Below are 56190 nucleotides of genomic sequence, written 5' to 3' on the forward strand. Positions count from 1 at the left end.
GCAGCTTGCCATACAGGCCCTTGTCGCGGCTGCCAGACTGGCTGCCCGCTTCCGTGGTATTGCGAAAGTGCAGCAGGCTGAGATCGGGAATAAGTGCCGCAATAAAGGCCGCCATGGTGGTGGACTTGCCGGCACCGTTGCCGCCGGACAGGGTGGTCACCAGCTGGTCCAGATCAAAGGTGCGGGCGAAAAAGCCGTTCCAGTTGACCATGGTCAGGGATTGAAACTTGCCTCGGGTCACACTCACTGCTCGTTCTCCTGCTCGTCCTGCTGTTCGGTGCCGGCCACGGCTTCGCCTTCCTTAATCATACGCAGCTGCAGCTCGCGGGGGTCTTCGTCGCTGCGCACGTCGGCGGCAAAGCGGAACACCGCTTCGGTAATACGGAATTTGTCCTGGCTGCCCACGCTGCTCACCATGCCAATGCGCTTGAGCCGGCGAATGGCGCTTTTGAGCTTGTCAGCCAGCTTGCGCTTGTCGAGATCACTGCCGCCGGCGCGCTGGTTCACCATGCGCAGCAGCGCCTGCTCGTTGGACAGGGTTAAAATCTCTTCCTGCAGATCCTCAACGGAAAACACCCCTTCGTTGATCAGGCGGTCCGGGCTCAGGTAGAGGTAGCACAGCACCTTGCCCACCAGCATTTCCAGCTCGGACAAAATGGAGGTGCCCAGCTCGCTGGTGGAGCGCGGCCGCAGGTAATAAAAGCCCTCGGGGGCGCGCACCAGCTCGGCCTGGTAGCGCTGATAAAAGGCGTCGAGCTCGGGGTAATACTCCTGCAGCAGCGAGTGCTGCTCCAGCTCGTCGGCGGTTATGTGCCGGCCCGACCGCAGCTGGTTGTCGAGGGCCGGAAACAACGGATTGGCAATGGCCTGAACCAGTCTTGAGTCCAGGGCCTGTTCAGTATTGGTCGATAACATGTGCTTGTACCTTGGCCCCGTGGGCATTAATGGGTTGCCAGTCGGGCATGGGCGCGCCCGCCAGTTCGCCGTCGGCATGGCCGAGCTTGACTGCTTCGTCAATCAGCAGGCGCGCAATGTCAAAGTGCTGGTAATGAGGGTAATCGTTGAGGTAATCGCGCAGCACCCCGGCCAGATCCAGCGGCTTGCCGGCAACGGAAAACACCTCAAGATGCTCGCGAATGCGGCCCGAGAGCTCAGCGGCCACGTCGGTCATGTCCTGATATTCCAGCTCCACCGGCAGCTCGCCGGTCACTTCCTCGGCGTAGGCGGCCATGGTTTCGTCGCGCAGCTCAAGCAAAGGCAGGGTCTGGCTGACCCGCAGCCGCCAGTTGTGGTTCTCGAAGTGACGAATGGACTCGCGCAGCCGCTGGCTGAAGGCGCGGTTTTTGTCCATGTCGATGGCGGTACGAATAAAGCGGTGCACGTGGCGGTCGTAACGGGACCACAGCTCAATGCACTGGCTGCCCCAGTGAATAATGGCATCCAGCCGGGCCTGCAGTTGCTGGCACAAAATGGCCACCGCCTCGCCTCTGGGGCTTTGCTGCAGCTGCTCTTCAATGTTGAGCAAGCTTTGCTGCAGGCCATGACCGGCTTTATCCAGGGTGTCCTGCAGTTCCCGCAGGGTCACGCCGGTTTCCCGCAGCAGTTGCTCACAGGCGTGAATGGCCTCGTGCCAGTTCTTGTTGAGCAGGGCGGCGATGTTGGCCTTGACCGCGTTTTGCTGCTCGTCCATGGTGCGCTGGGTGTCGTCGATGCGCGCCAGCTGCTCCGCCACCGAATACTTGAGCCGGCCTTCCACGTTCTGGGCCCAGCCCTGCTCATCCGGGTTGGCGGCAATAGCCTCAGCCACGCGCTCCAGCTCCTGAGATATGTGCTCCAGCAGCAACGACAGCTTTATCTGGCTCACTTCCCGCTGGGCGGCAAAAAATTCCACAATGGCCAGCCCCAGCCGGGTTAAGCGATACAGGCTTTCGCCCTCGCCGCCATCGCCCTGAAAGCGGCTCAGCAGACGCTGGCGCACCAGATCGTTAATGGCGTTGTTGGCCCGGCTGACTTGCGTGTCGCCGGCCTGGTCAAAGCCCTTGCTGACATAGCCAAAGGCGTGATGCAGCTCGGCCTCGCTCAGTTGCGGCTGCTCGCCGCCCCGGCCAAAGATGTGCACCGCCAGCAAAAAGGCCAGCCGCTCGGGAGGCAGGCTCAGGCCTAAATTTTCCTCTCTGACCCAGCCGATCCAGTCCGGCAGGGTGCGGGACATTTCCGTCATGGTGTAGCTCTCTTCACTTTGTGCGCAAATACGTGCATATAACGCCCCAGGTGCATAAAGGGCTGGGTGCGGGAGTGGGCCAGCTCCATCTGTATAATTTCTTCCTCGGTGGGAAAGGGCCCGTGCACGTTCGACATATAATCGTGAAACACCCGCACGCCGCTGCGTCCGGTTATAACAAAGCCGAGCTCGCTCAGCCAGCCGTCTACCTCGGCGGGCCGGCAAGGCCAGCCCGGCGTCAGTTTCTGGCGTCGTTTTCTGACCAGGTTGGCGTGCACGTAATCAAAGTTGCCTTTTACCAGGCTGTGATAAAGCAGACCGTCGCGGTTGTAATACATGAGCGACAAATGCCCGCCGGGGCGCAGCAGCTCGTTCAGACCGGACAGCAAATCCGCCTGATTTTGCACCCATTCCAGCACGGCATGGCACAGAATAAGGTCGAACTGACCCAGGTCGGCCGAACATAACGACTGTATGGGGCCGTGAATAAAGTCGAATTGCCCGCTCAGACCCTTTTCGGCCACCTGAATCCTGGCTTCTTCAAGCATTTCGGCAGACAAATCACACAGCACCACACTGTGGCCCTCGGCGGCCAGGCGCTGAGACACGGGGCCAAAGCCACCGCCGGCATCGAGAATGCGCAGGGGCCGCTCGCTTTCCGGCAGCCATTCGGCCAGATCCCGGCTCAACACCCGCAGGCGAATTTGCCCCTTGGTGGTGCCGTAGATATTGCGGGAGAAAGTGCGGCTTTTGCCGTCAAAGCTGGTGTTACGCGTCAAACCGAGTGTTTCTTGTCATTTCAAAGGCAGCTATTCTGGCATAACCCGTACGGTTAACAAATGCGAGAGTGCATGACCGCTTCCTTTTTGGCTAAAAAATGGCTGGGCAGCCTGCTGTTACCCCTGCCCCTGCTGCTTTTAACGGCGTTGTTTGGTGTGTTTCTGCTGATGATGCGCCATAAGCGCAGTGGAATTGTCTTTGTGTCTGCGTCTCTTTTGGCACTTATGCTGCTCAGCACCCGGCCGGTAGCCAATGCGCTGATTGCCCCGCTGGAGCAAACCTATGCGCCTTTTAACGCGGGCAGCCAACCCGTTGACGATATTATTGTGCTGGGTGCCGCTCAGGTGGCAGACCCGCGCCTGCCCCTGCTCAGCCAGCTGGGCAATGCGGCGCTGGCGCGCATCAGCGAAGGAGTGCGGCTGGCTCATGCTTACCCGCAAGCCCGGCTGATTGTAAGCGGTTATGCCGGCAGCGAGGGCCGCTCCAGTGCCGAACTTTATGGCGAGGTGGCGCAGGCACTGGGCATTGAAGCCAGTCGCATTGTGATGCTGCCAGAGCCGAAAAACACCACCGAGGAAGCCGCCGCCATCACGCCGCTGATTAAGGATCGCACGGCGGTACTGATCAGCTCTGCCAGCCACCTGCCCCGCGCCATGGCGCTGTTTGCTGCCAAGAACGCCGCGCCTCTGCCTGCCCCTGTTGATCATCAGGCCAAAGACAGTGCCGGCACCTTGCCGCTATATAGTTACCTGCCTCAGGCGCGATATTTAGCGCGCAGTGAGCTGGCCTGGCATGAATATCTGGGCAGGCTGTGGATAGAAGTGCACAAGCTTTAGCAAATCCCTATAATCCCCCATCATTTAACTGAAAGGAACTGACCAATGCGACAGACTCTGGTAATGGGTAACTGGAAACTGAATGGCAGCAAAACCATGGTGCACGAGCTGATTTCTGCCCTTAAGGCGCCTGCCGCCGACGCCGCCTCTGTGGCTGTGGCCGTGTGCCCGCCCGTACTGTTTTTAGGCCAGGCCGAAGCCGAGCTTGCCGGCAGCCCCATTGCTTTGGGCGCACAGGATGCCGACATCAATACCAGCGGTGCCTTTACCGGTGAAAACTCGCCGGCCATGTATAAGGAATTTGGCGTTAAATATGTGCTGGTGGGCCACAGCGAACGCCGCACCCTGCACAATGAGTCTGATGCCGTGGTGGCCGCCAAGTTTGCCGCCGTGCTGGAGCAAAATCTGGTACCTGTGTTGTGCATTGGTGAAACGCTTGAGCAGTTTGAAGCCGGTGAAACGCAAGCCGTGGTTGAACGCCAGCTGCAGGCCGTGATTGACCGGTGCGGCATTGAAGCCCTCGGTCGTGCGGTTATCGCTTATGAGCCGGTATGGGCCATTGGCACCGGCAAAACCGCCACTCCCGAGATTGCGCAGGGTGTGCACAGCGCCATTCGTCAGTTCCTGGCTGCACAAAGCGCCACTGTGGCCGCCGGCGTGCAAATTCTTTACGGTGGCTCAGTAAAAGGTGACAGCGCCGCCGGCCTGTTTGCCATGGAAGACATAGACGGTGCTCTGGTGGGCGGTGCCGCCCTCAAGGCCGACGAATTTGCCGCCATTATTCGCGCGGGGGCTTAAGGGATTTCATGATTAAACGCATTGGAGTACTCACCAGCGGTGGTGATGCACCGGGCATGAACGCGGCCATTCGGGCTGTGGTGCGTACCGGCCTGCATCATGGTCTGGAAGTGTTTGGCATTCAGAGTGGTTATCTTGGTTTGCATCAGGATCAGATAATACCGCTGGACAGGCACAGTGTGTCGGATGTGATTACCCGGGGCGGTACCTTTCTGGGCTCGGCACGGTTTCCCGAATTCAAGCAGGAGCAGGTGCGGGCAGAAGCGGTGGCCAACCTGAAAAAACACGGTATAGACGGCCTGGTGGTGGTGGGCGGCGACGGCTCCTATATGGGTGCCATGTGCCTGACCGAGATGGGCTTTCCCTGCATCGGCATTCCCGGCACCATCGACAACGACATTGCCGGCACCGACTTTACCATTGGCTTTGACACGGCCCTGAATGTGGCAGTGGAAGCCATTGACCGGCTGCGGGATACCTGCAGCTCCCACAACCGCATTTCGGTGGTGGAGATCATGGGCCGGCACTGTGGCGATCTCACTTCCTCTGCCGCCGTGGCCGGTGGTGCGGAATACGTGATTGTGCCCGAGGTGGCCTTTGACAAGGATGAGCTTATTCAGCAAATTCACGAAGGGGTGGCCAAGGGCAAAAAGCACGCCATTGTGGCCATTTGTGAAAACGTCTGTGATGTAAACCAGCTGGCCAGAGATATTCAGGATGCCACCGGCCGCGATACCCGCGCCACCATTCTGGGGCATATTCAGCGGGGCGGTACGCCCACGGCGCAAGACCGTATTATGGCCAGCCGCATGGGTGCCCGCGCCGTGGAGCTGCTGCTGGAAGGCTTTGGCGGCCGCTGCATGGGCCTGCAGAATAACCATATTGTGCATCACGATATTATCGACTGCATCAAGCACCTGCGCCGCCCGTTTAACGAAGAAATGTATCAGCTGTCTAATACGCTGTTCTGAGTAACAGGGATTAGGGACTGGGGAATAGGGACTTGTCATTCCGGCCTCCGAGCCGGAATCCATTCTTCAGACAATTACGTATACAGTCCTTGAGTAGTTGGGATTCGCTTCGCTCATCGCCAACCTCACTCTGGCTACTTATAGCTGACAGCTTACGGCTGATGGCTTAATTGGTGCCAGCCCACATTATTGATAAGGCCAGCGCCGTTTGGCCTTCTGCTTGTTATAACCAATGGTCATAATGGTGCTTTGTTCTTTGTTGTGAGCCGTTATGCAGCAGCTTGATACCCTGACATTAATACTTGCCGCCCTGGCCTGCTTTACCGGTGCCTATGTGCAAACCGCCATCGGCTTTGGCATGGCGGTGGTAGCCGCGCCTATTTTGTTTTATCTCGATCCCGTGCTGGTACCCGGCCCCTTGATGATGGTGCTGCTGGTGATGTGCATGGTAAACGGCTGGCGCTTTCGCAAGGGCATAGAGATGAACCTGCTGGCGCCGGCGCTGCTGGCTCGCATTCCCGGCAGTGCGGTGGGTGTGTGGCTGCTGGTGGTGCTGCCCGTTAAATGGCTGGCAATACTCATTGCTGTCACCATTATGCTAGGTGTGCTGGTGCGGCTGAAAGACATTGCTCTGCCCATGACCAGAGCCAATATGGCGCTGGGCGGGTTTCTGTCGGGAGTAATGGGCACCAGCACCACCATAGGCGGGCCGCCCATGGTGCTGGTAATGCACGGTGCCGACATGCACCGCATTCGCGCCAACCTGGCGGGCTTTTTTGTGGTATCTACCCTGATGTCAGCCGGTGCGCTGGCCAGTGGCGGCTTTCTTACCCAAACCCACCTTGAGCTGGCGCTGCCCCTGGCCCCCGCAGCCCTGTTCGGTAACTGGCTGGCGGTGCACAGTTTGCACCTGGTGTCGCGGCCCGTGATGCACTACGGCTCTTTATCACTCTGTACGCTGGCGGTTATCGGTATGTTAATCAATACCTTGACGTAAACCCGTGTAAATCGTGGCATTGTTAAACGGGTCATAAAGTCCGATAATAACCCCCGTTTATTGCTGAATGCCGAGTGATCATGTCTGAATACCTGCTGCTGTTTGTCGGCACCGTGCTGGTCAACAACTTCGTGCTGGTGAAGTTTCTTGGCCTGTGCCCGTTTATGGGGGTGTCGGGCAAACTGGAAACCGCCATTGGCATGGGGTTGGCCACCACCTTTGTGCTGACCCTGGCTGCCGCCTGCTCTTATCTGGTGAACCAGTATATTCTGCTGCCGCTGGATCTGCTTTATCTGCGCACCCTGTCGTTTATTCTGGTGATCGCCGTTGTGGTGCAGTTCACCGAAATGGTGGTGCATAAAACCAGTCCGGCGCTGTATCGCCTGCTGGGCATTTTTCTGCCGCTGATCACCACCAACTGCGCCGTGCTGGGCGTGGCCCTGCTCAACATCAACGAGCAGCACAACTTTATGCAAAGCCTGATCTACGGCTTTGGGGCTGCCGTGGGCTTTTCCCTGGTGCTGGTGCTGTTTGCCGCCATGCGCGAGCGGCTGGCCGGTGCCGATGTGCCCGCCCCCTTTAAAGGGCCGGCGCTGGCGCTGGTGACCGCCGGCCTGATGTCACTGGCCTTTATGGGCTTTACCGGACTGGTGAAGTTGTAATATGACACAGATTCTTATCGCCATTGTGGTGCTGGCGCTGCTGGCGCTGGTGTTCGGGCTTATTCTGGGGTTTGCCGCCGTGCGCTTTCGTGTGGAGTCGGACCCCATTGTGGAGCAACTGGACGAGCTGCTGCCGCAAACCCAGTGCGGCCAGTGTGGTTACCCCGGCTGCCGGCCCTATGCCGAAGCCGTGGCCAACGGCGACGACATTAACAAATGCGTGCCCGGCGGCGATGCCACCATGCGTAAAATTGCCGATCTGATGGGGGTAGAGCCCCAGGCCATGGGTGAAGACGCCGCCGAGCCTGAGAAAAAGGTCGCCTTTATTCATGAAGACATGTGCATTGGCTGCACCAAGTGCATTCAGGCCTGTCCGGTGGATGCCATTGTGGGCTCTACCAAGGCGCTGCATACCGTCATTGCCGACGAATGCACCGGCTGTGACTTGTGCGTGGACCCCTGCCCCACCGACTGCATAGAAATGGTGCCGGTCAAGGTGACTCCCGACAACTGGAAATGGCAGCTTGAGCCCATTGCCATTAAGCAGGTGAAGTAAATGTCGTTGTTACAGGAACTCCAGGCAGGCAAACTGCACGACTTTCATGGCGGCATTCATCCGCCCGAGCGCAAAGCGCCCGCCAACCAGAGCCCCATTGCTGATGCCGGTCTGCCCGACGAGCTGGTGCTGCAAATCCGCCAGCATATTGGTCAGCCGGCCCGTTTACGGGTAAAAGTGGGTGATAGCGTGCTCAAGGGCGAGCGCCTTACCGATCCCGATAATCCCATGATGATGCCGGTGCATGCGCCCACCTCGGGCATCATCAGCGCCATTGAACGCCGGCCGCTGTGTCATCCGTCCGGGCTGGAAGGCGACTGCATTATTCTTACGCCCGACGGCAAGGACGAATGGCGCCCTCGCTACCCCATGACCGACATTCACACCATGGATGCCGATGTGCTGCTGCAGCGCATTCATGAATCGGGCATTACCGGCCTGGGCGGCGCGGGTTTTCCGGCTCACGTTAAACTGCGCCCGCGTAAAAAAGCGATAGAAGTCCTTATTATCAACGGCGTGGAGTGCGAGCCCTATATCAGCGCCGACGACCGCTTAATGCGCGAGCACGCCGATGACATTCTGGCCGGCGTGGGCATATTGCAGCACATAGTGCAGCCCGGGCTGACCGTGATAGCGGTGGAAGACAACAAGCCGGAAGCCCTGGCCGCCCTGCGTGAGGCCAACCGCAGCGAGCAGATACTGGTGGTGTCTGTGCCCACCAAATATCCGTCCGGCGGTGAAAAGCAGCTGATTGAAGTGCTCACCGGCAAACAGGTGCCCCGCAACGGCCTGCCCGCCGACATTGGCATAGTAGTGCAGAACGTGGGCACCGCCTTTGCGGTGAAGCGCGCCGTGCTCGACGACGAACCGCTTATTCAGCGGGTAGTCACCCTGGCCGGCGAAGGCTTTGGCCAGAAGTGCAACGCCTGGGTGCGCATTGGCACACCGGTGCGCCACCTGCTGAAGCGCTTTGACTTTGTGCCCGGCCCCGAGCCTCGCATCATTATGGGCGGGCCCATGATGGGCTTTACCCTGCACACCGCTGCTGCGCCCGTGATCAAGGGCAGCAACTGCATTCTGGCCCCGGGCAGCCACGAGCTGGCACCACCGGCGGCAGAGCAGCCCTGCATTCGCTGCAGCCAGTGTGCCGATGCCTGCCCTGCCAGCCTGTTGCCTCAGCAGCTGTACTGGCATGCCCGCGCCAACGAGCACGATAAGCTTAACAGCCATCACCTGTTCGATTGTATTGAATGCGGTGCCTGTGCCTGGGTGTGCCCCAGCCAGATCCCGCTGGTGCAATATTACCGGGTAGCCAAGGCCGATATTCGTCAGGCCCAGCGCGAAGCCGAACAGGCCGAGCAGGCAAAAAAACGCTTTGAGGCCCGTCAGGCCCGGCTGGAGCGGGAAAAAGCCGAGCGTCAGGCGCGTCAGCAAAAAGCAGCTGCCGAGCGCAAGGCCCGCATGAAAGAACAAGTGGACGCCGGTGGTGAAGATCCGGTGGCTGCCGCACTGGCCCGGGTAAAAGCCCGCAAGCAGGCCGAGGGCACCGACGACATGGCCGCCGCCCGCGCCGCCCGCAAGGAAGAAGCCCGCCGCAATCGCGAGCGCAAGGCCGCTGAAGCTACGCCTCCAGCCGCTGCTGATGACAAAAAATCGGCGGTGGCCGCTGCGGTAGCGAGAGCCAAGGCGCGTAAGGCGGCTCAGGCCGCAGAGACAAGCGAGCCCGCCACGCCAGCTGACACCCCGGCTGACGATAAAAAAGCGGCTGTGGCGGCCGCCGTGGCCCGTGCCAAAGCCCGCAAAGCGGCGCAGGCTGCAGAGCAAGCCGGGGCCGCACCGGCAGAAGCACCCGCCGAAAAGCCGGCGGAAACATCTGACGACGATAAAAAAGCCGCCATTCGCGCCGCCGTAGCCCGGGCCAAGGCCCGCAAGGCTGCTGCCGCCAACTCAAACACAAAAACGGAAGACGAGTCCTGATGGGTTTTCATATCAGCAGTTCACCCCATGATCATGCCCCGCTCAGCACGGCCACCCTGATGCGCAGGGTCTGCTATTGCCTGCTGCCGGGCATTGCCATGCAATGGTGGTTTTTTGGCTGGGGCAGTCTCATTCAAATTGCGCTGGCGGTGCTGACCGCCTACGCCGCCGAAGGGCTGGTGCTGACTCTGCGCAAGCGTCCGTTAACCATATTGCAGGACAACTCGGCCCTGCTGACCGCCCTGCTGATTGGCATTGCCATACCGCCGCTGGCGCCCTGGTGGATGGTAGTAATAGGCACCGCCTTTGCCATTATTATTGCCAAGCAACTTTATGGCGGCCTGGGCCAGAATATTTTTAACCCCGCCATGGTGGCCTATGTGCTGCTGCTGGTGTCGTTTCCGCTGCACATGACCAGCTGGCTGCCGCCGCTGGAGTTGCAGCAATACCCGCCCGGGCTGGCCGACAGCCTGTCGGCCATTTTCACCGGTTATACCCTGGACGGCTTCAGCCCGCACCAGCTGCGGGAGCTGGCCGATGGCACCACCATGGCCACGCCCCTGGATACCCTTAAAACCGGCTTTACTCAAGGGCACACCGCCGGTGAAATACTGAGCGAGCCGGTCTTTGGCGGCCTGGCGGGCATTGGCTGGCAGTGGGTGAATCTGGCCTATCTGGCCGGCGGCATGGCGCTGCTGCGGTTAAAGCTCACCAGCTGGACCATTCCGGTGTCCATTCTGGTTACTCTGGCAGTGCTGAGTTTTCTGGGCTTTATGATCTCGCCGGATAACACCGCCGGCCCGCTTATTCAGCTGTTTTCCGGTGCCACCATGGTGGGTGCTTTCTTTATTGCTACGGATCCGGTGTCGGCTTCCACCACCTTCAGAGGCCGGCTGATCTACGGAGCCCTGATTGGCCTGCTGATTTACCTGATCCGCACCTTTGGCGGCTACCCCGATGCCATCGCCTTTGCCGTGCTGCTGGCCAATTTAACCGTGCCCATGATCGACAGCCTGACCAAACCCGCCACCTACGGAGAGCGCCGCTGATGCTGGAAACCATGCGCAAAAACGGACTGGTGCTGGCCGCCTTTGCTTTGGTGTGCACCGCGCTGATTGCCCTGACCAACAGCCTGACCCGCAGCACAATTATTGAGCAGGAGCAGGCCCAGTTGCTACAGGTGCTGAACGAGCTGCTGCCTGCCAGCACCCATGATGAGCCGCTGTATGAACACTGTGTGGCACTGCAAAGCCCGCAATATCTGGGCAGCCGTAATCCCCTGCCGGTGTTTACTGCCGTTAAGCAGGGTGAAATACAGGGTTATGCCATTGAAGCCATTGCCCCCGACGGCTACAGCGGTGAAATCAAGCTGGTGGTGGGCGTGAATGTCGACGGCACTCTCTCGGGCGTACGGGTGCTGAACCACAACGAGACGCCGGGCCTGGGTGACAAAATTGAACTGAAAAAATCACGCTGGTTGCTGGACTTTGACGGCAAGCGGCTGAACGGTACCGACGATCCGCGCTGGGCGGTGCGCAACGACGGCGGTCAGTTTGACGCCTTTACCGGTGCCACCATTACCCCCCGCGCCGTGGTAGGTGCGGTGCGCAAGGTACTGCTGCTGGTGAATGAACAGCCTCAGCTGCTGACAACAGCCCCTCGCTGTGGAGAAACCTTATGACAGAACAACACAAAGACATTGTTCGCCAGGGCCTGTGGAGCAATAACCCGGCACTGGTGCAAATTCTGGGGCTGTGCCCGGTGCTGGCCGTCACCAACACCCTGACCAACGCCATGGGCCTTGGCATTGCCACCCTGCTGGTGCTGGTGGGCTCCAACCTCACCGTCTCCCTGGTGCGCCGGTGGGTGCCCAATGAAGTGCGCATTCCCATTTATGTGATGATTATTGCCAGCCTGGTGACCTGTGTGCAGCTGCTGATGAACGCCTACACCTACGGGCTTTATCAGTCTCTGGGTATTTTTATTCCGCTGATCGTAACCAACTGCGTGATTATCGGCCGTGCCGAGGCCTTTGCGTCTAAAAACAGTCCAGCCCTGGCGGCACTGGACGGCCTGATGATGGGCCTGGGCTTTACCGCCGTGCTGCTGGTGCTGGGCGGCCTGCGTGAGCTGCTGGGCATGGGCACCCTGTTTGACGGTGCCGAGCTGTTGCTGGGCGACTGGGCTGCCAGCCTTAAGGTTGACGTGCTGCATCTGGACAACGGCTTTTTGCTGGCCATTCTGCCACCGGGGGCCTTTATTGGCCTGGGGCTGATGGTGGCCGCCAAAAACTGGATAGACGGCCGGCTGGCGGCACGCCGGGCTCCCGAGCCCAAGGCGGAAGTAACCCGGGCAAGAGTGACCTCATTATGAACATGGACAAACGCCGGCAAATTCTGGAGCGGCTGCGGGCGGAAAACCCCCACCCCACTACCGAGCTGAAATTTAATAATCCGTTTGAGCTGCTGATTGCGGTGCTGCTCTCGGCTCAGGCCACCGACGTGAGCGTGAACAAGGCCACCATCGGGCTGTTTGCCGCCGGCCCTACCCCCGCCGCCATGCTGGCCCTGGGTGTGGAGGGCGTAAAAGAGCACATCAAGACCATTGGGCTGTTCAACTCCAAGGCCGAAAATGTGATTAAAACCTGTGCCATACTGCTGGACAAGCACGGTGGCGAGGTGCCGGAAAGCCGCGAGGCGCTGGAAGCCCTGCCCGGGGTGGGCCGCAAAACCGCCAATGTGGTGCTCAACACCGCCTTTGGCTGGCCCACCATTGCCGTGGACACGCATATTTTCCGGCTGTCTAACCGCACCCGCTTTGCTCCGGGTAAAAACGTCGACGAAGTGGAGCAAAAGCTGCTGAAATGGGTGCCCGCCGAGTTCAAGCTCGATGTGCACCACTGGTTTATTCTGCATGGACGCTATGTCTGCACCGCCCGCAAGCCCCGCTGTGGCGCCTGCGTGATCGAGGATTTGTGCGAATTTAAAGACAAGCAATATCCGGCCGGTGAATAACCGCGCCAACACTCAATAAACGGGAGCAACAACATGCGTATTCTGCACACCATGCTGCGAGTGGGTAACCTGGACAAGTCCATCGCCTTTTACACCGACATTATGGGCATGAAACTGCTGCGTACCAGCGAAAATGCCGAGTATGAATACACCCTGGCCTTTGTGGGCTATGGCGAGGAAAAAGACGAAGCCGTGCTGGAGCTGACCTACAACTGGGGTACCGAGAGCTACGATCTGGGTAACGCTTACGGCCATATCGCCATTGAAGCGAAAGATATTTATGGCATGTGCGAGCAAATTCGCGCCGCCGGCGGCAAAGTCACCCGGGAGCCGGGCCCGGTAAAAGGCGGCAGCACTGTGATTGCCTTTGTGGAAGATCCGGACGGCTACAAAATTGAGCTGATCGCCAAAGATGACGCCGGCAAGGGGCTCGGACACTGACAGCTGGAAGCTAGAAGCTAGAAGCTAGAAGCTCAGACATAAAAACAAAAAGCCTGCAGACATTTGGTGCCAGCAGGCTTTTTTATTGTCATTCCGGCCTTGAGCCGGAATCCATTTAACACACCAAACAGTTTCTTCAAGCACCGCTCGAAACGTCCAATCCCTGCCACTTCCAGCTTCCCGCTTCAAGCTCCCCCGAAGGGGGGGATTAACGCATGGGCAGCTCTACGTCCTCAAACAGCTTTTCTATTTCATCCGGGGCTTTCAGAGCAATGGCTCTGTCTACCCGCTCACGGGTAAGATGCGGAGCGAAACGCTCCATAAAGTCATACATATAGCTGCGCAGAAAAGTGCCCTTGCGAAAACCGATTTTAGTGGTGCTGGGATCAAACAAATGACCGGCATCAATGGCCACCAGATCACTGTCTTCTACCGGATCAACGGCCATACTGGCCAGCACACCAATACCAATGCCAAGACGCACATAGGTTTTGATCACATCAGCATCGGTCGCGGTAAACACCACATTAGGCTCATAACCGGCACGGTTAAAGGCGACATCCAGCTCGGAGCGACCGGTAAAACCGAACACATAAGTCACCAGCGGAAACCCGGCAATGTCGGCAATGCCCGGCTTGCTGATCGAGGCCAGCGGATGATCCTTTGGCACCAGAATACAACGATTCCAGTGATAACAGGGCAGCATGATCAGATCCTGATAAAGGTGCATGGCCTCGGTGGCAATGGCAAAGTCGGACGAGCCCTTGGCCACCGACTCGCTGATCTGCACCGGTGTGCCCTGATGCATATGTAAAGACACCTTGGGATAGCGCTGAATAAAGCCTTTGATCACACCGGGCAGCGCATAGCGGGCCTGGGTATGAGTAGTGGAAATATTCAGCGAGCCCTGATCCGGGTGGGTATGCTGGCTGGCGACTGCCTTGATGCTCTCCACCTTGCCCAGTATTTCACTGGAAATGCGAATAATGTCACGGCCGGCAGGCGTAATTTGGGTAAGATGCTTGCCACTGCGTTCGAACACCTGAACTCCCAGCTCATCTTCCAGCATACGTACCTGCTTGCTGATGCCCGGCTGAGAGGTATACAAGCTCTCTGCGGTAGCAGAAACATTGAGGTTATGATTGGCAACCTCGACGATATAGCGCAACTGTTGAAGCTTCATGATGCTCCGAATTCATGGTGACTTGTGTAAATACTACCAGACCTTGGCAAAAGATCCTCTGAATTGAAGCCGTTATACCTTATCAATGACCAGCTAACGGTCTGAAACTTCGTGTCTTATTGGTGCAGGACGTTAGCCAAAGCCGGTTGTGTGAGTTAACATTTCAGCTCATGCGTGACCCAATTCTAGCGAGCCTTGCCGATGATACTGACCCTGGTACTGATAACCATAGGCGCCCTGCTGTTCCTCGTTATCGTTTACAACATGCTGCAGCAATATCGGCAAAAGCAGGCAGCAGAAAAACGCAGCATTCTGGTGCGCCAGAACCAGATTGTGAATGAAACCGAAGAGCTGCTGCTCAATGCCGGACAGCTGCCTTATAGCCGCACTCTGGTGCTTACACTGTATCAGCGGGTCCGGCACAGTCTCAAAACCATGCTGGAAGCGGACCCGGGCAACCCTCAGCTAACCGGCCGGCTCAATAACGTCCAGCAGCAGATCCAGGACGCCCGAGACAACTTTCCGCCGGTGCAGGGCAGCTTTCGCCGGCCCGAGTCGGATCAGCAGGCACTGCACATGCTGCGGCTGGTGAAACGGCTGCGCAATGTGGTACGTCAGGAGCATAACCGCGGCAAGATAGGCTCTCAGGCCTTTGTGGCGGAAGATCGTCGTCTTGAGCTGGTGCAGCTGAAAATCAACCTTTCCAACCTGCTCAAACGAGTACGTATGAGCCTGAACAACCGCGAAACCGCCGCTGCCCGCCAGATGCTGGAAAAAGGCAAAAAGATCCTGGCCAATCTGCCCGACAAAGACGAGCAGCTGCTGAATATTGAAGAAACCATTCAGACCTGGATTAACGACATGGACACCAGGCAGCAGCAGGCGGAGCAGCAAAAAGAGGAACAAGAAAACGAAAAATCCGAGCTGGATGTGTTGTTTGAGCCAAAACGCAAATGGTAAGTACCCTTGATGCCCTGCTGGGCGATACTCAGACTTTTTTTAATGATCTGGCTGCCGGCTTTATAAAACATGGTCTGTCGCTGAATCTGGGTCCCATGGATCACATCTGTTACCGGGCATCCAGCGCTCAGGAATATTTGTCACTCAAAACCGCACTGGCCCGGCACGGCACCGTGCTGGTGGAAGGCATGATTGGCGGCCGCCCCATTATTACCTGGGCCCTGCATCAGCCGCTGGCCGGTCCTTTTGGCCCAGTGCCCTGCCTGGAGCTGGCCGCGCCCAAACCCGGCAAAACCCACTGCACCGGGCTGGAGCATGGCGAAATAGTGGTGCCCTGCCTGCACACCTTGCTTGAGAACTACTCACATGTGCCGTTTAACCAAGCTGCCATGCCCGCCGAGCTGACCCTGGCCCTGCCCCCGTTGCAGGTAAAGTTTCACTGCCAAAGTCTGGCCGATACCATTGCGACGGAAATCACCGAAGGTGCAGTCGTCCCGGTACCGGAAGATTATTTTTAAAAACGCCGTCACACCCGGAGCCTCTGCCAAAGCAACCATGTCTTTTATGCCTCACAGCACGGCTGCACTCGCCCCAGCCGCACCGTGAGTAATGCGGTGATGCTCATGACCACTATCATGCCCACGGCCACACCGGGCAGGCCCCCGGCCTGCCAGAACGGATAAAGATACAAACCGCCCAGGCTGGCACCGGCATAATAGAACACCAGATACAGTGACGACGCCAGTGCCCGGTTATGCGTCACACTGCGCCCTACCCAGCTGCTGGCACAGGCATGAGCCAGAAAAAATGCAAAGCTGTCGATTAACAGCGTGGCCATCAGCACCGGCAAACGCGCACTGAACAATCCAAGGCTGCCCAAGGCCATCAGCACAATGGCGGCCAGCAGCGTGTTGGTCAGCCCGAAGCGGCTGATCAGTATGCCACTGACTCCGGAGGCCAGGGTTCCGGTGAGGTAGGTTAAAAACAGCAGGCCCAGGGCGGCGGGTGCCATGGATACCGGCGGGGCCGATAAATAAAAGGCCACATAGGTGTACTGATTAAGAAACACCATAAAATTAAGCCCGCCTACCAGATAAATGGGCCATAGCAGCGGGTTGCGCACATGCTCCAGCAAAGCATGACTGCCATCGCCTTTGCCGGCCGGCACAAAGCAGCGGGAGTCGGGCAACAAGCGTGGCAACAGCGCCCACAGCAGCAGACTGACCGCACTCAGCACCAGAAACGCCTGCTGCCAGTGGCCGCTCCAGCCGGCAATCAGGCCACCGAACACCCGGCCACCAATACCACCCAGGGAGTTTGCGGCAATATAGATGCCAATGCTGGTAACCAGCGCGCGTGGGGTAAACTCTTCCCCCATATAGGCCACAGCGGTAGCCGGCAGTCCTGCCAGAAAAAAGCCCTGCAAACCCCGCAACGCGACCAGGCTGGCATAGTTGGGTGCCCAGGCCATTAACAACCCCAGCACAATGGCCACCAGCAGGGTGCCCAGCATCACTCGCTTGCGGCCAATCCGATCTGCAATCCGGGCCCAGAACAACAAGCCGGTGGCCAGCCCCAGCGTGGCCGCCGACAAGGCCCAGCCCGCCCCCAGCGCCGACAGTGAAAAATCCTGCGCCAGCATGGGCAGCAAGGGCTGAGCCACATACAGATTAAGAAATACCAGCATGGAGCCCAGGCCCAGCGCCAGGGTGGCTCGCCACCAGGGGGATGTTTTTAAATCATGCATGGCAAACTCGTGAATAGGAGGAACACGCTTTCACTTTACGCCCGGCATAAAAATAAGTTAAATATATAAAAATTATTAATTAAATAACAAATAGTGATGATTGATCCTCGCTGGCTGAAACAGTTTATGGCTGTGGCCCACACCGGCAACATTACCCGTGCCGCCGAGCAGCTGCATCTGGCGCAGCCCGCCGTTACCATGACCATTAAAAAGCTGGAGCAACAGCTGTCCCTCACTCTGTTTGAGCGGCATCAGGGCAGGCTGCACCTTACCGCTGAAGGCAAACGCCTGTTTGAGCACAGCGAACGCATTCTGGCCGCTCTTGCCCTGGCCGAGCAGGATATGAGCGCCCTGCACAACCTGGAAGCCGGTGAAGTGACCATTGGCATTCCCAGCATGCTGGGCTCATTTTATTTTCCGCCGCTGTTAATGGCCTTTAAACACCGTTACTCAGGCTTGAGCATTCGCGTAGAGGAAGCCGGAACTCAGATAGTGCTGGATCAGCTGCTGAAAGGCCGGCTGGGGCTTGGCATAGTGCTTACCTCGGACTTGCCTGCCGGCCTGAATGGTCTGCCGTTACTGCGGGAAGAAATGGTGGCGGTGGTGGCCCGGGAACACCCCTTTGCTCACAAGCAGAGCCTGGCACTGACCGAGTTTCTGGGGGAAGAACTGGCGGTATTTCGCCATGGCTTTCATTTAAGAGAGCACATAGACGATATGGCCCGCACCCTTGGCATACAACCGCGCATCGGCTTTGAGAGTAACCTGATCCCGCTGTTAAAGGCCGTGGTACGCCAGGGATTTGCCATTACCAGCTTTTTGCGCATGGTGGTGGAGCAAGACCAGGATCTGGTGCCTATCTCATTTGACACCCCCTATTTTCTCGACCTGTGCCTGGCCTGGCCCAAAGACAGGCGGCTGTCTCGGGCCGAACAGGCCTTTATTGCGTTTATTCGAGAGCAAAACAGAGGTGCTTTACAACATAACAAGAAAACTGTTATAACGTAACAAAGTCAATTATCGGAACACCACATGAACCTAAAACCCCTGCTTTTTGTCCTGCTGCCTGCCACCCTTTCCGCTCATGCTCAGCATGGTGTTCACGAACACGGCTTTGGCCAGCTGAACCTGGTGTTAAGCCAGCAGCAGCTGGTGCTGGAGCTGCATTCTCCTGCGGCCGATATAGTAGGTTTTGAACATAATCCTGCCACTGGCGAAGAGCAGGCTGCCTATGATCAGGCCCTGCAAAAAGCGCAACATGCCGCTGCTCTGTTTACTCTGCCTGCCTCTGCAGGTTGCGAACTGCAACAGACCCGTCATATTGAACAGGAAGATCATGAGCATGGTGAGCATCAACACGAAGAACATGATCACGAACACGGGCATACCGATATTCAGCTGCACTATTCCTGGCAGTGCAGCCAGCCCGACGCCCTGAACGCACTCGATGCCAGCGGCCTGTTTACACAATTCCCGAGCTTTCACCGCATTGAGCTGCAAGGCATAGTGCCCGCCGGCCAGATTGCTGCCACCCTCACAGCACAGCAGCCCGGGGCAAACTGGTAATGGCTGAACTGCTGTCCATCGAACAGCTGTCGTTTGCCTGGCCGGGCCAGGCAAACCTGCTGAACATTGACTCACTCAGTCTGAAACCGGGCGACAGACTGTTTATCAAGGGCCCCAGTGGCAGCGGCAAAAGCACGCTGCTGGGACTGCTTGCAGGCATACTCAAGCCAAACAGCGGCCGCCTGCGTATTCTGGGGCAGGATCTGGCCCGGTTGTCCGGTCCTCAGCGAGACCGGTTTCGTGCCAACCATCTGGGGTATATTTTTCAGCAGTTTAATCTGCTGCCCTATTTGCCGGTAATGGAAAACGTCACCGCCGCGCTCATTTTCTCCCCTCACAAGCGCAAGCAATTAACCGCTTCGCCCAAACAGGAAGCCGCCCGTCTGCTGGCAGCATTGCAACTGCCGGACGCACTGTGGCAGCAACCGGTGCACCGGCTCAGTATTGGCCAGCAGCAACGGGTGGCTGCCGCCCGGGCACTGATTGGCCGGCCGGCACTGGTGATTGCCGACGAACCCACCTCGGCACTGGATGCCGATAACCGCACCGCCTTTATGGAGCTGCTGTTTGCCGAATGCGAGCACGCCGGCAGCGGCCTGGTGTTTGTCAGTCATGACAGCGCACTGGAGCCGCTGTTTTCTCACGTGACGTCTCTTAAGCAACTGAACGGAGCCAACGATGTTGAGCCTGGCCTTTAGCAGCTTGTGGGCACGCCGGCTGACCGCCGGCCTGACGGTGCTGGCCATTGCCATCAGCGTGGTGCTGCTGGTGGGCGTGAACAAGGTGCAGAGCGAGCTTAAAAACAGCTTTTCCCGCACCATTTCCGGCACGGATCTGATTGTGGGTGCCCGCTCGGGGCAGATTAACCTGCTGCTGTATTCGGTATTTCGCATCGGCAACCCCACCAACAACATCAGCTGGCAGTCTTATCAGCGTATCAAACAGCACAAGGCCGTAGCCTGGACCATACCGTTATCGCTGGGCGACTCCCATCAGGGGTTCAGAGTACTGGGCACCAGTGAGGATTATTTTCGCCACTATGGCTATGGTCAGCAGCAACAACTGACTTTTGCCCACGGCGGCCCTTTTACTGATACCTTCGAAGCGGTCATTGGTGCCGAGGTGGCACGCCGGCTCGGCTATCAGCCCGGTGATCAACTGATCATCGCTCACGGAGCCGGCAACACCTCCTTCAGCCTGCATGAGGATCTGCCCTTTACCCTGGTGGGCATTCTTGAGCCCACCGGCACGCCGGTAGACAAAACCGTACATGTGCGCCTGGACGGCCTGGAAGCCATTCATCTGGGCTGGCAAAGCGGCCGGCAGACTCACACTCTCACCCATGAGCAGGCCAGATCGCGCGATTTAACTCCCGGGGCCATTACTGCCTTTCTGGTGGGGATGAACAATCCGGTGCAGACGTTTGGCCTGCAACGCAGCATCAACCGTTATCGCGGTGAGCCGCTGTCGGCGATTTTGCCCGGCACCGCCCTGCACGAACTGTGGAGCATGATGAGCATGGCAGAGCAGGCCATTGCGCTGATTGCCCTGTTTGTGGTGGTGGCCGGCCTGCTGGGCATGCTCACCACTCTGCTGGCCGGCCTCACCGCCCGGCGGCGGGAGCTGGCCATTTTGCGCTCACTGGGGGCCGGACCACAACATTTGTTTGCCCTGCTGATCCTGGAAGCGGCATTATTAACCCTGCTGGGGCTGATGTTTGGCATGGCGCTGCTGTATGGCATTTTGCTGGTTGCCGCTCCGGCGCTGCAGGCAAGCTACGGCCTGCAACTGCAGCCGGGGCTGCCCTCGGCCAATGAGTGGCGCTTGCTTGGCTGCATCTGGCTGGCGGGCATTATTACCGGCCTGCTGCCGGCGGCGCAGGCGTTTAAATACTCTCTTAACGATGGCATGAGCATTAAACAGTGAAACTGATACACACTTTTCTGGGGCTGGTACTGCTGGCCGGCACCACTCTCGCCAATGAATACCAGCTGACCGACTGGAATGATCTCATTCCGCTGGAAGAGCAACTGAATCCGCCACCCATTCCGGCAGTGGATCATGAAGACGAGTTTGCCATTCCACCTCAGCCTGTGGGCAAGGTAGTACCCGCCATGAACGGCAAAAAAATACGACTGCCGGGCTTTGTGGTGCCGCTGGAAGGCGACAGCGAAACCATTACCCAGTTTTTTCTGGTGCCTTATTTTGGTGCCTGCATTCATGTGCCGCCACCGCCCACCAACCAGATTGTGTATGTCAATTATCCCAAAGGGGCCAAGGTGGATGATCTCTGGGACGCAGTCTGGGTAGCAGGCACACTGAGTACGGTTTCGGCCAGCAATGATATCGCCGATGCCGCCTATTCACTGGAAGGTGTCTCGGTGGAGCCCTACGACCTTTAGTCCGGCAGCGCGTTTTGGCGCAGCACCTCCATTAGTTCGGCAGCCGGCATGGCCCGGGCCTTTTGCACACCTGTGCCGGCCCAGTGGGCGGCAAAGTCATGGCAACCCCGCGCGGCTGCCGCGCCATGCAGCTGTTTGGCGGCGTGGTAGGCAACCGGATAGTCAGGCGCCACCGGGGCGTCTGCTGCCTCACCATGTTCAATAAAACGGTTCACCAGCCCCCGGGCCGGACGGCCCGACAGAGTGCGGGTTAACCGGGTGTTGCCGCCTTGCAGCAGCCGCTGCCGGTAGGCCTCATTGGCCGCCGACTCAGGACAGGCCACAAAGGCCGTGCCCAGCTGCACCGCTGCGGCCCCCAGTGCCTGCATGGCCTGTATATCTGCGCCATCCATGATGCCGCCGGCGGCAATCACCGGCAGCCGGCACTCCGCCACCAGCAGGCGTACCAGCTCACTGGTGGTCAGCTCAGCGTCTTCTGCGTCCGGATCAAACATGCCTCTGTGGCCACCTGCTTCTATACCCTGTGCCACCACGCCGTGAATGCCGGCAGCCTCGATGGCGCGGGCTTCTTCTAGACGGGTGGCACTGGCCAGCGTGATCACGCCGGCATGATGCAGACGCTCAATAAAAGACGCCGGCGGCAAACCAAAATGAAAGCTGACCACGGCAGGGCGCAGCTCCAGCAGCAAGGCCTGCATGGGCTCGTTATCATTAAAGCTGGTATAAATTTCTTCCAGTTGCACCGGTGCCTGCCCGCCCTGCTCTGTAAACAGCGGCTGCAAATACGCCAGCCAGGCCGCCTCCACGGCGTCATCTCTTTGCGCCGGCGCATGACAGAATACATTGACGTTAAAGGGGTTATCAGTAAGTGCCTGAAGCTGCTCAATCTGCTCACGGGCACTGGCCACCGAGCTTGCCCCCAGACCCAGTGAGCCCAGCCCGCCGGCATTGGACACCGCCGCCGCCAGCGCCGGAGTGGATACGCCGGCCATGGGCGCCTGAATAATGTTTCTTTGTTGCAGCAGGGTTTGAATGGTTAACATGCGTGCTCCCGATGGTTCAGTTGTTTCAGCATCCATACATCACAGCCGCCATGCTCCGAGGCCACCAAGGGTGCTTCAAGGTGCTGAAAGCCCAGCTGTTCATACAGGCGTATGGCCGCCGTCATATTGCCGAGAGTATCGAGGTAACAGGCGGTAAAACCTCGCTCTGTGGCAAAGGCCAGACAGGCCTCGGCCAGTTGCCGGCCCAGCCCGTGCCCGCGTGCCCCGGGTAATAAAAACAGCTTTTTCAGCTCGCAAATATTCCCCAGCGGCGCAATGCCGGCCCCGCCCACTATTTCACCATTAAGCCGGGCCACAAAATAACGGCTGTTATTCTCCGGACGGTAATGGCAGCTCATACACTGCACTTCTGCATCGCTGGGACCAAAGCCCTCGCCCACCGCGCCGAACTCGGCACCCACACACTGAATAATACGGCAAATGGCCGCATCGTCTGCGGGAGTAATGGACATCACAGATTTCATGTTTTTTCTCTCAAAAAAATGCCGGAAGATAAACGCAAACAAACCAAAAGGTATCATGGTATCTGCGGCGGCAGTATGGCAAACGCACTGATACCCCTGCACTTTATGCTGCCTTACCGTCATTATCATTGCATTGCGGCTATGTTAGGCTGTTTTGTCAGGAAGTTTTATGCAGGCGGCATCTTTGTCGCAACATTCATTCCACCAGCCAAGCGGAGGCCACTGGTGAATCTGACAACCAAAATACTGTTGCCATTAATCTGGCTGCTCTGTGCTATTCCTGCGGGCCTGGTTCAGGCTCAGCAAGCCGGCCAGACAAAGGATAACCCTTCCTATGCGGCGCTGGCCGATCTGCTGGAAAACGAGCAGTCCCGTGAAAAGCTGATAAACGAGCTGCGCACCATGGCAGACGAGACGGCGACCCAGGCTGAAACGGTAGCGGAAGAGGCCTCGGCAGCGTCTTCGTCCAGCCGCGAACTGGCTCAAACCACGCGAGCCATTGCCGAGGGCATTGGTGAACAGTTCACCGCGCTGGCAGAGGTGGTGAATGGTCTGGTAGACGGTCAGGTAGCCAGTGACGAGCAGTTCAGTCTGGCCGGTTTGATGGAAGCTACCCTTAACCTGAGCCTGGTAATAGTGGCAACGCTGCTGGTCTTTATGCTGATGCGCCGGCTGATTGGCCCTTTGCTTTATGCAAAACTCGACACCTGGGCGCTGCAGGGCGGAAACACTCCCGTGATTCGCCGCGTGATTTGCGTGGCCCTGGCCGCTGCTGTGGATGTACTTATCGTCGGGCTGGCTTACGTGGGCGGTAATCTGGTGGCCACCTTTCTGGTGGGTGAAGCCGGTGAGCAAACCACACAGGCCTCTTTGTTTCTGAACGCCTTTATGGTGATCGAGCTGCTTAAGGTGGGCCTGCGTATGCTGTTTTCCCGCCGCTATGATGGCCTGCGCCTGCTGCCCATTAATGCCAGTGAAGCCGCCTACTGGAACCGTCACATGGCGCTGCTGATTGGCTTGCTGGGTTATGGTGTTATGGTGGCTGAGCCCCTGATCAGCATTCATATTTCCGCAGCCCTGAGCCAGGGTATAAACACATTACTGATGCTAGCCGCCTTTATGTATGCCGCCATCATTATTCTGAAAAACCGTCGCCGGCTGGCGGGCATTATTCGCACTAAAGCCGAGCAAAGCCCCATGGCCACCAGCAAAATCAGCCTGCATCTGCTGGCTCGCACCTGGCATGTGCTGGCGCTGGGTTATTTTGCCGTGGTGCTGGTGCTGGTGCTGTTAAGTCCGGCCAATGCCCTGCCCTTTGTGCTGTTTGCCACCCTGAAAACCCTGGGCATTATTGTGGTGGGCTTGTTGCTGTCTACTCTGCTGGGCCAGACCATAGGCCGGCGCATTCAGCTGTCACCGGAACTTCGCCGCAAAATGCCGTTACTGGAAGCAAGGCTGAACAGCTATGTACCCAATGCCCTGCGCTTTTTGCGTTTCCTGGTATTGGCGGCGGTTATTTTGCTGTCGTTTAATGCCTGGCACGTCCTGGATCTGGCCACCTGGTATGCCTCGGAAGCAGGCGGTGTGCTGATGGGCCGCATCATTGCCGTGGCCATTGTGCTGGCAGTGGCGGCTGCCATCTGGGTAACCTGTGCCAGCCTGATTGAACACAAGCTCAATCCGGAAACCGGCACCGGCATTCCCTCGGCACGCACACAGACCCTGCTGTCATTGTTCCGTAGTGCGCTGGCGGTATTGCTGGTCACCATGACGGTGATGATTGCCCTGGCCGAGCTTGGCATTAATATAGGCCCGCTGATTGCCGGTGCCGGTGTGCTGGGTCTGGCCATTGGTTTTGGTGCCCAGAAGCTGGTGCAGGATGTGATCACCGGTATTTTCATTCAGATTGAAAACGCCATGAACACCGGCGATGTGGTCACCCTGGGTGGCATTACCGGCACTGCCGAGAAGCTCAGCATTCGCTCTGTGGGCATTCGCGATCTGAACGGCACCTACCATATTATTCCCTTCTCCAGTGTGGATACGGTGTCCAACTATATGCGTGACTTTGCCTACCATGTGGGTGAATACCGGGTGTCTTACCGGGAGAACATTGACGACGCCATTGCCCATCTGCAAAACGCCTTTGAAGAGCTGGCCGCCGATGAAGCACAAAAGCCCTACGTGCTGGAGGCGCTGGAAGTGGCCGGCGTGGTGGCCCTGGCCGACAGCTCGGTGAACATTCGCGTGCGCATTAAAACCGTGCCCGGCATGCAGTGGGCCGTGGGCCGTGCCTATAACCGGCTGGTGAAAATGCACTTTGAGCAGGCAGGCATTGAAATACCCTACCCCCAGAGCACGGTGCATTTTGAAGGCAGCGGCCAAGGCGTGGCACCCGCGCTCAAGCTGGAGCAGGCAGGCGAACGCCACAGCGGCTGACTGATAAATTGATGTTACTGACCAAACCGGCTTCGGCCGGTTTTTTATTGCTGAGCCATGCTCAGAGCGGTGGGAATGGAAACGTCTCTTACGCTGCCGTGATGATGATTGAAGTAATCCGTGTATTGCACTGCCATTGCAGGCAATTCGCTCAGCCGGCGGGCCATGTTACGGGTGGCATTTTCAGGCACTGTGCTGCCGCGGCGGTGTGAGCTGCTGCGCTGCAACAGCAAGGTGATCGCTGGCCACTGCTGGCGCTCACGATAGGCTTTTTCCGCCTTTAACAGCTGGCCGCCCTGCCACCACAGGGAAGGATCTGCCGCCACATAGCGCTGGTAGCTCTCGGGATAATGAAACAGGGTATGCAGCACAAAGAGGCCACCAAACGAGTGCCCCCACAGAGTCTGGCGCTCGGGGTTGACCGCCGCCGCCCGGCCGACGGCGGGCTTTATTTCATCTTCTATCAGTTTCCAGAAGCCATCAGCACCACCGTATTCATGTTCTGTGACTGCATTGGCAGGAACCGGTGTGTAGTCAAAGGTTCGTCCGGTGCGGGCATCGCTGTGGTAGGCAATGGTCACCAGCACGGGCCAGTCGCCTCCCTGCAGCCGGCTCAATCTGCTCTGCGTCAGTCCTTTCAGGGCGGCGGCACCATCCAGCATATACAACACCGGATAACCGCCTTCGGGTGCCGCTGCGGTGGGCAGGCCTATTGTGACCCGATATTCCCGCCTGCCGTCCCGGGACTGAAAGTCCAGCTGCTGGTAACGGTAGTGCTCTGTTTGAGGTGAGCTGGCACAGGCGGGGGTTAACAGCAGGGTTATCAGCAGTAACTTCCAATAGCGCATGGGTATTTTTCCCTAAATAGATTATAGAAACAAAAAGCTTTGCGAATGATACATATAATCATTTACCATTACGAAAAATCATATTGATTACGTTTGTAAGGAAACCGGTAATGCAAAAGTATGTATGGCTGCTTGGCAGCTGCGTGTTGGCCACAACGGCTCAGGCCAATGAGGCCTACACCCTGGATGAAGTGCTGGTCACCGCGGAAGAAATTCTCAAACAGGCTCCCGGGGTGTCCATTATTACCGCCGAGGATCTGGCAAAGGCACCGGTCAGTAATGACTTGTCTGAGGTGATCCGTACCATGCCCGGCGTGAACCTCACCGGCAACAGCACCAGCGGCCAGCGCGGCAACAACCGCCAGATTGATATTCGCGGCATGGGCCCGGAAAACACCCTGATCCTGATTGACGGCAAACCGGTTAACAGCCGCCAGTCGGTACGCTATGGCTGGCGCGGCGAACGGGATACCCGGGGAGACACCAACTGGGTGCCGATGGAAGCAGTAGACCGCATTGAAGTGCTGCGCGGCCCTGCCGCGGCCCGCTACGGCAGCGGAGCTGCCGGTGGTGTGGTGAACATTATTACCAAGGCCATTCCCGAGGAATTTACCGGCTCGGCCACCGCCTATTATGAAATGGCCGAGTCGGACAAAGACGGTGACAGCGAGCGTCTTAACTTTATGCTGGCCGGCCCCCTCTCCGACAAGGTGGGCCTGCGCTTGTCCGGTAATGTCGCCAAAACCGAGCCCGACGCCTGGGATATCAATAAGGGGCATCAGTCTACCCGGGTAGACACCGGACGGGTTGACTACAGCAACACCTTTCCGGCCGGGCGCGAAGGCGTACGCAACCGGGATCTGGCCGCGCGCCTGAGCATTCAGCCGACAGAATCTCATCAGATAGATCTGGATGTGAGTTTCAGCCGTCAGGGCAATATCTACAGCGGCGATACCCAGAACACCAATAATTTTACCGAGGTCGATGGTAACCCGAACAGCACCTCACAACGGGTATTCGACAAACTGGGTGCTGAAACCAATATCATGTATCGCGACACCTATGCTCTCACCCATAAGGGCACATTTGACGCGGGCAACTCCCTTTCTTATGTGCAATATGAACAAACCCGGAATCACAGGCTGAATGAAGGCCTGGCCGGCGGTACCGAAGGGCTGTTTTCCGATGACAGCATGAGCACCTCCAGGCTGGAGCAAATCACCGCCCACAGCAGTATTAATCTGCCGCTGAACACTGCCGGCCTTGAGCAGACCCTCACTCTGGGTGGCGAATGGAAGGATCGCAAGTTCAGTGATGAGAACTCGGTAAGCCAGACCACCACCGAAGGCGGTGATATTGCCGGTCTCACCGGTAACCGCAGCTCACAGGCCAAAGACTACATTGCCTCTGCCTTTATGGAGAGCAATATCAACCTGACCGACAGCACCATACTGACCCCGGGTCTGCGCTACGATTATCACAACATTACCGGCAGCAACTGGAGTCCGTCGCTGAATGCCACTCAGTATCTGAATGAGAACTGGACCCTCAAGGCCGGCATCGCCCGGGCCTACAAGGCGCCCAACCTGTATCAGACCAACCCCGATTATCTGCTCTACAGCCGGGGTAATGGCTGCTGGGGCGGCGGCGGCTCCTGCTACCTGCAGGGCAATGATAACCTGAAGGCAGAGACCAGCATCAACAAGGAGCTGGGCATTGAGTTCACCAACGAAATGGTGGTGGCGGGTGTCACTTATTTCCGCAACGATTACCGCAATAAAGTAGAGGCCGGCACTCGCCCTGCCGGTCAGGCCAGCGGCGGTAACGGGGCCTTTGTTAATTCAGACATCTTTCAGTGGACCAATGTGCCCAAAGCGGTGGTAGAAGGGCTGGAAGGCACATTTAATATTTCCCTCACCCCTGAGCTGGACTGGTCCAATAACCTGACTTATATGCTGCAAAGCAAGAACAAAAGCACCGGTGAATCGCTGTCGGTCATTCCGGAATATACCCTGAATTCCCGCCTTGACTGGCAGGCCAGCGATCAACTGAGCCTGAACACCCATGTTACCTGGTATGGCAAGCAGGTACCCAACAAGCTCGACTTTCAGGGCAAACCGATGGAAGGCGAAGAGCAGCAGCAACTGTCGCCCTACGCCCTGGTGGGCCTGGGTGGCCGCTATCAGCTGACCGATGATTTCAGCCTCAGTGCCGGTATCAACAACCTGTTCGACAAACGTCTGTATCGCAAGGGCAATGCCGTGGGTGTGGGGGATCCGCGCACCATCTATGGTGCCGGTGCCGCCACCTATAACGAGCCGGGCCGCAGCTATTACGCTTCTGCCACCTACCGGTTCTGAGCACACACATATACAAAAACAGCGCCTCAAGGCGCTGTTTTTTTTATGGCTCAAACATCAGCCGCAGGGCGCGCTGTATGCCGATCATCACCACCGAGCTGTGGTCCTCTTCGGGAAAGCAGCGATAGCTGACCCGCTGCGGGCCCAGCTGCTGCTGGCACAGGGCGGCCACAGCGGCGGCGTGGGTGAGCATGGCGCGAGTGTTGCGCCGGGCAATCAATTGCTCTCTTGCCGGCCCGTCGGGAATCCAGGGCGCCGGTGTGCCCTCCCACTCGCCGGTGGCAATCAGCACACGGGGGGCCTGACTGGCCTGCAGCTGCTGCAGTCGTTTGGTCAACGCGTCGGGCTGCCACCACACAGAAGGGCTGATGGCGGCAAAGTGGGAAAAGGCATGAGGCTGCAGGCCCAGCGCATTCAGCACAAAATAACCGGCCAGAGAATGGCCGAACAGCATCTGATGAGCCCGGTTAAAATTAAATTCCCGGGCCAGCTCAGGCGTCAGCTGCCGGCTGATAAAGTCCAGAAATGCCCTGCCACCACCGGCGGTATCGGCTTTTACCGCTGCCGAGGGTTCAAAGGTAAAGTCCCGGTAACGGAACTCGGTGGCAAACAGCCGTTCATCACCATGGGCAATGCCCACCACGGCGGCCAGCCCCACACCGGTGGCATCGGGCCGGCGGCCGCCGCGCTGTATCGCCTCCACAACAGTGGCAAACAAGGCATTGCCGTCCAGCACATAAACCACGGGCCAGCCCTGCTCAGGCGGCTCGCCCTTGGGCTGCCAGATACTGATCTCGTATTCAATGCCGCTGCTGTTGGCACAATAATTACGTACCCGGCTGTCAGCCAGTGACCATGTCATCTTCAAGGGCCTCGTCGTCAATCATTACCTGCATCTGGCCACGCGCGCAGTATTCAATACGCGCCCTGACCCCATACACCTCGGCCAGAGAAGCCGGCGTAATGGCCTGCTCCGGCGTGCCGCTGGCCACCACCTTGCCTCTGGCCAGCATCACAATGCCGTCGGACCAGCGGGCCGCGATGCTTAAATCATGGAGCACCACCATCACTATCATGTGCCGCTCCCGGGCCAGCTCCCGCACCAGCCGCATCACGCGAAACTGATGCTTTAAATCCAGCGCACTGATGGGCTCATCCAGCAGCAGCACCCTAGGGTTGCGCGCCAGCACCTGAGCCAGAGACACCAGCTGGCGCTGGCCGCCGGACAAATGCCCCAGGTTGCGCATGGCCAGATCAATAATGCCCACCCGCTCCAGTACGCTCACCGCATGCTGCTTGATGGCCTCGCTGCTGTGCAGCCCCTCCATGGGAGAGGCCCTGAGCGCGCTGATCACACTTTCCAGCACATTCAGCGACACCCCCTGAGGCAGAGTCTGGGGCATATAGGTGACGCTTCTGGCCCAGTCTGCCAGCGGCTTGCCTATCAGCTCGGAGCCGTTCAACTGTACTGAGCCCGTCGCTGGCTGCAATCCCGCCAGCGCTCTGAGCAGGGTGCTTTTGCCGGCGGCATTGGGGCCAATCAGGGAATACACGCCGCCGGGACTCAGCATGGGCAGGGTCACGCCCTGCACCACGGCCCGTTTGCGGTAGCCGGTGGCCAGGTTGGTAATAGTCAGACCGTCACTCATGATCGGGCCTCCGGTTTCCAGAAGATCAGCAACAAAAATACCGGCACGCCCACCATGGCGGTGACGATACCCACCGGCAACAACACGCCGGGCACCAGCATTTTGCTGGCCGCCGAGGCCAGCGCCATAATCAGCGCCCCGGTCAGCAGAGTGCCCGGCAGTAAAAAGCGATGATCCTCACCCAGCAGCAAGCGGGCAATATGCGGCCCCACCAGACCGATAAAGCCGATGGTGCCCACAAAGGCCACCGAGGTGGCGGCCAGCAGGCTGACCCTGAGCAGCGCCAGAAAGCGCAGCCGTCCCACATGAATACCAAAGCTGCGGGCGCGATCTTCCCCCAGCCGCAGGGCGGTCAGCTTGCTGGCAGACAACAGTGAAAACGGCACCACCAGCAGCAATACCAGCGCCATCAGCCCCACATTCTGCCAGTTGGCGCGGGACAGCGAGCCCATGCTCCAGAACACCAGCTGCTGCAGCGCCGCCTGAGAAGAGGCAAACTGCACAAAGGCCACCAGAGCGTTAAACACAAACACCAGCGCAATGCCCAGCAGCACCATGGTTTCCACGCTGCTGCTGCGCAGCCTGGTCATCAGCTGCAGCAGCAGCACAGAGCCAAAGGCAAAAATAAAGGCGTTAAGGGATACCATCCATTCGGCGGCTATAAAGGGCAGACTGATGCCGAGCACGATGGCCAAGGCGGCACCAAATGACGCCGCAGACGACACCCCCAGGGTAAAGGGGCTGGCCAGAGGATTATTGAGAATGGCCTGCATCTCGGCCCCGGCCAGAGACAGGGCCGCTCCCACCAGCACCGCCATCAGTGCATAGGGCAGACGCACATTCCAGATAATGGTGTGCTGGGCCGGCGACAGCGATGCCGGATCCAACAGCCCGGCCCACACCTGGGCGGCGGTCATGGCAGAGGGGCCTGTAGTCATGTCCAGCAGCAGGGCGGCGGCGCACAACAGGGTAAGCGCGGCCAGCACCAGCAGCCGCCAGCGCACCTTGCCGCGATAGGCAAATAAAATGTCAGCGCTGGCGCTGCGTTGTTCAGTCAGGGTATTCAAGGGCATTACTCAGCAGAAGACAGACTGATCCAGCCGGTGCCCTCATAGGGTACCGCCAGAAAGTCCTGATTGATGGTGGCAAGGGTTTGAGCCGGCGCAAGATCGGCAAACACCTCAGGGTGCAGCCACTTGGCCAGCACTTCCACCGCCACTATGTCCAGGGGCGAGTTCAGCAGCTGATGTGCCAGTCCGTATACCCGGCCCTGATGAACGGCGGTCAGATCCTGAATGCCCTGACGCTCGGCCACCCGCTGCAGGGCCGCTCTGGCCTGCTCGGGGCCATAGCCGCCGCCCAGCACCAGGCCGTTGCTTTTTTCCAGCGCAGGGCCGCCGGTGGCGATATACACATCAGGATCACTGGCAATAATGTATTCCAGATTCAGCTTGCCCGAGGCCCGGGTCAGCACGTCTGCGCCTATATTATGGCCGCCGGCAAAGTCGATATAATCCCCTACTCCGCCGGTGCCCGGGGAAAAGCAGCAGTCCTGAGTAATGCCCGCATGGGCTTCCATAAAGACGCTGGGCTTGTCGGTGCTCTCTTGCAGTTTTTCGGCAATCTGGGCCAGATGCGCATCCCGCAGCGCCAGATAGTCACTGGCCTGCTGCTCGTGGCCGGTCAGGGTGCCCAGCAGCTGCAGGCTGGGGGCCTGATGCTTGAAGGGATCAATAAAGAAGTCGATAAACACCACGGCAATGCCGGACGCCTCCAGCAGCGCAATCTGATCCTCCGTAGGGCCCCGGCTTAATGACAGCACGGCCACATCGGGCTCGGCGGCCAGCATGGACTCCATATCAAAGCTTTCGGCGGAGCTGGACACCAGCGGCACTTGCTCAATGGCCGGAAATGCCGCCCTGAGCTGCTGATAATAATGCTCGCCCACCCGGTTGATGTCTTTGGGCCAGCCCGCCAGGTGCTGCACCGGATCATCAGATATCAGCGACAGCGCCAGCAGAAAGCGGCCGTCGTCAATGGCGATGCGCTCTATTTTGTTGGGCAGGGTCACGGTACGACCGCGCAGGTCGGTCACCGTTTGCCCTGCCAGCGCCGGTGTGGTGACCAGCATCAGCAGGCAGAGCCAGTGCCTGAGTTTTTTAACATACAACATGCTTATTATCCTTGTTAACCGCGCAGGGTGGCACCGCCGTCCACATAGAGATCGTCCATTACTATATGGCCGGCCTGATCCGACAGCAAAAACATCACCGCATTGGCTACGTCCTCGGGTTGCGCCAGTTTGCCCAGCGGAATGCCGGTTTTATAAATATTCGGCAGGCCGGCAATCACCTGTTCAGCGCCACGCTCGTCGGCCCACATGCCGGTTTGCATGGGCGTCAGGGTAGAGCCGGGTGCCACCGTGTTGCAGCGAATGCCAAGGGGGGCCAGCTCCAGCCCCAGGCAACGCATCAACATGTGGGTCGCCGCCTTGGACGCGCCATAGGCGGCCATGGCGTGCCGCGGTATGCCGGCGGCATTGGAGCCCACTGTCACCATAACGCCCTGCCGGCGCGGGCTCATTACTCTGGCCAGGGCCCGGCACAGATAGAAGACCCCGTCGGTATTTACCGCAAAGGTACGCCGCCACTGCGCATCATCAATGGTGTCTATGGTGCCGGACTGCAGCACACCGGCCACATTGATACCAAAGCCGATGGGGCCCAGCCGCTGTTCAATGTCATCCACCAGGGCGTTGACCGCCACTGAGTCGGTCACATCCAGCGGGCGGCTGTGCACTCGGGGCAAACCGTCAAACTCAGGGGCCACCACATCCGTGGCCACCACTGAGCAGCCGCTGTGATGCAGCAGTTTGACCAGAGCCCGGCCAATGCCGCCGCCGGCACCGGTAACCAGCGCCAGTTTGCCGTTAAATCCGCTCAGCTGCATTTTATGTTCTCCTCGGTGTGGGCCATGACGGCGGCAAGCTCGGGGGCCAGTGCCGCCGAGGCCTGACTGCCGGTCATTTCGGCATGTAAAAAAGGTAATTCAATGGCTTGTACTTGAGTGGCATAGGGTGCCCAGAGGGACGACTGCAGCCAGGGCTTATCACCATGATCCCGGCCGGCACGCACGTGCAGCAGAGTGCCCGCCAGCGGCTGATGATAGTGCTCCCGCACCCATTTGTTGGTACTGGTCACCGCCCGCACCACGCCATCCAGCGCTGCCTCGGGCAAATTGCCCAGGGTGGTGTCGCCCCGGCGCAAAAACGCCACTACCTTTTCACGGGTGTCGAGCTCTGTGTGCTGCTCCGGATCGTAACCGGCAATGGCCAGCAGGGCGCGCAGCGCCGCCACCGGGCCCGGCTCCGGCTCGGCGCGCCAGCATTCCGCCGGATAGGCATCCAGCAGCGCCACCATGCCCACCGGCCGCCCCAGCTGCTGCAGCCGCACCGCCATGGCCTGGGCGATAATGCCGCCCACAGACCAGCCCAGCAGGTGCACGGGCCCTGTCGGGTACAGCTCATTGATAGTCTCAACGTAACGGGCCGCCAGGCTGTTGATGCTGTCCTCCAGGGGTTGCTGTGGGTTCAGCGCCGGTGACTGCAGGCCATACAGCGTACGGCCGGGCAGGCGCTGGGCCAGCTCGCGGTAGTTCCAGGCAATGCCCCCCGCCGGGTGCACCGCAAATACCGGAGGCAGACTGCCCTGCCCTTTCGAGAGTTGTATATAAGGCCCCAGGCCGTCATCAATGCTGAACTGGTGCGCGTCCAGCACGGCCGCCAGCCCCGCTACCGTAGGATTGGCAAACAAAGCGCCCAGCCCCGGATCCCGCTGCCAGCGGACTTCTATGGCCAGCAGCAGATGCACCGCCGAGAGCGAGTCGCCCCCAAGAGCAAAAAAGTCATCCTGCCGCCCCGGCAGCGCGGCCAGCTTCAGCTGCTCGGCAAACAGGACGGCCAGCGCCTGTTCGGTGGCGGTTTGCGGCTCGCCGCCGCTGCCGCTGTCGGCTTTGGGTGCCGGCAGCGCCTTGCGATCCAGCTTGCCGTTAGCCGACAGCGGCCAGTGCTCAAGCCAGACAAAGGCCGAGGGCACCATGTAATCCGGCAACCGGCCCGCCAGATGCAGGCGCAGTGCCGCTTCATCGGGCACGGCATTGTCTTTGGCCTGCTCTTTGGCCTGCATATAGGCCACCAGTCTGGGGTTGCCGTCGTCATGGCGCAGCAGCACTTCACCCCGGGCCACGCCCGGTGCCGTGCTCAGGGCGTGGGTAATGTCGCCCAGCTCAATGCGCAGGCCGCGCAGTTTTATCTGATCATCACTGCGGCCCAGATATTCCACCGCCCCGTCCCGGCGAAAACGTGCCACATCGCCGCTGTGATAAAGCCGCTCGCCGGGTGTAAAGGGATTAGCAATAAAACGCTCATTGGTGAGCGCCGGCTGGCCCAGATACCCCCGGGCCAGCTGCACCCCGCCCAGATACAGATCACCGGCCACGCCGGGCGGCTGGGGCCGAAACTCGGCATCCAGCACATACAGCTGGGTGTTCCACACCGGAAAGCCAATGGGCACGGAAATGCTGGTGTCGCTGCGGCTCGCTTCCCACCAGCTCACGTCCACCGCCGCTTCCGTGGGTCCATACAGGTTGAACAAGCGGGCCGACAGCCGCTGATGAAAGCGGTCCCGCAGGCTGGCGGTCAGGGCCTCGCCACTGACAATTACCCGGCGCAGGGAAGCATGCTCACCGCCGGGAGTGGCCAGAAAGGCCGCCAGCATGGAAGGCACAAAGTGCAGCGTGGTAATGCCCTCTTCATCAATAAGCCGGGCGATATGCCGCGGATCCTGATGGGCGTCGGGGGGCGCTATCACCAGACAGGCCCCGCTCAGCAGCGGCAAAAAGAACTCCCATACCGACACATCAAAGGTAGCGGGGGTTTTCTGCAAAATGCGCTCGCTGGCATCCACCGCAAAAAACGCCTGCATCCACAGCAGCCGGTTGACGATAGCTTTGTGCTCCACCACCACCCCCTTGGGCTCACCGGTGGAGCCGGAGGTATAAATCACATAGGCGGCATCCTGCGGCACGGGCCGGTGAGCCAACGCCACTGTGCTGTGCTGAGGCCAGCTGCCGGGGGCCAGTGGCTGCCAGCGGGCAAAGCGCGCCGGCTCATCGGTCAGTATTCGGGCCGGCCGGGCCGAGTCAAGAATGCGGCGCAGGCGTTCGTCGGGCTGGCTGGCATCCAGCGGCAGATAGGCACCGCCGGCGCGCTGAATGGCCAGCAGGGCGATAACCAGTTCAAAGGAGCGCGGCAGCGCCACCGCCACCAGGGACGACGGCGGCAGCGTCAGCGCCAGTGCCCGGCTGCGTTGCTCCAGCTCGGCGTAACTCATGTGCTCACCGTTAAACACCAGCGCCGTGGCCCCGGGGGTGGCCGCCATTTGGGCCTCGAACAGTGCCACCAGTGTGGTGTCGGGCACAATATGGTCAGTCTTGTTTACTTCAAGAGAATACCGCGCCTGCTCGGCGGGGGTGGCCAGGGGAATGTCCTGCAGCCGGCCATTGTGCTGCCATACCGACAGTGCCGCCTGCAAAAAGGCCGGCAGCCGGGCACTGTGATCCGCTACGTCTTGCTGGCTGTAAAGGCGACCATTGGCTTCAATTTCAAGGTGCAGGCTGTCCTGGCCATTGCCCCGAAAGCCCAGGGTCAGGTCGTCCACTGGCCCCGTGCTTAAAATGTGCAGTTCGGCCTGCATGCCCTTGAGGGTAAAAGGAGTGTAAAAGGGCTGCACATTGATCAGCGGCCCGTGCAGCCGGCGCTGGCCGCCAATCAGGCCCAGGTCCCGGCGCAGCTGCTCACCCCGGTAGCGGCCATGGCGGCGGCCCCGGGTCAGCTCCCGCACCGTGTGGGGCAGAAACTCGCTTAAGGCCTCATTTCCCGCTCGCAGGGCCAGCGGCAGTACGTTCATCACCATGGCGGGCAGGCGCGCCGCCTTGCTGCCCAGGCGGCCCATATAGGGCACGCCCACCACCACTTCCGCGGCCTGATCGCTGTGGCGGCGGCAATATTCAGCGGTCAGTACGGTCAGCACATCGGGCCAGGGCAGCTGCCGGGCCTGACACAGGCTTAACAGCTGAGCACGCAGCTCATGGCCCAAAGGCACTCTGTGCCGGTGGCAGGCATGCACAGCCGCATGGGGCTGAGGCTCGCCGGCAAGGGTGGCCGGCGGCGGCAACGCATTCAGGGTGTCTTTCCAGTAGGCCTGATCCCGGCGTCGGCGTTCGCCGAGCTGGTAGTCCTGATCTTCCTGCCATACCGGCAGCCAGGGCGCAAAGGGCTGGCTGCGGCCGTCACCGGCATAAAGGGCACTGACCCGCTCGCAGAACAGCGCCATGCCATAGCCATCGTTCACCAGATGGTGCACCCGCACATACCAGGCGTAGCGACCCTCACCCAGCAGATACAGCCGCTGGCAGGCCAGCTTGTCCTGACAGGGATCCAGCGGCCGGTTCACATCGGCCAGATAGTGCTGCTCGGCGGCTTGCGGCTGATGGACCATGTCAATCACTTCCAGCCGGGGCGTGTGCGCGGCGTCGGGCCACTGCAGCGGACCCTGGGCAAAGCGCAGCTGCAGACTGGTGGCCTCCCTGGCGGCCTGATTGGCGGCCTGCTCAAAGGCATTCACATTCAGCTCGCCCTCAAGATAAATGACATGGGCGGTGTTAAAGGCCGGATTGTCCGGTGCCAGCTGCTGGGCAAACCAAAGTCCCTGCTGGGCTTCGGTCAGGGAATAATGATGGCCTGACATTATCAGGCACCGCCCTGCTGACGCTGCACCTGCTGCCACCAGCCATCGAGCGTCGGCGTTTCCGCCAGATCGGCAAAACGCAGCTCCAGGCCGGTTTTGTTCCATTCCACCGACAGGTTAAAAATGCGCATCGAATCCAGCCCCCAGTCCAGCAGGTTGTCGTCGTTGTACAGTTCATCAGGGCTTTCACCCAGAATGGCGGCAATATCGCTGCGCATACGCTCCAGGGTAAGGGGTGCTTGTTTGCTCATTTCAAAGGGCCTTTAACAGTTGTTCTGTGGTCATGGGCACACCGCAGGTGCGGGCAATCCAGTGCAGGGCCGACATCTGATCCTCACGGCTGAAGTCGGCCACGGCGTCGGCGGCAATAAAGGGCTCTATGTCCAGCTGAAACGCCTCGGCAATGGTGGCGGTGCAGCCGATATGGGCATATACACCGGTCACCAGTAATTGATCCCGCCCGCGCACCCGCATCAGGGTTTCCAGGTTGCTGCGCTGAAAGGCGCTGTAGCGGTGCTTGACCAGCACATGATCGTCCGGCTGGGGAGCAAGCGCCTCGATAATGGCTTCATGCTCGGGCGCGCGGCTCATGCCCGGCCCCCACAAATCGGCCTGCAGGCCACGGTCGCAACGCTGCTGATTGCCTCTCTGAGCGGTGTAGAACACCGGGATCTGCCGTGCCCGGCAATGGGCAATCAGGGCGGCGATATTGGCAATGGCCGGTGCCAGCGGCGCGCCGGCGGCATTAAAGGGCCGCAGAAAATAATGCTGCATGTCGTGCACCAGCAGCGCCAGCCGGCCGGCCTCGGGCTGCCAGCGGGCACGGGCCTCGGGCAGCTCGTGGGCGGTGGGTTGGGCATAGTCGGAAATAACGGGAAGTCCCATCAGCCTTGCTCCTCGGTTTGTTCCAGATAACGTTGGCGCAGCCGGGCGCGCAGCTCCCGCCGGCTGATTTTGCCCACGGCCGTGGTATCAAAGGCGTCGGCAAACACAATTTGATCCGGCACCTTAAAGGTCGCCAGCCCCTGCTCGCGCACCCATTTTTTCAGCTCCACCGCCCGGGGCGGCTGCTCTCTTGCCATGACAAAGGCGCAGCTGCGCTCGCCCAGATACTCATCGGGAATGGACACCACGGCGGCGTCAAATACTTGTGGGTGGCTCAGCAGATAGTCTTCTATTTCTTCGGCGGAGATTTTTTCCCCGGCGCGGTTAATGTGATCCGTGGCCCGGCCCTGCACCACCAGATAACCTTCCGGTGTGCGCTTGACGATATCGCCGGTGCAATAAAAGCCGTCTGTGGTAAAGCTTTTGGCGTTGGCCGCCTCGTCGTTGTAATAACCGCGAATGGTGTAGGGCCCCTGCACCTGCAGGTGTCCGGCTTCGCCTTCCGCCACCGGTTCGCCGTTATCGTTCACAATGCGCACTTCGTCATCGGGGCTGATGGGCCGGCCCTGAGTATTGACGATCAGCTCGTCACTGTCGTTCAGGCGGGTATAGTTGACCAGGCCTTCGGCCATGCCAAACACCTGCTGAAGGGTACAGGGCAGCGCATTTTGCAGCCGGCGGGCGGCTTCCGGCAGCAGCTTGGCCCCGCCCACCTGCATCACTTTCAGGCTGGAAATATCATGGGGGCTGTGACCGGCGGCATCGGCCCACAACAGCGCCAGCGGCGGCACCAGCCCCACACAGGTGACCTGTTCCCGTTCAATCAGGGCAAAGGCGGCAGCGGGCTCGGCGCTGTCGCTCAGCACCACTGTGGCCCCTGCATGCAGGGCACCCAGCCAGCCCGGTGAACTCATGGGAAAGTTGTGGGCCGCCGGCAGCGCCACCATATAAACGCTGTGCTCATCAATGCCGCACAGCGCGTTGCTGGCACGAAACGAGTAGATGTAATCGTCGTGCGTGCGGGGAATCAGCTTGGACAGACCGGTACTGCCACCGGACAGCTGCAAGAAAGCCACGGACTGAGGATCGAATCCGGCGGGCAACAGGCTGGTGTCTCCTGCCAGCTGCTCCAGCGCAATATAGTCATGCCCCTCGCCGGCCATCACCACCTTCAGCTCAGGCAGAGTCCGGCCCAGCCCGGCGGCCAGGGTGGCATAGTCAAAACCGCCGTAGTGACGTCCGGCAAGGTAGGCGCTGGCCCCGGCCTTTTTGGCAAAATGAGTGACTTCGGTAATGCGGTGGGCCGGCAGCGCATACACAGGGACAAGCCCGGCATAAAACAGGCCGCATACCACAGGAATAAACTCCGCCACATTACCGAACTGCACTATCACTCTGTCGCCGGGGTTCAGCCCCAGTGCCAGCAGGCCGGCCCCGATGCGACAGGCTTCCCGGTCAAGTTCACCGTAGCTGATGCGGGTGTCGCCGGCCACCACCGCCACCTTGTGGCCAAGCCGTTCGGCGCGCTCACGCAAAAAGGCCGGAAAGGTTTCACCGCGCCAGTAGCCGGCAGCCTTGTATTTCTGCTCAAGGGCGGCAGGCCAGCGCTGGCTGAGCGGGACGTTAGTCATGGTGTTGTTCCTCAAATTCAAGTTCATCGTCCACCCCCAGGGCGTTAAGCAGGGCGCGGAATTTGGCACCGGTTTCGGCTACCTCCAGCTCGGGTTCGGAGTCGGCCACTATGCCGGCACCGGCAAACAGCCGCAGGCTATTGGCCTGCACATGGGCGCAGCGAATGGCCACATACCAGTCACCGTCGCCGGCATCATTTACCCAGCCCACGGCACCGGCATAAAAGCCTCTGTCGACCGGCTCCAGACGGGAAATGGTGTCCAGCGCCTGCTGGCGGGGGGTACCGCATACCGCCGGCGTGGGGTGCAGCAGGCCGGCCAGGGTAGCCACAGAGATGCTGTCGTCTTTCAGGGTGCCGGTAATACGGGTGCCCAGGTGCCACATGGTGTTGGTGGTATAAAGGGACGGGCTGTCCGGTACATCCAGCTCGCTGCACAGCGGTGCCAGCGCGGTTTTAATGGCATCCACCACATAGGCGTGCTCTTCCAGATCCTTGGCCGACGCCGACAGGGAACGGGCGGCGGCGGCATCTTCTTCTGCATTGGCACGGCGGCGGGCCGAACCGGCCAGCGGATGAGACACTATGGTGCGCCCCCGCCGGGAAATCAGCAGCTCCGGGCTGGCTCCCACCAGCCAGGCCGGCGGTGCATTGGTGGCCACCGGTACCGGCAGCACATAGGTGGTGACACTGGCGTCCTGCTCCAGCCGGGCGGCCAGCGCCAGCGGATCCAGGCTGGCTGCGGCCTGCAGCTGCAGACTGCGCGCCAGCACCGCCTTGCTGAGTGTGCGCCCGTCTATGCCGGCCACACAGTGGGCCACCATGCTGGCATAGTCCGCCGCCGGCGGCTCTGCCCGGGCTTCATTCACCAGGGGGGCCAGCGGCGTCACCGGCTCTTCACCGGCCACTAACTCGGCGGGTTGGTAGAGGGCATCATCGGCAAAGGGATCAAAGGGCAGCGCACCCACCAGCAGGGCCGGCCCGGTGCGGCGGGTGCTGAAAAACGCACTTACCCGCTGGCTCAGGGTCTGGGTGTTGCCTGCGGGCAGGCAAGCCAGACAGCCCTGTGTCTGCAACTGCTGCTTTGGGCCACGCAGCACAAAACGGTAGCGGCGCTGCTCGGCAGTGGCCAGAGCGTCGGTAAAAGGCAGGCGGTTTATCATGGCGATACTCCCGGGGTTTCTTGAATGGTGTCTGCCGACGAATAGCGCCACACGGCAATGGCCAACAGCATGAGTAACATCAGTACAAGCACATAGGGCGCACCCGGTGCAATGCGGTATAACAGGGTCCCGGCCAGGGGCCCCACTATCATCGACAGCCCCTGCATGGAGGCCACCATGCCGGCGGCTGCGCCCTGCTCATGGGCGTCTACACGGTTAGCAGTTAACGCCTGAACCGCCGGACGCACCATGCCCATGCCAAGTCCAGCCAAGCCAAAGGCCGCCAGCATGGGCATGGCGCTTTCAAGCCACGCCACGGCACCAAAACCGCTGCCCGCAAGCAGCGAGCCGAGCAGCAGCCAGCGCTCGGGAGGACGAGTAATACGCATCATCAGACTTTGAGAGCAAATCAGACCGGCACCCACGGCGGTCAGGGCATAACCGGCAGTTTTGGCTCCTTCACTCAAGGACAGCTGCATGCGATCCAGTACCAGAAACCCGACCGTTGCCTGGGTGATGGCCACCGCCATCATGGCGGCAAACACCGCAAACAGCGGCAGCCGCAGCCGGGCGTCAAGCCAGCCCACCACAGGGCCACTGCCCTGCCCCGGCTTACTACCGGTCTTATTGCCGGATGAGTTACCGGCATAGGTTTCCGGCAGTTTCCAGGCAATCAGTACCAGCGCCAGCACCGGCATGGCCGCTGCGGCATACAAGGACCAGGCAATGTCATACAAGGCTATCCAGCCCGCCACCACAGGGCCGGTCACCAGACCCACCGCATTGGCCGCGCCCAGTTTGGCCATGGCCGAGGCGCGATGTTGTGGCACCACCTGATCCGCCACAGAGGCAGCGGTAATGGCGGGCACAGCCGCATAAAACAGCCCCACCAGGGCGCGGCTGCCCACCAGAATAAACAGTGACAGCGCCATGGCCGGCGGGCTGGTCAGAGCCAGGTCGATGGACCAGGCCATCAGCACATAGGTAACGGCATAGGCACTGAGGGAGATAAGCAATACCCGCCGCCGCCCGACCTTGTCACTGAGCCTGCCCCAGCGCCGGGCCGCCAGCATCCAGAGCACGCCACCCACGGTGAGTGCCAGCCCCCCGTGCCAGTCTGCCAGGCCAAGCAGGCGCACCACAGGGCCTACCACGGCCACAAACGCCATGATGGCCATGGTGCCAACCAGAGCTACAACATTAAGCACCCACAACTGAGGTGCAGTGGAAGGAGAAGTCATTACCGCTATGTATCCGAACAGAGAATGTGTGGTCCTGCCTGATGCAGGCCAGTGGGGTAGAAACTTAAGATATTCAAAACTCAAAAGCAAATGATATTTACTTGCATTAGTTTGATAAAGTGAGCAAGCTATTGAACTTTTCCGGCGTTACTTACTTTTGTCACTACTTTTTTCTTACAGGAGTTTCTGCATGTTCAGACACGCATCCCAGCGCGGTTTACGGCTGCGCCATACCTTTGCTCTTTCTCTGCTGGCGGCCGCCATCGGCACCGCCACCCCGGCGCTGGCCGCGCCAGAGGTGGCCCGCTCGGTAAAAGTGGACGAGCGCGTCTATGAAATTGCCTTTAACCCCGCCAATCAGGCGGTGTATGCCGCCGTCACCGGCCTGGGTAACGACAGTGAGCAAAGCGTAAGCCCGGGCATAGTGGTGCTGGACGCCAACACCCTGGAGCAGAAAACCAAAATTGAAACCGGCGGAATCACGCCCTTTGGCTTAGGGATCAACGCTCAGACCCAGAAAATCTATGCTGTTGACACCCGTAAAGGGCTGGTCGGTGTGTATGATCTGAAAACCGGCAAGGAAGTGGCTGTTATCGAAAACAGCGGCAATGAGTCCAATCACCTGCGCCAGGCCGTGGTGGATGAAGGCACCAACAAAATCTATATCAGTGCCTTTGGTGGCATAGAGCGGGACGGCAAAAAAGGCCCGGCCAGCGCTGTTTGGGTGATTGACGGTGCCACCGACACGCTGGAGTCCGTTATTGTGTCTCCGGTGCAGTCTGCCGCCGGTCTGGCGCTGGATGCCGGCAAGCAGCGTTTGTATGTGGCTGACCTGAGCAACAGCAAAATTGCCGAAGTCGATATTAAGACCCAGAACGTGCTGCGCACCTTTGACTCTGTCAGCCTGGAAGATGACGCCAAGGCTCAGCCTTTTGACACCATCAACCTGGCCATCGATACCAAAAACAACGTGCTCTATGCCATTAATCAGAAGTCCGGCGGTGTGTCACTGATCGATCTCAAAAGCGGCAAGGTAACCAAGACGGTAAAAACCGGTGACGGTGCCCTGAGCGCCCGGGTTCACCCGCAAAGCGGCGATCTCTATGTGGCCAACCGCAACGACGGTACTGTTTCCGTGGTGGACGCCGACACTCACTATGTAACCGCCCATCTGTTCACCGGCGTGCGCCCCCAGACCCTGGCCATTGATCCGAAAACCGGTCAGGTTTATGTGAGCAACAAAGCCAAAGGCAAGGGCCGTCAGGCACCCAAGGATGCACCGGTACCGGTGGAAGCGGCCGGCAACACTGTTACCCTGATCACCCCCTGATATGTTGTTCAGGCCCGGACTGGCCAACGTCTGTTTTATTGGCGGCCGGTTTGACAGGAACCAGCTGGCAAAGGCAGACACCGGCCGGCTGGGCTTGAACAAGGCTTCTGCCAAACGCCGGGCCGAGTTTATTGCCGGCCGCCGGTGCGCTGCTGAAGCACTGTACCGGCTGGCAGGGGTGCACCATATGCCGGCCATGGGGCCGAAGCGTGCTCCTGTGTGGCCGGCCGGGTTTACCGGCAGCATCAGCCACAGCGACACCCATGCCGCTGCCGTGGTGGCCCGCACTCAAGACTATGGCGCGCTTGGCGTGGATATTGAGCCCTGCCTTGCCCATGACAGGGCCAGCGCGCTGATCCCTGCCCTGCTGACCGCCGATGAGCAGACCCGGCTGACCGGGGCCTGTCTTGGTGAGCAGCTGACCCTGGCGTTTTCCTTAAAAGAAAGTCTGTACAAGGCGCTGTATCCGCTGACGGGAACACAGTTTTACTTTCAGGATGCGCAAGTGGTGGCGGCCAGTAACGGCCGTGCCAGAATGCGGCTGCTGACCAGTCTCAACAAGCACTGGCCGGCGGGTACAGAAGTGACAGCAAGATACTGCCGCCATGGGGATCACCTGATAACACTGGTGGCCATAGCGGCAGAAAGGACTGGATCAGGCGTTTAAATCAAAACGGTCGGCGTTCATCACCTTGGTCCAGGCAGCCACAAAGTCGTGCACAAACTTGACTCTGTTATCGTCCTGGGCATACAGCTCGGCATAGGCACGAAGCACCGAATTGGAGCCAAACACCAGGTCTACCCGGCTGGCGGTCCACTTGACGTCATCGCTTTGCCGGTCCCGGATTTCATAATGATCTCCCGCCGGCTGCCAGCGGTAATTCATATCGGTGAGGTTCACAAAAAAGTCATTGGACAGGGTGCCCGGCCGGCTGGTGAACACACCGTGTTTGCTGCCACCGTGGTTGGTGCCCAATACCCGCATGCCGCCGATCAGCACCGTCATTTCCGGAGCAGTCAGCCCCATCAGTTGGGTTCTGTCGAGCAGCAGCTCTTCCGCATTCACCGCATAGTCTTTTTTCAGCCAGTTACGGTAGCCATCATGCACCGGCTCCAGTGGTTCAAAAGACTCCACATCCGTCATGTCATCGGTGGCATCGCCCCGGCCCGGCGAAAACGGCACTTCCAGCTGCACACCCCCTGCCGCTGCGGCCTGCTCTATGCCCACATTACCTGCCAGAACAATCACATCGGCCAGACTGGCACCGCTGTCGGCGGCAATGGGTTCAAGCACACTCAGCACCTTGTTCAGCCGCGCCGGCTCATTGCCTTCCCAGCTTCGTTGCGGCTCAAGGCGAATACGGGCACCATTGGCACCGCCGCGCATATCCGAGCCACGGAAGGTTCTGGCGCTGTCCCAGGCGGTGGACACCAGCTCGCTGATAGTAAGCCCGCTTTTGGCGATCTTGTCTTTAACATCCTGCACATTGTACTGGGTGGAGCCGGCGGGCACGGGATCCTGCCAGATCAGGGTTTCTTTGGGTGCATCCGGGCCAATATAACGGGTGCCGGGTCCCATATCCCTGTGGGTGAGCTTGAACCAGGCCCGGGCAAACACCTCGGAGAAGTAAGCCGGATCCTGATAAAAGCGCTCGGATATTTTACGGTAGGCCGGGTCCACCTTCATCGCCATGTCGGCGTCTGTCATCATGGGGTTATGACGAATGGAAGGATCCTCCACGTCCACTGGTTTATCTTCTTCCTTGATATCCACCGGCTCCCATTGCCAGGCCCCCGCCGGGCTTTTAACCGATTTCCATTCATGGTTAAGCAGCATCTCAAAATACCCGTTATCCCATACGGTGGGATGGGTAGTCCAGGCACCTTCCAGACCGCTGGTCACGGTATCACGGCCAATGCCACGGCGAGTGTGGTTGTTCCATCCCAGACCCTGCTCCTCCGGACCGGCAGCCTCAGGCTCGGGGCCAAGCTCGGCGGCATTGCCGTTGCCATGGGTTTTACCCACCGTATGGCCACCGGCGGTCAGCGCCACGGTTTCTTCGTCGTTCATGGCCATGCGCTTGAAGGTTTCTCGTATGTCATGGGCAGTTTTCTGCGGATCGGGCTTGCCGTCTACCCCTTCCGGGTTGACATAAATCAGCCCCATCATCACCGCTGCCAGCGGGTTTTCCAGATCCCGCTCGCCGGAATAACGGCTGTTTTCGCTGCCGCTGGGTGCCAGCCATTCTTTTTCCGCTCCCCAGTAAATGTCTTTTTCCGGATGCCAGATATCTTCCCGGCCAAAGGCAAAGCCAAAGGTCTTGAGGCCCATGGACTCATAGGCGATGGTGCCGGCATAGGTGATGAGATCTGCCCAGCTCAGCTTGTTGCCATACTTTCTTTTAATGGGCCACAGCAGCCGGCGGGCTTTATCGAGGTTGGCATTGTCGGGCCAGGAGTTAAGCGGGGCAAAGCGCTGGTTACCGGTGGCAGCACCACCACGGCCGTCGGCAATGCGGTAAGAGCCGGCGGCATGCCAGGACAGCCGTATCATCAGGCCGCCATAATGGCCCCAGTCGGCCGGCCACCAGGGCTGGCTGTTGGTCATTAACTCGGTGAGATCTTTTTTAAGGGCAGCAAAGTCGAGGGTTTTTACCTGCTCGCGATAATTAAAACCGCTTTCCATGGGATTGGTTTTGCTGTCGTGCTGATGAAGTATGTCGAGATTCAGAGCCTTGGGCCACCAGTTCATGTTCGACTGGCCAACCTCGGTAACGGCACCATGCATAACCGGGCATTTCTTGGCTGACATCATTCTTCTCCTTCTGTGCGTAGCAGCAGCTTGGCCACCAACAGCTTGTTGGGGTTCAAATAACACTATTGACCAGAATAGGCGGTTTTAATAATGGTTTTTCTCTATTTTTTTAATTGGTTTTAACAATTAACTTACCGCTGGCATTAAAAAACCGGCTGATACCGGTTTTTTAATGCTCAGAACGCCAGACGTTATTGCGGACGCTGCAGTTTGTCGGGGCTCAGCCGCGGGCTCCAGGGCAGCCCCTCGTTCTGCCAGCCGTTCACCAGCCTGAAACCGGCCTGTTCACCAGACTTGATGCTGTCACCCTGAAAGCCATGCACCACATAGTGAGCATTGGTAAAACCATGCTCCTGCAAGAATTCGGCACTGGGCAGGCCCCGCTCACTGCCGGAGCGGCACATGGTAATGATGGTAGCGGTTTCATCCAGACCACGCTCCGCCAGGGCTGCTTTTACCTGCTCTATAAACTGCGGGTTGCGGTATAAACGGAACCGTTGCTTGTCTTCATCCCAGACGCTGCGGTCCACCAGCAGGTAAGGCACGTTCAGATCCACTTCATTGGTGCCCCCCACAAACATGATCTCCACCGGATCACGCACATCCAGCAGCAATACCTGCTCATTGTCGCGGTTCAGCTCGTAGGCTTGTCTGGCGCTCAGGCCCAGCTCATCGGCCCCGGCATAAACAGGCAGTGCCATGCTTACTGCCAGCAGCGCCGGTGTTAAACGTTTCCACATAATGTCACCCCTTATTAAAAGCTGAATACCCGCACATCGTCCGCCGTCATCATGGCAGCCATGTTGGCCGGCGTGGCCACGTCAACCTGCTCGCGCAGATCAGCCTGAGTATATTCACTATTGGGCAAATAAAGTGCGCACACGCTCACCTTGCCCCCTCCTTGCTGCAACTTGTCCATCAGTTGTTCCGGGGTCACATTGTTGGGCTTCAGCGGTGCACTGCTGTACCCGCTAATAGCCAGATCTCCCGCTTTGTCACACAGCAGTACGTTTACGCTACTGCCCTGCTGTTGCATGGCATTACCCAGTACCATGGCCATGCCCTGCACCTGAGGGGCAGCACTGGTGACCAGCAGTAATACCTTTGACTCCGCTGCCTGCGCCGCGCCTGCAGCACTCATGCCGGCACCCAGCGCCAGCGCGGCCAGTGTTTTTCTTCCCTTTGTCATGATGCGCTCTCCTTTTATTAAGATGATACTAATATAAGGTAATTCTTATGTATCTGTAAAGCTCATTGGCCATAACGTATCAATATCCGGTCATCTCCAGATAACCCCGGCCAAGGGGCGCACCGCTGTCGGCATCGGTCACGCTGACCGCCCCCTCCCAGTAGGGCACCGAAGTATGCATCCAGCGATTGGGGTGGTGAGCGCTGACAGACAGCGTCAGCTGTTGTTCCGGCAGGGTGAGCCGCCAGTGCACCGGCACGTGCCGGCCGGCGACGTCGGCGTTTTCCAGGGGCGTCAGCGTTATACTCTCTGCACTCAGCGGCATAATCTCCCCGTCCGGGCTGATCCAGCTGCCGGACAGATAATCGCTGTGATTGTCGCCCCCGCCCCGCAGACGAAAGGCCATCAGCTTGTGGCCGCTGTTCAGATGCAGGGAAAACCAGTCCCAACCAGACTGCTTTTCACTCAGCAGCTGACTGCTCCATTCCCGGTCCAGCCAGGCCTCGCCATTCACGGAAACCGACTCGCCGTTCAGCCACACCCGGCCACTTGCCCGGTAAAAGGGCTGACTGTAATACATGGAGCCCTGGCCATTGGCAGACTTCTGGCTGAACCCCTTGATGCCATGACGTACCAGCGGGCCGCTGGCTTCAAGCGTCAGCTCATAGCCAAAGTCGCCCTGTCCGTCTTTGGCTTCGGCCGAGAGTTGTAGCCGGTCCAGAGCATCCTCGGTGGTGCTCAGACTTTCCAGCTGCCAGTTATCCAGCCAGGCCCGAAACGGCTGCGCCATCACGCCAGCCTGATGATCAGCACGAACCACATCAGTCCCCCTCGCAAAGCGCTCGGCCACCCTGTGCTGCTCGCCCCGAGACAGCGCCATGTGCGCCATCCAGATCTGCTGTGCCGCCCAGGGGCTGTCCGGCGTTGCTGTGTTCACGGACTGCTGCGCCTGACGAAACAAGGTCCACTGCAACCCCAGGGGCTCGCCCCGCTCGTCTTCAAGATTGGCAGTGAGATACCACCACTCAATACGAAACCCTGTGTGCGGGCCGTGATCGGCAGGAAAATTCAGGGACATGCCGGCATGGGCCCGGGTATATCCCTCGCTGGCTGCTCCCAGACCGGTAAAGCCGGCATCATTGGCAGTGGTCTCCCTGCCGGCATCGCAGCCGCTCACAACCAATAACCCGCACAGCAGGAAGAGGGTAGCTGCCGCTTTAGCCGGCAGAGCCTGGGCAACAGGCTTGAAATACTTCATGGGTTTTCTTCCTCCGCCAGCAGCGCCCGGGGTGGCGTACGCCACAGCCTCAGCACGGGCAGGGCTGCTGCCAGCAGCGCCACCAGCACAGCCATCATCAGGGTCACCGCCATTTCGCCGGGAAACAGATGCAGTGGCAGCCGCCAGCCAAAAGCCGCGACATTAATGCCCCACACCAGACAAGCGGTAATGGCTATCCCCAGCGGAATGGCCAGCAGCCCGGTAGTCAGCGCCAGGCCGGCAAGCTGGGCCAGCTGAACCGCCAGCAACCGGTGCCGGGACACCCCAAGAGCCCGAATGGTGGCCAGACGCCGGCGCAAGGCCCCTGCCTGGGCCAGCAGGGTGGCCAGCAGTGCCAGTGCCGCCACCGCCAGAGTGAGCGCATTCAGCGCCCTGGTAATGGCAAAAGTGCGCTCAAAAATGGTGGTGGCGGTCTGTTTCACTTCCCGCTGATCCTGCACTGTTACATTAAAACGCTCGCTCAGTTGCCGGCGTGGCGGACCGGCCCGGGCACCGGGCGCAAGCACGATACCCATGGCCTCAGGCGGCACGCCAAACCACTGCTGCACCTGCGCCGTGGTCAGCACCAGCTCGCCTCTCGGGTTACCGTAGTCCGGGTAAATGCCCGCCACTGTTACCGTTTTTATACCGCCGGGCACCGCCATGGTCAGCCGGTCGCCGGTTGTAATGCCTTCACGCCGGGCCAGCTGCTCGTTAATAAAGGCCCCTCCCCGTTGCAAACCCTGCCAGGCGGCCTGACGCTGCTCAGGCACCAGCAGAGGCCAGCGGGCCACCAGCACCGGTGCCGGCGTTATGCCGGCAATGGCAAGCGGCACATGAAGGCGGCGCAGCCGCTTGCCGGCGGTCACCTCAAGCAATTCGGTCTCGGCACGGGCGGTGGTGAGAATGGTCTGCACCTCGGGCCGCTGGCCAAGCCAGGCATGAATGCGCTCAAACTCTGCTGCCGGCGGCCGCAAATACAGGTCTGCCAGCAGCCGTTGTTCGAGCCAGTCGAGAAAGGTCAGCCGAAAGCCGCCCACCATGCTGCTTACCCCCAGATTGGCGGCCAGGGCAATCAGCAAAGCCATCATGGCAAGAGACAAACGCGGCAGTTGCAGCTGCATGTCGGCCAGCGCCCACTGTGTCAGTGGACGGCGGCGCGCCAGCGGTAACAACCCGTCCAGCAGCCCGCCCAGCAGCGGCGGCAGCCAGAGTGCGGCGGCCAGCAAAATGGTCGCCACCAGCCCGAAGCCGGCGAGCAAGCCCTCACCGGCAGCTGACATACTCAACCAAAGCCCGCATGCCAGCGCCAGCAACGCCGCCACCGCCCCCAGCCAGCGCTGCAAGCGCAACTGGCGCTGAAAACCGGCCCGCCAGGCCTGTGCCTGACCGAGCTCCAGCAGTGGCAAGCGGCTGGCCCGCCACAAGACGCCACTGCCGGCAAGCAGCAGTCCGCCCAGCGTGACACCCATACCACCCAGCCAGTAATGCCAGGGCAGGCTGAGTCCGGCACTGACATTGGCGTCATACAGACTTTGCAGGGTGGCCGCCACGTCCGGCAGCAGACGGCCGGCCAGCCAGACCCCGCTCACCAGCCCTGCCACCGCGCCGAGCAGCCCCAGCAGCAACAGCTCCAGTGCCAGCAGGCCGGTTAAGCTGCGGCCCGGCACCCCCAGCGCCCGCAGGGTGCGCAATAAGCCCAACCGCTGCTCCAGCGCCAGCCCCAGCGCTGCCTGCACAATAAACAGTCCCACCACCAGCGCCAGCAGCGCCATGGCGGTGAGATTAAGATGGAAGCTTTGGGTCAGCTCGCCGGGGCCGGCGCTTGTAACCTGCCTGAACCCGGCCGGTACCTGCTCAAAACGGCCAATCAGGGCGGTAATCTTATCCCCGGCCTGCAGTAACTGCGCCGCAATGGCCATGTCCATCACCGCCATATTGGGCGGCAACCCGGAGTCCGCGACCATGGGCGGCAACACAGTGCCATTTTGCAGCCTGGCCACCTCACCCAGCTGCGCCTGGGTGTCTGGTGCCAGCCGCACTTGCCAGGGCGGCGCAATAAAGTCCTGCAACTGCCCCTCTGTGCTGCCAAGGCTGCTGCCGGACGGCAGAGTGAAAGGATCAATGCCCACCAGGGTAAGCCGAACGCCTCTGTCGGTGACGCGCTCTCCTTCCAGCAGCGGCGACACCGGCACCCCGGCCCGGCGCAGTGCCACAAAGTCATCATGAGTGAGTGGCGCGCCGTTATCCCGCTCCAGCCGCACCAGACTGCCGCCCAGCAGTGCCTCGGCGCGGGCGTAATTGTCCTTCGCTGAAGCGTTAATGGCCTGCACCCCGCTCCACAGCGCCCCCGCTACCCAGAGCCCCAGCAGCAGCATGGCCAGCTGCCCCGGATGACGCCGGTAATGAGACAACAGAGTAGCCAGCACCACTCGAATCATGATGCGGTGCTCCCAGGTACAAGCCTGCCGTGATGCAGGGTTAAACATCTGTTCAGCGGCGCGGCCATTTTAGGACTGTGGGTCACCATCAGCAGGCTGCTGCCGCTTTCCGCCACCAGCGTCAGCAGCAGCGCCAGCACCGCATCGGCGGTAGTTTCATCCAGATTGCCGGTGGGCTCATCCGCCAGTAACAACGCCGGGCGGGACGCCAGTGCCCGGCCGATAGCCAGCCGCTGCTGCTGACCGCCGGAAAGCTGCTCGGGGTAATCATGCTCGCGCCCGCTCAGCCCCAGACGCGCCAGCAGGTGCGCCGACCAAACCGGATCTTCCCTTCCCGCCAGCCGGGCCTGCAGCCTCAGGTTGTCGGCCACGTTCAAACTTGGCACCAGATGAAACTGCTGAAACACCAGCCCCAGACTGGTGCGTCTCAGGGCGGCCCGGCCTGAGTCATGCAGACCGGCCAGCGAAGTGCCGCCAATGACCACCTCGCCCCGATCGGGCACATCCAGCCCCGCCGCCAGATGCAGCAGCGTCGATTTGCCGCTGCCCGACTCCCCCATCAACGCCAGACTTTCGCCGGCGGCAAGGTTCAGATCCACCCCCTGCAACACGGCCAGCGGCCCCTGAGGCGTGGCATAACATTTGTGCACCCGGCGAAATTCCAGCATGGCTCCCTCCCTGTGTGGCTTAACATACTGAAAGGACGAACCTGGCCGCCCTTTCAGTTACAATCCTGACTTTACATCATCAAGGAGAACACTGAATGTTGGTCAAGCTGTTACGCAATGGAGTGGGTGGCATTGTTCAGGTGGGTGATCTGCTTACCCGCCCCGCCAAAATGAAGCGCGCCCCCGAGGCGCAGCAAGAAGTAAATGAAGCCTGCCAGCAACTGGCGCTCTATCAGCTGCCCCGCTGCCCGTTCTGTATCAAGGTGCGCCGGAACATGCACAAGCTGAATCTGCCCATTGAAAAACGCAATGTACATCCCGGCTCTCCCCACAGAGACGAACTGCAGGCCGGCGGCGGCCGGGTAAAATCTCCCTGCCTGCGCATTGAGGAAAACGGCGAAACCCAGTGGATGTATGAGTCGAACGACATTATAGCCTATTTGCAGCAGCGCTTTGGGTAAGCTTTCTTGAATCCATGCAAGCTTGCCGGTAGCAGTAGCCTTCTGGGGAAATATCGGACGCATCCAGCCGGCAGTGTTTGCAGATGCCTGGGCGTTTGGGCTGAGTGGGGGCGCTGATTCTGACCGGAGCGACTTGTCTTGGTCTGGCAATGGGCGGGAACTGAGGCGACTGTGGTTGCTGCGGCTTTGTTGAGCCCGCGGATGATACAGCCAGAGCGGCGGTGCGGTTGCACAGGTGCCCGCCGGCGGCAGGTAAATGTCAAGCCTGTATTTGGCGTCATTCCCCACCTGATATAGCGCCGTGGGCCCTTCTGCCGGGCCGGATGACGGAACATGGCTCACCGCCAGGGTTTTGCCCGTGCACACCGGCTTGTGAAAACCATCAATGCGCAGCGCCGGCGTGCTGAGCGAGTTAATCCGGTCCAGTTTGTCCAGCAACATCAGGCGAATGCTGGTCTCAAAGGCAAAGGCGCAATCCCGTTCGCTACCCTTGTGGTGGCTGAAATGATGGGCTTTATGCTGGCTCTTTCGTGCTATCAGCACACCATGGCAACTGGGGCAATGGCACCCACAACCAAGGCCGCTTTCCACCTCTTCCACAGAGACGATTTGCTGATCGGCATCCCTGATGGCGAAAGGGATTAAGGTTTTTCCTGACATGGCGGCACTCATCCGTATGCAACAACCGATATGCAGCCAGTGTGGCATGGGTTGGTGCCCATGGCGAACAAGAAGAGTAAGCAAGGTTACCGCTACGCGGCAAGATGCAGGCGGGCCGCCTGCGCTCCGGGCCATGCCGAAGCTTTAAATATCAACTGCCATTGCTTGAAGACGGCGACGTTTTACACAGCCAGACAAAGGCGATGCGCAGATTTTGACAGATGTTGAAGGCTTTGATTTCTGAATGAGAAACGTAAAAAGAAGAAAAATCGAAGGGATTCGTATGAATATTGGAGGTGGCGCCCGCCAGCCACATCCCGGCACTCGAAGGTCCTTGCCGTGGCTGCTCCCTTCCGGGCCTGACCAGGTAGACAAGGTTTCGATGCGGGAGGACCAACGGGGCCACCATCGAAGCGAGGCCAGTGTAGCAAAACGGCCTTTCAATGCAACCGCTTGTGAACCGACTGCGGTTTTATTCGCCGTTAGAACGGAAAAAACAGCGGTATCAGTACCAGCACACCGGCGCTGTAAAGCAGACTGATGGGCAGTCCGGTTTTAATATAATCGATAACCCGGTAACGGCCCGGCGAATAGACCATCAGGTGGGTCTGATAGCCAAAAGGCACCAGAAAACAGGCGCTGGCTCCAAAAGCTACCGCCATAACAAAGGGCATGGGATCCACACCAAACCCATGAGCAGTCGATAAGCCAATGGGAAATGCCAGGGCCGCAGCGGCATTGTTGGTGACGGTTTCGGTCAGCAACAAAGTAATGAGATACACCCCCACAAACGCGCCCATCACACCATAACCGTTAAACAGAGAGCGCATAACATCTGCTACCAGCTCTGCCGCCCCTGAGCTTTCCAGCGCCTTGGCCACAGTCAGCGCTGAGCCAATCACCATCATCAGCTCAAAAGGAAAACGCCGGCGCAGCTCCGACAGTGTAAGAACCCGGCTCAGCAACAATGCCGCCAGCAGTAACAAAAGACCATTCAGCAGCGGCAGCAGCCCCAGCGCTGCCAGACCAATGACCAGTCCAAAGCCGCTGAAGGCTAACAGACTCTGTTTCATGCTGAGTTTGGGCCGCTGCAGGCTGTTACTGAGCAGATGAAAGTTACGGTCCAGATTGCGGTGTTGTTTAAAGTCCGGCCCCACCGCCAACAGCATGCTGTCTCCTACCCGCAGCGGAATTTTACCCAGGGTGCCATACAGCCGCCTGCCGCCACGGCGAATACCCACTACACCGGCATTGAACATGGTGCGAAAGTCCACTTCCTGCAGGGTGCGGTTGGCCAGCTCAGACTCGTTGGAAATCACCACCTCCACCAGGTTGGACGCCAGCAGCCGGTCTACGCCGTTGCCAAACAGCTGCAGGCCGGAAAACTGCTGCAGCGCCTGCACTTTTTCCACTTCACCGGTAAATACCAGCACATCATCCGCTTCCAGCACTTCATCGGGAGAAACGGGACTTATCAGCCGGTCATTGCGGGCAATTTCCAGCAAAAATAAACCGTTAAGCCGGCGCAAACCGTTATGCTCAATGCTCATTCCCACCAGCGGCGAGCCGGCTTCCACCCGGGCTTCCAGGAAATAAGAGTGAGTGCATTCACTGCCCTGTTGCTGATGTGACGGTAACAGCCGCCTGCTGAACAGCAGGCCCAGCAGGCACAAGAGCGCTACTGGCAGTCCTACCAGAGTGAATTCAAACATGCCCAATGCCGGCAATCCGGCATTCACCACAAAGGAGTTCACCACCAGATTGGTGGAGGTGCCAATCAGGGTAGTGATGCCCCCCAGAATCGAAGCAAATGACAGCGGAATAAGCAGGCGCGAGGCGGGAATATGACGCTGGCGGGAAATGACGCCAAGCAAGGATCCCACCACGGCGGTATTGTTCAGAAACGCCGACAAGCCGGCAGTCAGCCCCATCAGCCGCAGGCTGGCATGCCACTCTCTGCCCTGCAGCAAAGAATCTGACAGCCGCTCCAGCAGTGGCGAACGCTCCAGTGCCAGTGACACCAGCATCAGCACCAGCAGGGTGATCAGCGCTGGGTTGGAAAAGCTGGTCAGCATGGCCTGCTCGCTGATAACACCAAAAATCACATAGCCCACTGCCCAGCCACTGAATAATACAGCCGGCTTGATCCGGCCGTGGATCAGTAACGCCAGCAAGACGCCGACAGATGCTAATACCAAATATGCTGACATATATAACCACTCGCTCTTTAGCAGGGGTATCATTGTACGCATATATCAAATAAACTGGATACATAGAATATCTATAACATTTTGTTATTAGCATAATCCAAAGGCGAGAACAGTATCACTATGAATCTGACGCACCTGCAACGGCTGGAAGCCGAAAGTATTCACATTATGCGGGAAGTGGTGGCCGAGGCCGACAACCCGGTCATGCTTTATTCCATTGGCAAAGACAGCGCCGTTATGCTGCATCTGGCCATGAAGGCGTTTTACCCGTCGGTACCGCCCTTCCCCTTGCTGCATGTGGATACCCGCTGGAAGTTCCGTGAAATGTACGAGTTTCGCGACTACATGGCCAAGAAGCTGGGTATGGAGCTGCTGGTACATGTGAACCCGGAAGCCATTGAAAAAGACATCAACCCCTTTACCCACGGCTCGGCCATTCATACCGACATCACCAAGACCGAAGGCCTGAAGCAGGCGCTGGATAAATACGGCTTTGATGCCGCCTTTGGTGGTGCCCGCCGCGATGAAGAAAAGTCCCGCGCCAAGGAGCGGATTTTCTCGTTCCGCACCGAGCAGCACCGCTGGGATCCGAAAAACCAGCGTCCCGAGCTGTGGAAGCAATATAACGCCCGCAAACACAAGGGCGAGTCCATTCGCGTGTTCCCGCTGTCCAACTGGACCGAGCTGGACATCTGGCAATACATTCACCTCGAGAACATTCCCATTGTGCCCCTGTATTACGCCGCCGAGCGCCCGGTGGTGGAGCGCGACGGCACCCTGATCATGGTGGATGACGAGCGCATGCCGCTGAAAGACGGCGAAGTGCCCATGATGAAAAGCGTGCGTTTTCGCACCCTTGGCTGCTACCCGCTCACCGGCGCGGTGGAGTCTACCGCCGCCACCCTGCCCGACATTATTCAGGAAATGCTGCTGACCAAAACGTCCGAGCGCCAGGGCCGCATGATTGACCACGACTCGGCGGCGTCGATGGAGAAAAAGAAACAAGAGGGTTATTTCTGAGGCGCGCAGCGCCTCGGAAATAACCAGCTGTAAGCTTTATGCTGTCAGCTTTCAGTAAAACAACCAGAGTCGGCAGGATAAGTGCTGAGCCTGCAGGCACAGCAAGTCGACTGACAGCTGATAGCTAATAACTGACAGCTAAAACGCCAAAGGCATGACGCGACAGACTGTTAAAGATAAAACACATTTTTTAGTGATTGCCCGAGGCTCATGCGCCGAGCTGAGAACACAAATTTATATCGGCATGGAAATTGGTTACATCACCTCTGAGCCCGGAAAAGCATGGCTGGAGGAGACAAGAGAAATTTCCAAAATGATCAACGGGCTGATCACGTCGCTGAATTAAGTGTCTGACTGACAGCTGACAGCTGACAGCTGACAGCTGACAGCTTAAAGCTGATAGCTTTAGTCCGGCATATAGCTCTGAAGGATATATAAGATGCATCAGTCATCTCTGATAGAAAGTAATATCGAACAA

53 protein-coding genes, 1 other RNA gene and 1 pseudogene (1 of these 55 cut by a window edge) are annotated in these 56190 nt (G+C 59.3%); 27 read left to right on the plus strand and 28 right to left on the minus strand.

Translation table 11 applies throughout. The features are described from left to right. The 4 genes in view from mukB to G364_RS0111925 are tightly spaced (each overlapping or abutting the next) and all read right to left on the minus strand, a layout consistent with a single transcriptional unit that may run on beyond the window. Positions 1-247 carry the beginning of a chromosome partition protein MukB gene (mukB, locus tag G364_RS0111910; RefSeq protein WP_019935373.1) on the minus strand. The gene continues 4169 nt to the left of window position 1, outside the view, so only the first 247 of its 4416 coding nucleotides appear in the window; it begins with the start codon at positions 245-247; its stop codon lies off the left edge, out of view. Beyond that, positions 244-915 (minus strand): chromosome partition protein MukE, encoded by a 672-nt coding sequence (mukE, locus tag G364_RS16530; protein WP_019935374.1) that lies wholly within the window; start codon positions 913-915, stop codon positions 244-246. The genes mukB and mukE overlap by 4 nt, the downstream gene beginning before the upstream one ends. Next, positions 896-2221, minus strand: coding sequence for a chromosome partition protein MukF (gene mukF, locus G364_RS0111920; protein WP_019935375.1), 1326 nt, complete (start codon positions 2219-2221; stop codon positions 896-898). The genes mukE and mukF overlap by 20 nt, the downstream gene beginning before the upstream one ends. Next, positions 2218-3000, minus strand: coding sequence for a methyltransferase domain-containing protein (locus tag G364_RS0111925; protein ID WP_019935376.1), 783 nt, complete (start codon positions 2998-3000; stop codon positions 2218-2220). The genes mukF and G364_RS0111925 overlap by 4 nt, the downstream gene beginning before the upstream one ends. 72 nt (positions 3001-3072) lie before the next feature. Here G364_RS0111925 and elyC point away from each other — a divergent pair, with 72 nt between their 5' ends. From elyC to gloA, 12 genes and pseudogenes are all read left to right on the plus strand, one after another. After that, entirely contained in the window at positions 3073-3837 is a 765-nt protein-coding gene (gene elyC, locus G364_RS0111930; protein ID WP_019935377.1) for an envelope biogenesis factor ElyC, read from the plus strand. A 45-nt stretch (positions 3838-3882) separates the two neighbouring features. Further along, positions 3883-4635, plus strand: a complete 753-nt coding sequence (gene tpiA / locus G364_RS0111935) for a triose-phosphate isomerase (RefSeq protein ID WP_019935378.1) — start codon at positions 3883-3885, stop codon at positions 4633-4635. 8 nt (positions 4636-4643) lie between these two features. Beyond that, complete coding sequence (gene pfkA, locus G364_RS0111940; RefSeq protein WP_019935379.1) at positions 4644-5606, plus strand: 6-phosphofructokinase; 963 nt, start codon at positions 4644-4646, stop codon at positions 5604-5606. 271 nt (positions 5607-5877) lie between these two features. Next, a complete protein-coding gene (locus G364_RS0111945) occupies positions 5878-6603 on the plus strand; it encodes a sulfite exporter TauE/SafE family protein (RefSeq protein WP_019935380.1) in 726 nt (241 codons plus the stop codon). Positions 6604-6683: 80 nt separating this feature from the next. After that, a complete protein-coding gene (gene rsxA, locus G364_RS0111950; protein ID WP_019935381.1) occupies positions 6684-7265 on the plus strand; it encodes an electron transport complex subunit RsxA in 582 nt (193 codons plus the stop codon). 1 nt (position 7266) lies between these two features. Beyond that, positions 7267-7821 carry an electron transport complex subunit RsxB gene (rsxB, locus tag G364_RS0111955; protein ID WP_019935382.1) on the plus strand — a complete coding sequence of 185 codons (555 nt, stop codon included), beginning with the start codon at positions 7267-7269 and terminating at the stop codon, positions 7819-7821. Then, a pseudogene (gene rsxC, locus G364_RS0111960) lies at positions 7822-9762 on the plus strand (electron transport complex subunit RsxC); the annotation flags it as partial. It lies immediately after the preceding gene. A gap of 35 nt (positions 9763-9797) precedes the next feature. Beyond that, entirely contained in the window at positions 9798-10847 is a 1050-nt protein-coding gene (gene rsxD, locus G364_RS0111965; RefSeq protein WP_019935384.1) for an electron transport complex subunit RsxD, read from the plus strand. Beyond that, positions 10847-11479, plus strand: a complete 633-nt coding sequence (rsxG, locus tag G364_RS0111970; RefSeq protein ID WP_019935385.1) for an electron transport complex subunit RsxG — start codon at positions 10847-10849, stop codon at positions 11477-11479. The genes rsxD and rsxG overlap by 1 nt, the downstream gene beginning before the upstream one ends. After that, on the plus strand, positions 11476-12171 hold the full coding sequence (locus G364_RS0111975; RefSeq protein ID WP_019935386.1) for an electron transport complex subunit E: 696 nt from the start codon (positions 11476-11478) through the stop codon (positions 12169-12171). The genes rsxG and G364_RS0111975 overlap by 4 nt, the downstream gene beginning before the upstream one ends. Beyond that, on the plus strand, positions 12168-12812 hold the full coding sequence (nth, locus tag G364_RS0111980; protein WP_019935387.1) for an endonuclease III: 645 nt from the start codon (positions 12168-12170) through the stop codon (positions 12810-12812). The genes G364_RS0111975 and nth overlap by 4 nt, the downstream gene beginning before the upstream one ends. A 33-nt stretch (positions 12813-12845) precedes the next feature. Further along, a complete protein-coding gene (gene gloA, locus G364_RS0111985; RefSeq protein WP_019935388.1) occupies positions 12846-13253 on the plus strand; it encodes a lactoylglutathione lyase in 408 nt (135 codons plus the stop codon). A gap of 208 nt (positions 13254-13461) precedes the next feature. On the opposite strand, the gene cysB is transcribed toward gloA, so the two are convergent. Continuing rightward, on the minus strand, positions 13462-14436 hold the full coding sequence (cysB, locus tag G364_RS0111990; RefSeq protein WP_019935389.1) for an HTH-type transcriptional regulator CysB: 975 nt from the start codon (positions 14434-14436) through the stop codon (positions 13462-13464). A gap of 201 nt (positions 14437-14637) precedes the next feature. Between cysB and G364_RS0111995 the strand changes: the two genes are divergently transcribed. Both G364_RS0111995 and G364_RS0112000 read left to right on the plus strand, forming a co-directional pair. Beyond that, positions 14638-15396 (plus strand): hypothetical protein, encoded by a 759-nt coding sequence (locus G364_RS0111995; protein WP_019935390.1) that lies wholly within the window; start codon positions 14638-14640, stop codon positions 15394-15396. Continuing rightward, positions 15390-15914 carry a VOC family protein gene (locus G364_RS0112000; RefSeq protein ID WP_019935391.1) on the plus strand — a complete coding sequence of 175 codons (525 nt, stop codon included), beginning with the start codon at positions 15390-15392 and terminating at the stop codon, positions 15912-15914. Before G364_RS0111995 ends, G364_RS0112000 begins: the two co-directional genes overlap by 7 nt. Before the next feature lie 44 nt (positions 15915-15958). Here the strand turns inward: G364_RS0112000 and G364_RS0112005 are convergent, their stop codons facing one another. Continuing rightward, complete coding sequence (locus G364_RS0112005) at positions 15959-17143, minus strand: MFS transporter (protein ID WP_019935392.1); 1185 nt, start codon at positions 17141-17143, stop codon at positions 15959-15961. 96 nt (positions 17144-17239) lie between these two features. Between G364_RS0112005 and G364_RS0112010 the strand changes: the two genes are divergently transcribed. From G364_RS0112010 to G364_RS0112030, 5 genes are read left to right on the plus strand one after another with little or no spacing between them, the layout of a single operon-like run. Then, positions 17240-18151, plus strand: coding sequence for a LysR family transcriptional regulator (locus G364_RS0112010; protein ID WP_019935393.1), 912 nt, complete (start codon positions 17240-17242; stop codon positions 18149-18151). A 24-nt stretch (positions 18152-18175) separates the two neighbouring features. Beyond that, positions 18176-18709 (plus strand): DUF2796 domain-containing protein, encoded by a 534-nt coding sequence (locus G364_RS0112015; protein WP_019935394.1) that lies wholly within the window; start codon positions 18176-18178, stop codon positions 18707-18709. Beyond that, entirely contained in the window at positions 18709-19407 is a 699-nt protein-coding gene (locus G364_RS0112020) for an ATP-binding cassette domain-containing protein (protein WP_019935395.1), read from the plus strand. Before G364_RS0112015 ends, G364_RS0112020 begins: the two co-directional genes overlap by 1 nt. After that, positions 19388-20635, plus strand: coding sequence for an ABC transporter permease (locus G364_RS0112025; RefSeq protein WP_019935396.1), 1248 nt, complete (start codon positions 19388-19390; stop codon positions 20633-20635). The genes G364_RS0112020 and G364_RS0112025 overlap by 20 nt, the downstream gene beginning before the upstream one ends. After that, positions 20632-21111: a DUF3299 domain-containing protein gene (locus tag G364_RS0112030; protein WP_019935397.1), complete on the plus strand. Its 480-nt coding sequence runs from the start codon at positions 20632-20634 to the stop codon at positions 21109-21111. The genes G364_RS0112025 and G364_RS0112030 overlap by 4 nt, the downstream gene beginning before the upstream one ends. On the opposite strand, the gene G364_RS0112035 is transcribed toward G364_RS0112030, so the two are convergent. Then, a complete protein-coding gene (locus tag G364_RS0112035; protein WP_019935398.1) occupies positions 21108-22154 on the minus strand; it encodes an NAD(P)H-dependent flavin oxidoreductase in 1047 nt (348 codons plus the stop codon). The two genes, G364_RS0112030 and G364_RS0112035, sit on opposite strands and share 4 nt — an antisense overlap. Next, complete coding sequence (locus G364_RS0112040) at positions 22148-22639, minus strand: GNAT family N-acetyltransferase (RefSeq protein WP_026344880.1); 492 nt, start codon at positions 22637-22639, stop codon at positions 22148-22150. The genes G364_RS0112035 and G364_RS0112040 overlap by 7 nt, the downstream gene beginning before the upstream one ends. Before the next feature lie 225 nt (positions 22640-22864). Between G364_RS0112040 and G364_RS0112045 the strand changes: the two genes are divergently transcribed. Then, a complete protein-coding gene (locus G364_RS0112045; protein ID WP_211212449.1) occupies positions 22865-25078 on the plus strand; it encodes a mechanosensitive ion channel domain-containing protein in 2214 nt (737 codons plus the stop codon). Between the two features lie 44 nt (positions 25079-25122). On the opposite strand, the gene G364_RS16535 is transcribed toward G364_RS0112045, so the two are convergent. Beyond that, a complete protein-coding gene (locus tag G364_RS16535) occupies positions 25123-25926 on the minus strand; it encodes an alpha/beta hydrolase (RefSeq protein ID WP_019935401.1) in 804 nt (267 codons plus the stop codon). Positions 25927-26036: 110 nt separating this feature from the next. Here G364_RS16535 and G364_RS0112055 point away from each other — a divergent pair, with 110 nt between their 5' ends. Beyond that, positions 26037-28286 carry a TonB-dependent siderophore receptor gene (locus G364_RS0112055; RefSeq protein ID WP_019935402.1) on the plus strand — a complete coding sequence of 750 codons (2250 nt, stop codon included), beginning with the start codon at positions 26037-26039 and terminating at the stop codon, positions 28284-28286. Positions 28287-28329: 43 nt separating this feature from the next. On the opposite strand, the gene G364_RS0112060 is transcribed toward G364_RS0112055, so the two are convergent. From G364_RS0112060 to G364_RS0112110, 11 genes are read right to left on the minus strand one after another with little or no spacing between them, the layout of a single operon-like run. After that, positions 28330-29148: an alpha/beta hydrolase gene (locus G364_RS0112060; protein WP_019935403.1), complete on the minus strand. Its 819-nt coding sequence runs from the start codon at positions 29146-29148 to the stop codon at positions 28330-28332. Next, positions 29129-29935 (minus strand): ABC transporter ATP-binding protein, encoded by an 807-nt coding sequence (locus G364_RS0112065; RefSeq protein WP_019935404.1) that lies wholly within the window; start codon positions 29933-29935, stop codon positions 29129-29131. Before G364_RS0112065 ends, G364_RS0112060 begins: the two co-directional genes overlap by 20 nt. Further along, the gene (locus G364_RS0112070; RefSeq protein WP_019935405.1) at positions 29932-31008 is read right to left on the minus strand and encodes a FecCD family ABC transporter permease; all 1077 of its coding nucleotides are present in this window, start codon (positions 31006-31008) and stop codon (positions 29932-29934) included. The genes G364_RS0112065 and G364_RS0112070 overlap by 4 nt, the downstream gene beginning before the upstream one ends. Next, positions 31008-32108: an ABC transporter substrate-binding protein gene (locus G364_RS0112075; protein ID WP_019935406.1), complete on the minus strand. Its 1101-nt coding sequence runs from the start codon at positions 32106-32108 to the stop codon at positions 31008-31010. The genes G364_RS0112070 and G364_RS0112075 overlap by 1 nt, the downstream gene beginning before the upstream one ends. A gap of 14 nt (positions 32109-32122) precedes the next feature. Next, positions 32123-32884 carry a 2,3-dihydro-2,3-dihydroxybenzoate dehydrogenase gene (locus G364_RS0112080; protein WP_019935407.1) on the minus strand — a complete coding sequence of 254 codons (762 nt, stop codon included), beginning with the start codon at positions 32882-32884 and terminating at the stop codon, positions 32123-32125. Continuing rightward, complete coding sequence (locus tag G364_RS0112085) at positions 32875-36741, minus strand: non-ribosomal peptide synthetase (protein ID WP_019935408.1); 3867 nt, start codon at positions 36739-36741, stop codon at positions 32875-32877. Before G364_RS0112085 ends, G364_RS0112080 begins: the two co-directional genes overlap by 10 nt. 2 nt (positions 36742-36743) lie before the next feature. Further along, entirely contained in the window at positions 36744-36992 is a 249-nt protein-coding gene (locus tag G364_RS0112090; RefSeq protein WP_019935409.1) for a phosphopantetheine-binding protein, read from the minus strand. Between the two features lies 1 nt (position 36993). Next, the gene (locus G364_RS0112095) at positions 36994-37626 is read right to left on the minus strand and encodes an isochorismatase family protein (RefSeq protein WP_019935410.1); all 633 of its coding nucleotides are present in this window, start codon (positions 37624-37626) and stop codon (positions 36994-36996) included. After that, positions 37626-39257: a (2,3-dihydroxybenzoyl)adenylate synthase gene (locus G364_RS0112100; protein ID WP_019935411.1), complete on the minus strand. Its 1632-nt coding sequence runs from the start codon at positions 39255-39257 to the stop codon at positions 37626-37628. The genes G364_RS0112095 and G364_RS0112100 overlap by 1 nt, the downstream gene beginning before the upstream one ends. Next, positions 39250-40419, minus strand: coding sequence for an isochorismate synthase (locus G364_RS0112105; RefSeq protein ID WP_019935412.1), 1170 nt, complete (start codon positions 40417-40419; stop codon positions 39250-39252). The genes G364_RS0112100 and G364_RS0112105 overlap by 8 nt, the downstream gene beginning before the upstream one ends. Further along, a complete protein-coding gene (locus tag G364_RS0112110; protein ID WP_019935413.1) occupies positions 40416-41660 on the minus strand; it encodes an MFS transporter in 1245 nt (414 codons plus the stop codon). The genes G364_RS0112105 and G364_RS0112110 overlap by 4 nt, the downstream gene beginning before the upstream one ends. Positions 41661-41850: 190 nt before the next feature. On the opposite strand from G364_RS0112110, the gene G364_RS0112115 reads away from it, so the two are divergent. After that, positions 41851-42990, plus strand: coding sequence for a YncE family protein (locus tag G364_RS0112115; RefSeq protein ID WP_019935414.1), 1140 nt, complete (start codon positions 41851-41853; stop codon positions 42988-42990). 1 nt (position 42991) lies between these two features. Beyond that, the gene (locus G364_RS16540) at positions 42992-43657 is read left to right on the plus strand and encodes a 4'-phosphopantetheinyl transferase family protein (protein WP_019935415.1); all 666 of its coding nucleotides are present in this window, start codon (positions 42992-42994) and stop codon (positions 43655-43657) included. Here G364_RS16540 and katG read toward each other — a convergent pair. From katG to G364_RS0112150, 6 genes are all read right to left on the minus strand, one after another. After that, the gene (gene katG / locus G364_RS0112125) at positions 43646-45802 is read right to left on the minus strand and encodes a catalase/peroxidase HPI (RefSeq protein WP_019935416.1); all 2157 of its coding nucleotides are present in this window, start codon (positions 45800-45802) and stop codon (positions 43646-43648) included. The genes G364_RS16540 and katG overlap by 12 nt on opposite strands. Before the next feature lie 194 nt (positions 45803-45996). Beyond that, entirely contained in the window at positions 45997-46545 is a 549-nt protein-coding gene (locus G364_RS0112130; RefSeq protein WP_019935417.1) for a rhodanese-like domain-containing protein, read from the minus strand. A 14-nt stretch (positions 46546-46559) separates the two neighbouring features. Further along, the gene (locus G364_RS0112135; RefSeq protein WP_019935418.1) at positions 46560-46994 is read right to left on the minus strand and encodes a DsrE family protein; all 435 of its coding nucleotides are present in this window, start codon (positions 46992-46994) and stop codon (positions 46560-46562) included. A 79-nt stretch (positions 46995-47073) separates the two neighbouring features. Then, a complete protein-coding gene (locus G364_RS0112140; RefSeq protein ID WP_019935419.1) occupies positions 47074-48252 on the minus strand; it encodes a lipocalin-like domain-containing protein in 1179 nt (392 codons plus the stop codon). Continuing rightward, a complete protein-coding gene (locus tag G364_RS0112145) occupies positions 48249-50693 on the minus strand; it encodes an FtsX-like permease family protein (RefSeq protein ID WP_019935420.1) in 2445 nt (814 codons plus the stop codon). Before G364_RS0112145 ends, G364_RS0112140 begins: the two co-directional genes overlap by 4 nt. After that, on the minus strand, positions 50690-51361 hold the full coding sequence (locus G364_RS0112150) for an ABC transporter ATP-binding protein (protein ID WP_019935421.1): 672 nt from the start codon (positions 51359-51361) through the stop codon (positions 50690-50692). The genes G364_RS0112145 and G364_RS0112150 overlap by 4 nt, the downstream gene beginning before the upstream one ends. A gap of 95 nt (positions 51362-51456) precedes the next feature. Between G364_RS0112150 and G364_RS0112155 the strand changes: the two genes are divergently transcribed. Together G364_RS0112155 and G364_RS0112160 are read left to right on the plus strand one after the other, a co-directional pair. Beyond that, positions 51457-51822 (plus strand): glutathione S-transferase N-terminal domain-containing protein, encoded by a 366-nt coding sequence (locus tag G364_RS0112155; RefSeq protein WP_019935422.1) that lies wholly within the window; start codon positions 51457-51459, stop codon positions 51820-51822. A 333-nt stretch (positions 51823-52155) separates the two neighbouring features. Further along, positions 52156-52467, plus strand: a complete 312-nt coding sequence (locus tag G364_RS0112160; protein ID WP_019935423.1) for a hypothetical protein — start codon at positions 52156-52158, stop codon at positions 52465-52467. 316 nt (positions 52468-52783) lie between these two features. Here the strand turns inward: G364_RS0112160 and ffs are convergent. After that, positions 52784-52881, minus strand: an RNA gene (gene ffs / locus G364_RS17070) — signal recognition particle sRNA small type. An 83-nt stretch (positions 52882-52964) separates the two neighbouring features. Next, complete coding sequence (locus tag G364_RS0112170; protein ID WP_019935425.1) at positions 52965-54692, minus strand: SLC13 family permease; 1728 nt, start codon at positions 54690-54692, stop codon at positions 52965-52967. Positions 54693-54812: 120 nt separating this feature from the next. On the opposite strand from G364_RS0112170, the gene cysD reads away from it, so the two are divergent. Both cysD and G364_RS16545 read left to right on the plus strand, forming a co-directional pair. Then, the gene (gene cysD / locus G364_RS0112175) at positions 54813-55712 is read left to right on the plus strand and encodes a sulfate adenylyltransferase subunit CysD (protein WP_019935426.1); all 900 of its coding nucleotides are present in this window, start codon (positions 54813-54815) and stop codon (positions 55710-55712) included. A 154-nt stretch (positions 55713-55866) separates the two neighbouring features. Next, complete coding sequence (locus tag G364_RS16545; protein WP_019935427.1) at positions 55867-56058, plus strand: four helix bundle protein; 192 nt, start codon at positions 55867-55869, stop codon at positions 56056-56058. The last annotated feature ends 132 nt before the right edge of the window (positions 56059-56190 follow it).

This window comes from Oceanimonas smirnovii ATCC BAA-899, from assembly GCF_000381965.1.
GTDB classification, from domain to species: Bacteria; Pseudomonadota; Gammaproteobacteria; order Enterobacterales; family Aeromonadaceae; genus Oceanimonas; species Oceanimonas smirnovii.

Bases quoted from the DNA above. Each gene is read 5' to 3' on its own strand.
- G364_RS0112000 (WP_019935391.1), top strand. From the start codon at position 15,390: ATGGTAAGTACCCTTGATGCCCTGCTGGGCGATACTCAGACTTTTTTT.
- elyC (WP_019935377.1), top strand. From the start codon at position 3,073: ATGACCGCTTCCTTTTTGGCTAAAAAATGGCTGGGCAGCCTGCTGTTA.
- G364_RS0112015 (WP_019935394.1), top strand. From the start codon at position 18,176: ATGAACCTAAAACCCCTGCTTTTTGTCCTGCTGCCTGCCACCCTTTCC.
- G364_RS0112035 (WP_019935398.1), bottom strand. From the start codon at position 22,154: ATGTTAACCATTCAAACCCTGCTGCAACAAAGAAACATTATTCAGGCG.
- G364_RS0112100 (WP_019935411.1), bottom strand. From the start codon at position 39,257: ATGACTAACGTCCCGCTCAGCCAGCGCTGGCCTGCCGCCCTTGAGCAG.
- G364_RS0112025 (WP_019935396.1), top strand. From the start codon at position 19,388: ATGTTGAGCCTGGCCTTTAGCAGCTTGTGGGCACGCCGGCTGACCGCC.
- G364_RS16535 (WP_019935401.1), bottom strand. From the start codon at position 25,926: ATGCGCTATTGGAAGTTACTGCTGATAACCCTGCTGTTAACCCCCGCC.
- G364_RS16540 (WP_019935415.1), top strand. From the start codon at position 42,992: ATGTTGTTCAGGCCCGGACTGGCCAACGTCTGTTTTATTGGCGGCCGG.
- katG (WP_019935416.1), bottom strand. From the start codon at position 45,802: ATGTCAGCCAAGAAATGCCCGGTTATGCATGGTGCCGTTACCGAGGTT.
- G364_RS0112105 (WP_019935412.1), bottom strand. From the start codon at position 40,419: ATGATAAACCGCCTGCCTTTTACCGACGCTCTGGCCACTGCCGAGCAG.
- G364_RS0112010 (WP_019935393.1), top strand. From the start codon at position 17,240: ATGATTGATCCTCGCTGGCTGAAACAGTTTATGGCTGTGGCCCACACC.
- G364_RS0112080 (WP_019935407.1), bottom strand. From the start codon at position 32,884: ATGCAGCTGAGCGGATTTAACGGCAAACTGGCGCTGGTTACCGGTGCC.
- G364_RS0111995 (WP_019935390.1), top strand. From the start codon at position 14,638: ATGATACTGACCCTGGTACTGATAACCATAGGCGCCCTGCTGTTCCTC.
- gloA (WP_019935388.1), top strand. From the start codon at position 12,846: ATGCGTATTCTGCACACCATGCTGCGAGTGGGTAACCTGGACAAGTCC.
- G364_RS0112055 (WP_019935402.1), top strand. From the start codon at position 26,037: ATGCAAAAGTATGTATGGCTGCTTGGCAGCTGCGTGTTGGCCACAACG.
- G364_RS0112060 (WP_019935403.1), bottom strand. From the start codon at position 29,148: ATGACATGGTCACTGGCTGACAGCCGGGTACGTAATTATTGTGCCAAC.
- G364_RS0111975 (WP_019935386.1), top strand. From the start codon at position 11,476: ATGACAGAACAACACAAAGACATTGTTCGCCAGGGCCTGTGGAGCAAT.
- G364_RS0112115 (WP_019935414.1), top strand. From the start codon at position 41,851: ATGTTCAGACACGCATCCCAGCGCGGTTTACGGCTGCGCCATACCTTT.
- cysB (WP_019935389.1), bottom strand. From the start codon at position 14,436: ATGAAGCTTCAACAGTTGCGCTATATCGTCGAGGTTGCCAATCATAAC.
- G364_RS0112145 (WP_019935420.1), bottom strand. From the start codon at position 50,693: ATGATTCGAGTGGTGCTGGCTACTCTGTTGTCTCATTACCGGCGTCAT.
- mukF (WP_019935375.1), bottom strand. From the start codon at position 2,221: ATGACGGAAATGTCCCGCACCCTGCCGGACTGGATCGGCTGGGTCAGA.
- G364_RS0112090 (WP_019935409.1), bottom strand. From the start codon at position 36,992: ATGAGCAAACAAGCACCCCTTACCCTGGAGCGTATGCGCAGCGATATT.
- rsxB (WP_019935382.1), top strand. From the start codon at position 7,267: ATGACACAGATTCTTATCGCCATTGTGGTGCTGGCGCTGCTGGCGCTG.
- G364_RS0112095 (WP_019935410.1), bottom strand. From the start codon at position 37,626: ATGGGACTTCCCGTTATTTCCGACTATGCCCAACCCACCGCCCACGAG.
- rsxA (WP_019935381.1), top strand. From the start codon at position 6,684: ATGTCTGAATACCTGCTGCTGTTTGTCGGCACCGTGCTGGTCAACAAC.
- G364_RS0112170 (WP_019935425.1), bottom strand. From the start codon at position 54,692: ATGTCAGCATATTTGGTATTAGCATCTGTCGGCGTCTTGCTGGCGTTA.
- G364_RS0112135 (WP_019935418.1), bottom strand. From the start codon at position 46,994: ATGACAAAGGGAAGAAAAACACTGGCCGCGCTGGCGCTGGGTGCCGGC.
- G364_RS0112020 (WP_019935395.1), top strand. From the start codon at position 18,709: ATGGCTGAACTGCTGTCCATCGAACAGCTGTCGTTTGCCTGGCCGGGC.
- rsxD (WP_019935384.1), top strand. From the start codon at position 9,798: ATGGGTTTTCATATCAGCAGTTCACCCCATGATCATGCCCCGCTCAGC.
- G364_RS16545 (WP_019935427.1), top strand. From the start codon at position 55,867: ATGACGCGACAGACTGTTAAAGATAAAACACATTTTTTAGTGATTGCC.
- pfkA (WP_019935379.1), top strand. From the start codon at position 4,644: ATGATTAAACGCATTGGAGTACTCACCAGCGGTGGTGATGCACCGGGC.
- rsxG (WP_019935385.1), top strand. From the start codon at position 10,847: ATGCTGGAAACCATGCGCAAAAACGGACTGGTGCTGGCCGCCTTTGCT.
- G364_RS0112155 (WP_019935422.1), top strand. From the start codon at position 51,457: ATGTTGGTCAAGCTGTTACGCAATGGAGTGGGTGGCATTGTTCAGGTG.
- G364_RS0112065 (WP_019935404.1), bottom strand. From the start codon at position 29,935: ATGAGTGACGGTCTGACTATTACCAACCTGGCCACCGGCTACCGCAAA.
- cysD (WP_019935426.1), top strand. From the start codon at position 54,813: ATGAATCTGACGCACCTGCAACGGCTGGAAGCCGAAAGTATTCACATT.
- nth (WP_019935387.1), top strand. From the start codon at position 12,168: ATGAACATGGACAAACGCCGGCAAATTCTGGAGCGGCTGCGGGCGGAA.
- G364_RS0112070 (WP_019935405.1), bottom strand. From the start codon at position 31,008: ATGCCCTTGAATACCCTGACTGAACAACGCAGCGCCAGCGCTGACATT.
- mukE (WP_019935374.1), bottom strand. From the start codon at position 915: ATGTTATCGACCAATACTGAACAGGCCCTGGACTCAAGACTGGTTCAG.
- G364_RS0112110 (WP_019935413.1), bottom strand. From the start codon at position 41,660: ATGACTTCTCCTTCCACTGCACCTCAGTTGTGGGTGCTTAATGTTGTA.
- G364_RS0112150 (WP_019935421.1), bottom strand. From the start codon at position 51,361: ATGCTGGAATTTCGCCGGGTGCACAAATGTTATGCCACGCCTCAGGGG.
- G364_RS0112130 (WP_019935417.1), bottom strand. From the start codon at position 46,545: ATGTGGAAACGTTTAACACCGGCGCTGCTGGCAGTAAGCATGGCACTG.
- G364_RS0112040 (WP_026344880.1), bottom strand. From the start codon at position 22,639: ATGAAATCTGTGATGTCCATTACTCCCGCAGACGATGCGGCCATTTGC.
- G364_RS0111945 (WP_019935380.1), top strand. From the start codon at position 5,878: ATGCAGCAGCTTGATACCCTGACATTAATACTTGCCGCCCTGGCCTGC.
- G364_RS0112160 (WP_019935423.1), top strand. From the start codon at position 52,156: ATGGCTCACCGCCAGGGTTTTGCCCGTGCACACCGGCTTGTGAAAACC.
- G364_RS0112005 (WP_019935392.1), bottom strand. From the start codon at position 17,143: ATGCATGATTTAAAAACATCCCCCTGGTGGCGAGCCACCCTGGCGCTG.
- G364_RS0112085 (WP_019935408.1), bottom strand. From the start codon at position 36,741: ATGTCAGGCCATCATTATTCCCTGACCGAAGCCCAGCAGGGACTTTGG.
- G364_RS0112075 (WP_019935406.1), bottom strand. From the start codon at position 32,108: ATGTTGTATGTTAAAAAACTCAGGCACTGGCTCTGCCTGCTGATGCTG.
- tpiA (WP_019935378.1), top strand. From the start codon at position 3,883: ATGCGACAGACTCTGGTAATGGGTAACTGGAAACTGAATGGCAGCAAA.
- G364_RS0112140 (WP_019935419.1), bottom strand. From the start codon at position 48,252: ATGAAGTATTTCAAGCCTGTTGCCCAGGCTCTGCCGGCTAAAGCGGCA.